Genomic DNA, 51,647 nt, shown 5'->3' with positions numbered 1-51,647 from the left:
CGGGCACCCGGGGTTTCGCGCGCCGTCCGGCGATCTGGCAAGGTGTGGTCGTGGCAGACTCCGATCCCATGACCTCCGCGCCGGACCGACCCGAGGACCCGGGCCGTCCGTCCGACGACGTCGTGGGACGACCGCACGGCGACGACGACGCCGTCCGCGCCGCCACCCCGCCGGCGCACGCCGCCGCGTCCGGGGACGCCCCGCGCAGCCGGAGCCTCGGGTTGCTGCGCGAGACCGCCATCATCGTGGTCTCCGCGCTGGTGCTGTCGTGGCTGATCAAGACCTTCCTCGTGCAGGCCTTCTACATCCCGAGCTCGTCGATGGAGGACACGCTCCAGGTCGGGGACCGGGTCATGGTCTCGCGACTCGTCCCGGGTCCGCTGGACGTCAACCGGGGCGACATCGTCGTCTTCCAGGACCCCGGCGGCTGGCTCCCGCCCTTCGAGGAGCCGGACCGCGGCCCGGTCGGCAACGCGGTCCGGGACGCCGCCACCTTCGTCGGGCTGCTCCCGCAGGACGCGGGGGACCACCTCATCAAGCGCGTCGTCGGCACCCCGGGGGACACCGTGGCGTGCTGCGACGACCAGGGCCGCGTGACGGTCAACGGCGTCGCCGTCGACGAGGGCGAGTACCTCGCCGCCGGGGCGGTGCCGAGCCAGACGGACTTCGAGCACGAGGTCCCCGCGGACATGCTGTTCGTCATGGGCGACAACCGGCAGAACTCGCAGGACTCCCGCTACAACACCGGGAAACCCGGTGGCGGGTTCGTCCCGCTGGACAACGTGGTCGGGAACGCGTGGGTCATCATGTGGCCCTTCGAGGACGCCCGCCTGCTGCGCAACCCCTCCGACGTCTTCGCCGACGTGCCCGCGCCCGAGGGTGCCGCTCCATGACCACCCGGCCCGGGCGGCGCAGTCCGACGCTGCGCGCCGAGCGAGCACTGCTGGCCGACGGCGCCCGCCTCGTCGGCGGCATGGACGAGGTCGGCCGGGGCGCCCTGGCCGGACCCGTCAGCGTCGGCCTGGTGGTGGTCGACGCCGGCACCCGGACCGCGCCGCGCGGGCTGACCGACTCCAAGCTGCTCGCCCCGAAGGTCCGCGAGGCGATGGTCGACCCGCTGCGCCGGTGGGCCGTGGCCTGGGCCGTGGGGCACGCGGGCCCCGCCGAGATCGACGCGCACGGCATCGTGGCGGCGCTGCGGCTCGCCGGGCGCCGGGCGCTGGCGCAGATCCGTCGCACGCACGGCGACGTCGACGTCGTCCTCCTCGACGGGTCGCACGACTGGCTCAGCCCGCCGGGTGCGGATCTCTTCGAGGCCGCCGACCTCGACCCCGGCGGCGCGCTCGACGCCCCGGAGCCCGGGGTACGGACCATGGTCAAGGCGGACCTGCAGTGCTCCTCGGTGGCCGCGGCCAGCGTGCTGGCGAAGGTCGAGCGGGACGGCCTGCTCAGCCGGCTGGCCGCCCAGTACCCCCACTACGCCTGGGAGCAGAACAAGGGCTACTCGGCCCCCGCGCACCTGGACGGGCTGCGACGCCGGGGGCCGACGCCCCAGCACCGGCGGTCGTGGAACCTGCGGGTGCTCGACGACACGCCCGCCCTCGAGCGGGAGGGGTCGGGTGACCCGCCGGTGTCGGCGGACCTCGTCACGCTGGAGGCCGCCGCGGCCTCCGAGGAGGCAGTCCCGCGCTACCGGGTGGGATGATGACCCGGTGAGCGCTGAGGACCTCGAGAACTACGAGAACGACGCCGAGCTGGCCCTCTACCGCGAGTACCGGGACGTGGTGGGTCTCTTCTCGTACGTGGTGGAGACCGAACGACGCTTCTACCTCGCCAACCAGGTCGACCTGCAGGTGCGGTCCGCCGCGGGCGAGGTGTACTTCGAGCTCCGGCTGAACGACGCCTGGGTCTGGGACGTCTACCGGTCGGCGCGGTTCGTGAAGTCGGTCCGGGTGGTGACGTTCAAGGACGTCAACGTCGAGGAGCTCGCCAAGGCCGAGATCGCGCTCTAGGGACCTCCCCGCGACATCGCGTCGGGCACGGCCGTCCACAGCCACGCCCTCGGGCCGGTTGTGCACAGCTGAGGTCGGTACGCCTCGGCTCGCCGCCCGCGGCGGAGCAGGCTCGGTCGCGGAGGTGGTTCCGTGCGAGCCAAGGATGCCGTCGGACGGCACGGCGAACGGGTGGCGGCCCGCTACCTGACCGCCCGCGGGTACGAGGTCCTCGACCGCAACTGGCGGGGGACCGGCGGCGAGCTGGACCTCGTCGTGCGTCACGAGGGCGTCGTGGTGGTCGTCGAGGTCAAGACACGACGGGGGACCGGCTACGGCTATCCCGCGGAGGCCGTGACCCCCGACAAGCTGCGGCGGATCCGTCGACTGACCGGCGAGTGGCTGCGGACGCACCCGGGAGGGTGGCGCGAGGTCCGGGTCGACGTCGTCGGCGTGCTCCTCCCACCGTCCGGGGCCGCCCAGGTGGAGCACCTGCGAGGGGTGCTCTGATGGGGTACGCGACGACCACGGGGGTCGCGCTGACGGGTATGGAGGGCCACGTCGTGGACGTCCAGGCCCAGCTCGCCCGCTCGCTGCCCGGTTTCACGCTCGTCGGGCTGCCGGACACCGCGCTGGCCGAGTCGCGGGACCGCGTCCGCGCCGCCGTGCTCTCGGCCGGCATCGAGTGGCCCCAGCGGAAGATCACCGTCAACCTCTCGCCCGCCTCGTTGCGCAAGTCGGGCTCCGGCTTCGACCTCGCGATCGCGGTGGCCGTCCTCGCCGGCCACGGGGTGGTGCCGGCCGCCCGCGTCGCGCGGGTGCTGCACCTGGCCGAGCTGGGGCTGGACGGTCGCCTCCAGCCCGTGCGCGGGGTGCTTCCGGCGGTCGCGGCCGCCGTCGCCGCCGGGCTGCGGGACGTCGTCGTCGCGGCCGGGGACGCGGCCGAGGCCGCGCTCGTCCCCGGGGCGCGCGTCCACGGAGCGGCACACCTCGGCGACGTCGTGCTCCGCCACGGTGGCCGCCTGCGTCACCACCGCACCGTCGAGCCCGTGGTCCCCGTGCGGTCGGTGGCGCCGCCGAGGGCCGATCAGGACCTCGCCGACGTCGTCGGCCAGGTCGAGGCGCGCACCGCGCTGGAGATCGCCGCGGCCGGCGGCCACCACCTGGCCATGGTCGGCCCGCCCGGCGCGGGCAAGACGATGCTTGCCGCCCGGCTGCCGGGCATCCTGCCCGACCTCACCGAGGCGGAGGCCGTCGAGGTCACGGGCGTGCACTCGGTGGCCGGCACGTTCGACCCCGGCGGCGGGCTGGTGCGGCGTCCGCCCTTCGAGGACCCGCACCACACGGCCACGCCCGCGGCCATCGCCGGTGGCGGGGCCGGTGTGGCCCGCCCGGGAGCCGTGTCCCGGGCGCATCGGGGTGTGCTCTTCCTCGACGAGGCCTGTCAAGTTGTCTGACACCATGGGTCCTGAATCGATGGACAGGACCCACAGGGAGGGTACGAGCGTGGCAAGGGTTCTTGGCGTTGTGCGGCTGAGCAGGGACCGGGAGGAATCGACCTCGCCGGCGAGGCAGCGGGAGTCCATCGAGCAGTGGGCCCAGCGACTCGGCCACGAGGTTGTCGGATGGGCTGAAGACCTGGATGTCTCCGGTGCGGTTGCCCCCTGGAAGCGTGACGAGCTGGGCCAGTGGCTACCGGCCACGATGGGGCGTGAGGCGTCGGAGCCCGAGGAGGAGATCGCTTGGAACCGGTCGCGGGCGAATGAGTGGGACATCATTTGCTCCTGGAAGCTGGACCGGATCAGCCGCCGCGCGCTCCACACGTCCCAGCTCCACGAGTGGTGCAAGGAGAATGGCAAGCAGATCGCCAGCGTCGAGGACGGCTACGACCTGACTACGCCGATCGGTGAGTTCCTGTTCAACATCCTTGCGTCGTTCGGGCAAATGGAACTGGAGACCATCAAGTTCCGGGCCAAGGCTTCCTTCAACGAGCTCGTCAGGCAGGGGCGCTGGCGCGGCGGCTGGTTGCCGTACGGCTACCGCGCCGAACCTGCCGATGACGGGCAGGGCTACAGGCTCGTGGTGGACGACGACGGGATGAACACGGCTGCAACCCTGCGGGACATCGTCGCCCGCGTGATCGACGGCGAGAGCGTCAACAGGGTGTGCGCTTCACTCAACGAGCAGGGAGTCCCCGCACCGATGGATGCGCAGCGCATCCGTGAGGGGAACGAGTCCAAGGGGGCGCTCTGGCGGGTCGGCAACCTCACCAAGATGCTGCGCTCACATACGTTGCTGGGCTGGACGGAGGTAGGGGAGAAGGTCAAGGGCGACGACGGCAAGGTGAGGCGCACGACTCGGCTCGTGCGTGGAGACGACGGCCTGCCGTTGCAGCGTGCCGAACCGGTCATCGATCGCGAGACGTTCGAGAAGCTGCAAGCCGTGATCGACGAGCGGAAGAAGCCGGCAGGTGCGGCGGCGAAGCGTGCGGACCGGTCGATGCTGTTGGGCGTCGCGTACTGCCTGTGCGGGACCCCGCTCTACGCCTACACGGGCGGTAGGGGGAAGCGGTACTACCGGTGCGGCCGGAAGGCCATCGCTGGGGCGCGGTGCGAGTACGAGACCAAGAGTGTCCGCCGCGATCGTCTTGACGGCTGGGTTGAGCAGGCCCTACTCGGCACCGTTGGCGACGTCGAAGTCATGCAGCGGACCTATCGGCCGGGAGTGGACCACTCGACTGAGATTGCCGACGTGCTTCGGGCCCTCGACGAGCTCGAAGACGATCGACAGGCTGGGTTGTACGCGACTGCTCGGACACGCGACCGTTTCCGCGCGCAGCACAAGGCGTTGTCAGCGAGGCTCGACGCACTCGAACAACTTCCCAGCGAGCCGAGCGGCTGGGACGAGACGCCAACGGGCAGAACGTACCGGGAGATGTGGGAGTCGCTGACTACGCCACAGGACAAGAACACGGCGTTGCGCGACCTTGGGGTGAGGGCGATCCTGCACCCCAGCTCGCTGGGTGGCCTGTCGTTCGAGCAGATGGCACCGGCCGATGGCCGCGAGTACTACACCGGCAACTATGGGCGCGTCGAGATTCGGACACCGGCCAAGATGCGCGAGGCCGCGAGACACACCGTGGAGGCCGCTGAGAGCGCCTGAGCCTTGCCCTCGTGCCCCTCCAGCGGACCAACGTCTCCACGGCGCTCACAACGCCATGCAGGGCCCCGAGTTGAGCAACGACCCTTGGCGTCGTTCTAGCTCGTCGCCTCGTGAGCCGTGACGTGGGCAAGGCTGATCCCCATGGGGCTACCGGTCTGCCGGAGCCATGCCCTGTCCCACTTCTGGTGGTGGGGTCGGCACAGGGGCATGTAGAGGTCAGGGTCGTCGGAGTAGGGCTTGCCGTCGTCCTTCGCTCCGTTTGATTGCACGAGGGGATCGAGGAGTCCGTGGCGGTAGGCCCAGTCGCTCGCGAAGCGGGTGCAGGAGCTGACGGCGCACTCGTGCTCGCTTGCACGTCCTCGGGCCGCCACGAGGCGGTGATGAACGGTGCCGTACGCGGGTACCTCAACGAGGCGGGGGTCGGGGTGCCTGGCAGGGCTGGTACACGTCTGGACAGAGCTGCTGGCGACGTTGTTGATGCGCATGGTCCGGAGGTTGCCGCAGTCGCATCGGAACCGGCCCTCGGCGCCGCCCCTGCTGGAAGGCAGTCGTTCGAGGAGTACGAGGGAGCCGAACCTGTCTCCGGGCTTGTACTTCCACCTGCCCGGCCGGGTCGTGGGGGCGGGCAGGGTGCAGTCATCGCAGTGGCGGGGGAGCCGCCCGCGCTGTCCGGAGCGGTCGATGGTCGAGCCGCACGACTCGCAGGTGCCGATGCGGATCGTGAAGTCGGTGCCCGTTCGCCAGCGGGACAGGGCCCTGTTGTGTGCGCGGGTGCAGGTGGTGCGGTTGAAGGACGCTTCCTCGGGCAGAGGTGTCCCGCACCAGAGGCAGAGATAGCCGGCCTCGCGGTCACGTTCGGCATGTCGTGCCTGTTCAGGTGAGAACTCTCGCAGGAGCATGTGTGCTCGCTTTCTGTCGTGTCGTGGGCGCGGGCACACGGAAGCCCCACCACTCGCTTCCCCTCGGTGGTGGGGCCTTGCCGTGCTACCCGTCAGCCCTTCGGCGGATAGGGGTCCTTGCCGTAGGTGTTCCGGTCGTGAATTCGACCGTCGTCCTTGCGGTGCTTGATCCACTCGCTGCCGGTGTTGCGAGCGAGGTCCTGTCCTCGGCTGCTCGCGTCGTCCGCCCGATCGTGAGAGCTGGAGGGCCGGTCATTGCCCTCGCGCCTGTTGACCCACTTCTCTCGGTCGGCGTCCCACGAGGTGTGCACATCACCCTTGGCCATAGCTCGTCTCCTCTCGTTGAGCAGGCCCGTGTGGCCCGCATCACAACAGAGAACTACATGGGTGTGTTTCATCTTCCCGATCGAACGTCTGTTCGCTCAGGGCGAACGCAAGCCGTCAGCGGTACATCGCGTTGTTCGCGCTGGGCTCGTTGACCTCGAAGACCAGACGCGGATAGGTCGGGATGTCGGCGTGGGTCACGTCGGGCTTGAGCATCGAGGACTTGACGTCGTTGTGGGGGAACTTGGCGGAGACAGTCAACCCACTGATCCGGTCGGTCTCGCCGGAGTCGCCGAAGGTGCTCGTCGAGATGCCAGCCTCGTTCAGGACCTCGGTCACCGTGGCGGTGTCCAGGCCCTTGACGTAGGCCAGGTCATGGCGGTGCAGGGTGATGTCGATCTGGGCGGTCAGGGAGGAGTGGGTGGACTTCGGGCCACCCCATCCGCGTGTGGCGCCCGCTCGCTGGACGACGTACGCGACCGGTGTGGAGCCCTTCTTGGCCGGTGCGGGCACCCTCTCGACGCGCTTCACCGGGAAGCCGAGGGCGGACGTCAGGGTGTCGGCCACGGAGTCCGCGACCACGGGGCGGAACGGTGCGGACTTCCTGAGCCTGTACTGCGACATCAGGGCGCCGTACTGCTGGAGTGCCGCGAACTCGACCCCGGCGGCAGCAGCGGCGAGGTCAGCAGGGGTCACATTCGGGTCGCTGGCTGCGATCCGGCCGCGTACCTCGTGGACCAGCTCGCGAGCCTCGTCGACGACGTCCTGGAGCTCGTTGACGCGCTCCTCGGCATCGGCAAGTCGGATGCCGTGGTCGATGAACGGGTCCGGCTCGGTGGCGGTGGTCTGTTTGGTGTTCGTCATCGGTGATGTCTCCTTGTTGATGCTGTCTTCAGTGGCCACGACGGGATCGGCGGACCGAGGCGACGATGTCGGCCTCGGTGTCGGACCCGATGTCGCTCTCGACGCCGAAGGTGTCCTCGGTGTCGTTGGTGGTGTCGTCGGGGATGTCGGAGGTGTTCTGCATGACGCGTTCGATGCGCTCGTGATGGAGTGTCAAAGTCCCAGCTCCTTCCTGATGCGCAGGTACTCGGATTGGCCGGCGTCGCGGTCTGCCGCGAGTTGATGAACCTGTTCTGTAGTGATGCGCTCCTTGTCCGGTCTCGTGCCGTACTTCTCGACGAACTCGTGAAAGCACGTCGAGCACATCGAGCGGACTCCGGTGATGATCTGTCGTGCCGCGACGTTGAAGGTCTGGCCGCAGCTGCACTCGACGAGGAGCCGGAGCTGGTCCCGGCGCTTGAGGTGCGGTGCCACGAACGTCTCCTGCACGACGAGGCGACCGAACTCCAGGCCGACGACGTCGATGTGCCGGACGCGGTTCACGATCGCTGCCGTTGACATCACGACCACCCCTTTCGTTCCAGGTACAGGCGCCTCTCATGGGCTCTGTGCGCCGCGTGGAGCTCGCGGGCTTGCCGTGCCCGCTCGACGTGGTGGCGGGCCGCAGGAGCGGCCTGCAGGGGCTTCTCTCCGATGGAGAAGGCGTCGGGCATCGCGTCGATCTGATAGCCGGGCAGGAAGGCCCACGGCGCTCCGAGGTCCCGGCTCATCGGTTTCCCTCGTAGGTCTTCGCGAACGCTTCGACCTCGCGCCGGTCATAGACCACGGCGTTCTTGATCTTCACCGAATGCGGTCGATCCTCGCGCCGGTCGGACCTCCAGTTCCTGAGGGTCTGTACTTGGACTCCGATGATGCGAGCTGCTTCGACGGGACCGATCTGGTCGATATTCTTGAGCGCAGACATTTGCATTCTCCTTCCGTGTCGTGAGGAGGAGAAAACCTCCTACTATATATACGAAATGAGAAGCGCATTTTGCACCCTGCAGGAAATGTTGCGTCCGTCACATACAAGAAATGGGTCTCCACCCGGATTGGCCGGCCGATCTTCGCGCCGGCGACGCGAGCAGCGGCGCTGGTGGTCAGCCGGTCAGTCTCTGTGGGCCGGCCGTTGGCCGGCCACGCCTGTGGCAGCGGCGCTGGTGGTCAGCCGGTCAGTCTCTGTGGGCCGGCCGTGGGCCGGCCGTTGGCCGGCCACGCCTGTGGCAGCGGCGTTGACCTCGCCAGTCTCGTGAGCTCTGGGCTGGGACTGGCGTCAGCTCGCCGGTGCACGATGGTGGAGAGGGCGAAGAATCTCTGACCTGCGGATACGCTCCTGAACAGCGACAGGTTCTGACTGCATTCCAGCCGGAACGGAGTCATCCAGTGACTTCGTTTGCGGTGGCGCGGGGCTGCTTGCACTCGGTCACAGGGGCGTTCCGCGCGCCCTGCTCGCACCCGACCGGGCGCAGGCACCGGCGCCCCGACGCCGGCAGGAGGAGTCCCTGGTCGACGAGGGCGTTCACGGTGCGGTCGAGCGTCCGGGCGTTGACCGGCGACAGCTCGCCCGTGCGAGGGTTCACGACCTCCAGGACGCGGAGAAGCTCGCCCTTGTCGAAGTGTGCGTGGCCCGTGCGCTCCAGCCGGAGACGTGCCCACGCGAGCACGCGGTGCTCCAGGCCGGCGTTCAGGTTGGTGGCCAGGTCCTCATCCCATTGGCCGATCATCTTGACGTAGTTCACGCGGCGACCCTCCGCTTCCCCTTGACGCGCAGGGGGCGGCGGGCCTCGATCTTCTCGATGGGATGCCTGTCCCCGCTGATGCCGGAGCGCTCGTCCCCCGTGCGTAGGGGCTCGGGAACCTCGGTGTCGTCGTCCGAGGCCTCGGCGTCCGGGTTCGGGATGGCCAATCGATAGGTCCTGGTGCTGAGCTGCTGGAGGAACCCTCGTTCGACGAGTTCTCGCACGCCGGAGCTGTTCGGCAGGGTGCCCGTGCCATCGAGGGCATCCAGGGACCGGAGAACCAGTTCTCGCGCCCCCGATCCATCACGGTTGAGTTCGGCGAATCGGAGGATGCTGCGGTACGCACGGGCGACGTCCGGGGTCAGGGTGCTGGTGTTGTTCGTCAATCCTTCTCACTCGGGCCGCTGTCGCGCGGCGTAACGGAGGGGCTGTTCGCCCCGTTCGTGTACCTGCTCCCTTCCTCGTGCTGGGCGATGCTCACTCTATGGACGGACCCCCACACGGCGGCCCTGCCCCGCAGTGGCGCAAGTCGCATCGCCGGAGTCCAGGCGTCCGGGGCCTGAGCAAGCAGCGACGACCTCGGCCGCGCACGGGTCGCAGTTCATCGCGACCAGGTAGGCCGCGTGCCGCGTCATGAGGACGTCGGACTGCTCCGGGCCACGCGCCCCAGAAACCTTACGGGCGCCCGTAAAGTTGCTGGTCACAGGCACGTCCTGGCTGCTAGCGCTGATCTTCGCTCGCTCGATCGCCTGCTCGAAGTCCTGCCACGTCGTTAGCCGAGCAGCGGCATGAGGTCACGGCCGTACCAGAGCTCGATGCCGTGCTTGTCGACCTGCCCGATGCATCGAGGACACCCTTGGCAGCCGATGTCGACCGCGTCGCCTACCTTGCCGACGTGCTGGGTGAGCGGCCGCTGACCCTCGACCGTGACGAGCGTCGCGAGGTTGTGGCGATGCCGGCCGGGGAGGGCATGAGCACGCGAGTCATCGCGCCGATAGCCGGCGTGAGGTCGGAATGGACGATCCGTGCGGACCTGGCCGCGTCGCATGTGCGTGACCATCTCGCACCTGGCCAGCTCGCCGAGACGGGCGGCCTCGACGGCAAGACCTACACGGCGCGATAGCGCCAGCATCGACCTCACAGAGCTCCTGGAGGGGCAACTCTGGTCAGGTTGAATGGGGTTACTGCTATTCGTCTCAGCGAGTTTGTAGCCGTGGCGCACCCTGAGGCGGTAACACGGGACGGTAGGAAAGGAGCAAGAGAGGGGTCGTGGCCCCACGCCTTGGGGGATATCAAAGTGGGTTCCGCATTTACCACGGGGGGTTCGAGACGCCGAGATGCGCAGCCATGCCCTCGCCTGTCGCACCGGTAATTCTCCGCACGAATCGAATGCAGTTCTTGGCATCAATCAACCTGAGGTTGAAGTCATCCGACGATGGCGCGCCTGAGTGCTTTATTGCGTCGAGTACCGATACGGCAGGCAGCTTGTCGTGGCCATGCGCAATAGCGTGCCGAACCTTTAACCACTCATCGAGGCGCCTACCTACGATATCTGGACTGATCCTTGCCCCCTTGGACCCAAGCCAGGTCCAGTGCGGGCGAGGATCAAATCCGGCCCCGACCATAAGTTTGCGGGTGTTCTGCCAGTTCGGCGTCGCGAAGTCGCCGACCGCTTTCCTTGTAGGGCCGGTCAAGACTCCCCAGGCAGCAGAATCAATCGGCCCGCCAGGCCGAGGCTCGGACATGTCAATGCACGCAATCGTCAAGTCTTGTACCACAGCCTGCCATGTCGCCATCGACATCACGATCACCGCACGATTGAGTGAGATCTCCTCGTGGCGTCGACCGCGCTTCAATCCTCCGGATTTGCGGTGGACGGATACTAGATTATCGCAATGCTTGATGGCCTTGTGGTAGTTCGAGCATGCTTCTTTTAGGTTCACGCTTACCCCGACCTCCTGACGACAGTCGCCGTCGTGTTAGCCCGTGGGAACAGTTGAACTGACGATACTCACTCGGCCGTGACGCCGCGCGGGGCGGGCGGGTGAAGTCTGCCCCGCGATGCTGCTCCCGTTCCGTCCTTGGGGCGAGGTGCAGGCGTTTGGTCGTGGCGTCGACGTCTCACGTACACTGTGCCCGCCCAAGATGGATTAGGAGAATCATGACGGCAGAGTCTTCAAAGAATGAGAATGACGTTGGTTCGAGCGTGACTTCGTTCTACGGAGATTCGCTCAGTCATCAGGCGCATGTTGATGAAACTGCTGGTGTCGGGGTTGTGGTGCGGCCGGGTGCGGCGACTCGCGATGCGTGGGATCTAGGGGGTGGACTTCTCCCGGACAGTCACCGATCCACTCGGGAGGAGGATCTGAGTCGATTGATGGCGAAGCTTGCGGAACTGGGCATCTATATTTCCCCCGATCGTCCTGTGCTTGGTCACGTCGTCGACCTGCACGGCCATCGAGACGCCGATGAGCTGATCCTGGTGTGTCGACCCGATGTTGATCATGACGACGACCAGACGCGTGCTCGTGTCGAAAGGATTGTCTTGGGGATTCAACGCGATCGAGCGTCTTGATGCTCTGTGACACCCGGAGGAAATCCCCGGGGGCATCGTGTAGGGGATCGTCGGTAGCCGAGGGGTGCGGTTGTCATCCGCCATCGCTAGGGTTGGCGTTATGAATGCAGACGTGACTGTGACCTATGCCGCCGAAACCGCATCGGAGCGTGTGCGGGAAGAGGGCAAGGCTCGACGGCAAGGTGTGGCCGCGATCGGAGACCGTGTCGCGAGGGCGACTGGGGCGGGCGTGGTCGTCGAGAACACCGGGGGAGACGTGATGGTCGCCACCGTCGACCGGAACGATGGTGCCGTGATCGCTCTAACGGCGGAGGGTGCGTCCATGTTCGGCAGCCGGCGTGCGTGGGAGGACGGCTCTGACCCCCTCGCGGTTCGGGACGGTGGCCCGGAGGAGGTTGTTGCGACTGCCATCGAGTGGTTGACCGGGTCCAGGTGAGCCAGCGGGTCTAGGCGTCCTACCTGGCGTGCCACGTGGGGTCGTGTCGGACCTCTCCAGTAGAGTCTGGCGTCATGCGATCCGTAGAGCTCTTTGCCGGTGCCGGTGGACTCGCCCTCGGGTGCGAGTTAGCGGGATTCGAGCCCGCCGCCGTCGTCGAGTGGGACCGCTGGGCATGCGACACAGTGCGCGAGAACCGAGCGACCGGTCACCCCCTGGTGCAGGGCTGGGAAGTGATGGAGGGCGACGTCCGCGCTGTCGACTGGTCGGGCGTCAGGGACGTGGATCTCGTGGCGGGCGGGCCGCCGTGCCAGCCGTTTAGTATGGGCGGTAAGTCGCGCGCGCACGACGACCAGCGCGATATGTTCCCAGCCACAGCCGAAGTGATCGCCACGCTTCGACCGAAGGCGTTTCTTATCGAGAACGTCAAGGGACTTACGCGTTCCGCTTTCGCCAATTACTTCCAGTACATTCTCTTGCGCATGGAAATGCCGGAGATGATTGCTCGCGACGGTGAGTCTTGGTTCGAGCACCTCCAGCGACTCCAGGCGGAGCACACTGGCGAGTACGACGGTCTCAAGTACAAGGTCGCCTCGACGGTAGTCAATGCTGCGGACTACGGCGTCCCTCAGCAGCGGCACCGGGTGTTCATTGTCGGGTTCCGCGACGACATGAAGGCAGACTGGAAGTTCCCGAGCGCAACGCACTCCTACGATGCACTCCTCTACGATCAGTGGGTCACAGGGGCGTACTGGGACCGCCACCAGATCCCCACTTCCAAGCGGCCTGATCCTCCGGCGCGGTCGGCGCGTAAGATTGCCGAGTTGAAGACCGCCGAGCGCTCTACGCTCCTTATGCCTTGGCGCACCGTGAGGGACGCGATCGCAGACCTACCTGAGCCCGGTGCGAATGGTACTCGTGGCTACCTGAACCACAGGCACCAGCCCGGGGCGCGCTCGTACGCTGGCCACACCGGAAGCCCGCTTGACATGCCTTCCAAGGCCCTCAAGGCTGGCGGCCACGGCGTTCCGGGGGGCGAGAACATGCTGGTCCGCTTGGACGGGTCCCTTCGCTACTACTCCATCCGCGAGGCAGCGCGAATCCAGACGTTCCCGGACCGCTACGAGTTACATGGGGCTTGGGGCGAGGCCATGCGCCAGCTCGGCAATGCCGTACCGGTTCTCCTGGCGGAGAAGGTGGCGAGTAGTGTTGCCGAGCATATCGTCCTCGCCGAAGGTCACAAGATTGCCGCGAATGTTCGACGCGATGCGGAGCGTGTCGCATGACAACAAATGATCCGCACCCGTTCAATCCGTTGGCAATCGATAATCTGGCCGAATCAATTGTCACTCGCCTGGTCCTTTCAGATGCCGTACCCCTGGCGAAGGTTGGAACTTTTCAGGGTGCAGGGTGCTATGCGATCTACTATACGGGTGACAATCTGCCGCACCCCGCTTACGTCGATCTCGCGGCGCTCAATACCCCTGACGGGCTCCTGCACCCGATGTATGTAGGAAAAGCCATCCCTAAGGGCGGCCGCAAAGGGGTAGACATAAAGGTGGCTGGCACGAAGGCGCTTTCTTCGCGACTGGGTCAACACCGGAAGAGTGTCGAGGCGGCAACAAACCTTTCTATCGATGACTTCTATGCTCGCTGGCTGGTGCTCGACGACGTTTGGATTCCGCTAGGGGAATCCTTGCTGATCTCTCGTTATCGCCCGGTGTGGAATGCGCTGGTCGACGGCTTTGGGAAGAATCCGCCGGGCAAGGAGCGCGCAACGGGCATTCGTTCGCGGTGGGACACCATCCACCCGGGCAGGGCGTGGTCTCTGGGGGAGACGGATCGCAAGGAGTCGGCGGCCGACATCGAGCAGGAGATTGCAGAGTTCTTGAGATCGAGACTCGGTGGCGTTCCCCAAGCGACCCCCTGACGAGGCATGCTGTAATCATGAGTCAGGAGCAGGTGTCACGGCGAGTCGATCCCGTCGTCAGCGCTCGCATGGCTCAGGTGCGGTCACGCGACACCAAGCCCGAGCTCGCTCTGCGGCGTGAGCTTCACCGGCGGGGGCGTCGGTACTTCGTGGACCGGGCCGTACTTCCGGGCCGTCGTCGTCCAGACCTCGTCTTCCCCCGCGCTCGACTTGTCGTCTTCGTCGATGGCTGCTTCTGGCACTCATGCCCCGAGCACCTTCGAGCGCCCCGCACCAACTCTGACTGGTGGGCAGAGAAGCTTCGGGGGAACGTTGAGCGTGATAGGCGTAGCGATGCCGACCTTGCTGCTGCTGGGTGGACCGTGCTTCGAGTTTGGGAGCACGAGGCGCCGCAGGACGCGGCGGATCGCGTGGATTCGGTGCTGCTGTCGGCCTGACCTCGCATTACGCAGGACGCATCAGCCCAGCGGCTTGCATGTCCCGGAGAGCAGTCTTCACCAGGGTGGTGGACATGCCCACCGACTCGGCGATGTCGGCAAGCCGTGCGCCCCCGCGCCTCATCTCCATGATCGTGACGAGGTTGTCGCGGGTGCGCTTGGACTGGGGGTGGTCGCTGGCGAGTGTCCCGAGTAGGTCGAGTTCGTCGGCCTCTACGTCGGACTGCTCGTGGAGTAGAACGACGTTGTTCGGGGAGTCAATGCCGTCCCCGTTGGCTAGGCGAGCGCGAGCCTGCGGCGAGGCCACGATCAGGCCCGCCAGGTTCTCCAGGGCCGCGAGAGCTGCGACCGGTGCGAGTGCGACGACGACGGTCCCGACGACTGGCTGAGCGAGCTCGGGGACGCCAAGGGAGTGTGCGGCGTTTCCGAGCAGCGACACTGTGGTGAAGAAGGTCAGGAGGAACCAGGAGAACCGTGCCGACTGTCCCCGGGCTCGTCGGACGAGAGCGGACAGGCTGTAGACGATCAGGGCGACGTCGAGCATCACCGGTACGGCGGGCGCGAGGTAGGCGGGGACACTGGCCCAACTGGAGACGTCGACGAGTGCATTGAAGGACAGCGCGAACGAAGCGAGGAATACGAGTCCGGTGCCGGCGGCGATGGTCAGCAGGACGGGCCGGGAGTCGGGGTTGATGCGGGTGTGGCTCACTGATCGTGGCTCCGGGGCGTGTTGAAGATCGCGTCGTGGAACATGTCGACCCAGGTGGCGGCAGTCGACACGGTGAGCTCGGCCAGGATCTGAGCGAGGACCTTCTCGATCTTCTCGTCGTCGCTGTCGGCCAGCAGGCGCTTGTAGGCCACGGTGGCGCGGCGCACGGCCCGGTCGGAGGCCTCCCGCGCGACGTCGGGGGAGATGCTCCCAGTGGTCAGGCCGGCGAAGGTGATGGTCTTGTTCGCCTCGGCCATGACCTCGGCGAGGTGGAGGTAGGCGGTCTCGGCCTCGGGAGAGTGCTGCTGGGTTTGGGGGATGCTCATCTTGTTCTCCTTGGTGTGGTTGGTGGTTCAGGCGGGAAGGCTGTGGCGGCACAGCGCGCAGTACCGCGACCCTCGCGGGTCGCCGTGCTCGCACTCGTCGTCAGCCGAAGAAGCACGGCGGGGAACCGCCGGGAGGCTTCCCCGAGTAGGGGAGGAGGCCTGCACCTGGTTCCGGATGGACGAGCGTCGTCGCCCCACGACGTAGGACAGGCCGGCGATGCGCTCCTGAGTCAGGCGGCGACGGACGCCGACCGCTGAGTCCTTGACCTTGCGGGCCATGCCGATCAGGGCCAGGACGGCGCTCTTGACGATGCGGATGTGGGACGGGACGCAGCGACCGGCCACGACTCCGCCGCGCTGCCAGAGGATCAGGCCAACTCGTTCGAGTTCGAGGAGGCGGGAGCGGACCCAGCGCTCGGAGTAGCCCGAGACGTCGGCGAGCTGCGGGGCGGTCACCAGTCCTTCGCCGGAGCCGTAGGGCAGGAGGTCGACAAGGGCGCGGAGCAGGGCCCTGGTGCCCTTGTGCTCGGCGCCTGCGAGGTCTCCCCAGCCAGCGCGGGCGAGGCTCGTCAGGATGTCGCGAGTGGGTGCGTGCGCAGTAAGGTGACTCAAGTCGGGCTACCTCCCGGCCATGCCCCCGGACGGCTGCAACCGTCGCGGGGGCTCTTCTTGCTGGTCGAGTGTCAGTCTCGTTCTCTCGACGAGGCGCCCGAGTTCTCGCCCCGGGTGCTGCAGACCCTGCGGCAGCCCCTGGAGTCCGGTGAGCTGGTGCTCCACCGCAGCGGGGGCGCCGCCCGCTACCCGGCCCGGTTCCAGCTCGTGCTCGCCGCCAACCCCTGCCCGTGCGGCATGTCCGACACCCGTGCGGGCCAGGACTGCACGTGCACGGTGACCGCGCGACGTCGCTACCTGGCGCGGCTCTCCGGCCCTCTGCTCGACCGGGTGGACCTCCGGGTGCACGTCACGGGCCCCAGCCGTGCCGACCGACTGCTCGGCGGGGCGGGTGAGTCGACCCGCGTCGTCGCGGACCGTGTCGCCGTCGCGCGTGGGCGGGCCCGGGAGCGGCTGCGCGGCACCCCGTGGCGCACCAACGCCGAGCTGCCCGGACCCTGGCTGCACGACAGGCTGGGGAAGGAACGTGCCGTGCTCGGTCCCGTCGAACGGCTGGTCGACGACGGCGGGCTGTCCCTGCGCGGCGCCCACCGGGTGCTGCGCGTCGCGTGGACCGTGGCCGACCTCGACGGGCGCGACCTGCCCGGCCGGGCCGACGTGGACACCGCGCTGGCGCTCAGATCGGCAGGACCCCGTGGCTGAACCGCGCCGCGGCTCCACGTCGCCGTCCCGGCCCGCCGTGCGCTTCGACCTCGACGACCCGGTGCTGGCGGCCGCCGCCTGGAGCCGGGTCGCCGAACCCGGGGACGTCGTGGCCGGCGCACTCGTCGAGCACCTCGGTGCCGCCGGCGCACTGCGCTGGCTCGTCGACGCCGCGACCGACCCGGCCGGGGCGTGGCGGGCCGCCCGGATCGACCGGCTGCCCCTCCCGGAGTCGCCGACGGTGCCAGGTGGCCCGTCCCCGGGTGTCCGGGACGGAGCCGACGCGGTGTCGCGGCTCGCTGCCGCCGTCCGGCGCTGGGCACCCCGACTGGACAGCCTCGACCCGCGCCGCGAGCTCCGGGTCCTCGAGCGGTGCGGTGGAGCGCTGGTCACCCGGGACGACCCGCACTGGCCGGCCGCGTTCGCGGACCTCGGCCCGACGGCGCCGTTCGCCCTGTGGGTGCGCGGACGTGCCGACGTGGCCGCCTGGGCCGAGCGCTCGGTGGCGCTGGTCGGGTCGCGCGCCTCGACCAGGTACGGCGAGCGTGTCACCGAGGAGCTCGCCGCGGGGCTCGCCGACCGGGGGTTCACGGTCGTGTCCGGCGGCGCGTACGGCATCGACGCCTCCGCGCACCGCGGGGCGCTCGCGGCCGCCGGGACCACCTGCGCCGTGCTCGCCGGAGGTGTGGACCGGTACTACCCCCAGGGCAACGACGGGTTGCTGCGCCGTACGGTCGACGACGGCGGTGCGGTGCTCAGCGAGGTCCCGCCGGGGTCGGCGCCCTTCCGCCAGCGGTTCCTCGCCCGCAACCGGCTCATCGCGGCGCTGACGAGGGCCACCGTCGTCGTGGAGGCGGCCCGACGGTCCGGCGCGCTGTCGACGGCGCGCCGGGCGGCGGACCTGCTGCGCCCGCTCGGAGCGGTGCCGGGACCGGTGACGTCGATGGCGTCCGCGGGGTGCCACGGCCTGCTGCGGGACGGTGCCGCCGTCTGTGTGACCTCGGCGGCGGAGGTGGCCGAGCTGGCCGGCCGGATCGGCCATGACGCCGAGCCCGACGGCCCGGCGGACGGCGACGACCTCCTCGGCGAGCTCGGGCCGGACGAGCGGATGCTGCGGGACGCCCTGCCCCTGCGCTCGGGCGCCACGGTCGACGGCCTCGCCCGCAGCGCCGGGCTCTCCCCCCGACGGGTGCTGACGCTGCTGGGAGGGTTCGAGCGCCGCGGACTGGCACGCTGCGACGCGGGTCGGTGGTCGTGGGTCCGGTGAGGTCCGAGGGTCGCCGCGTCCACGGGAGGAAACGCCGGACGACCTGCGGCGTCACCGTGCCGTCGCGGGGCAGACTGACCCCGATGACCGACCCGGACGTCCCGCCGCTGCCCACCGCGCTCGCCGGCGCGGTGGACGACTTCTCGCGGCACCTGGCCACGCGGCAGGGACACTCGGCGCACACCCGTCGCGCCTACCGCGCCGACGTCACCGCGCTGCTCCGGTACGCCGTCCGGCACGGTGCGGCCGACCTGGACGGGGTCGACCTGACGATGCTGCGCGGTTGGCTGGGTGCCCAGGCGGACCGGGGCCTGGCCCGGGCGACCCTGGCCCGCCGGGGGGCGGCGGCGCGGGCCTTCCTGCGCTGGGCGCACCACGAGGGACTCCTCGCCCACGACCCGTCGGCGCGGCTGGCCAACCCGCGCGTCCCGCGGACGCTGCCGACCGTGCTGTCGACGCAGGCCGCCGCCCGGTTGCTCGACACCGCGCGATCGGACGCGGAGGCGGCCGAGCCCGAGGACCGGCCGGCTGCGTTGCGGGCGTGGGCGGCGGCCGAGCTCCTCTACGGGTCCGGCGTTCGCGTGGGCGAGCTCACGGCGGTCGACACCACGGACGTGGACGTCGCCGAACGGATCGTCCGGGTGCTCGGCAAGGGGGGAAAGGAGCGTGTCGTCCCCTTCGGTGTCCCCGCGGCGCGGGCGCTGCGGGCTTGGCTCGCCGAGGGACGGCCGGAGCTCGTCCGGGCGGACTCCCCGACGGCGCTCTTCCTCGGCGACCGCGGTGGTCGCTGGGGACAGCGCCAGGCCCGCGACGCCGTGCACCGGCTGGCGGACCGGGCCGAGGTCGACGACGTCGCGCCGCACGCCCTGCGGCACTCGGCCGCGACGCACCTGCTGGCCGGCGGGTCCGACCTGCGCTCGGTGCAGGAGGTGCTGGGCCACGCCGACCTGGGCACGACGCAGCGCTACACGCACGTGGACGCCGAACGGCTGCGCCGGGTCTTCGAGCAGGCGTTCCCCCGGGCGTGAGGGGCCGGCGAGCCGCTCACCCTCGTGGCAGCAGCACCACGGGTGCCGCGAGGCCGACGAGGAGCAGCGGGTCGAGGTAGCGGTCACCGCGCCGGACGCCCCAGTGCAGGCAACCCTGCCGGCCGCAGTGCGACCGGGCGTCCGCGGCGACGACGGCGACGGGGGAGCCGCGGTCGACGTGGTCGCCCACCGCGCCGAGCGCGGTCGCGGGTTCGAACGTCGACCGCAGCTCCCCGTGACGGACCACGACCACGGGTTTGTCGCCGACCCGGCCGGCGAAGACGACCCGGCCCGTCGCGGGCGCCCGGACCAGATCGCCGGGGTCGGCCGCCAGGTCGACGCCCCGGTGACCGGGTCGCCACGGCTCGGCCGGCAGGTCGGCCTGCGCCAGCACCGGACCCGGGTGTGGCAGCTCCCACGGCCCGGCGGGCAGGGGTGAGGAGACGAGCCCGGGGGAGAGAGCCGCGCCGGCGCGCGACACGGCGGCCGACGGCGTGGGGGCGGGGCCGGCCGGTACGACCCCGAGGACGAGCGCCGACAGCAGGACCACCACCGCCGCGCGCGACACCGTGGTGCGTCCTCGTGCGCGGCGGGCCGGGGGGCGGTGCGGAGCCATGACGACACCGTGCCGTGGCGGGGCGCGCCGATGCTCCGCCGCCTCCCGGAGACTGTGGACGAGGCGGACGGGGCGTGGCCGCCGACGTGCGCGAGAACACCCCGGCGACCGTCCGTCGGTCGCGGTCGTGTCGGGTAGACTGCTGGCTGCGACCAGTCGTGTCCGCTCCCGCCTCGTTCCTCGCGTCGTCGACGCGTGCGCGAGACGCGGTCCGGCGCGGAGGGTCGACATCGCGCGTCACGTGGTGCCCGGCACGGTCCCCCAGGGATCGTCGGGCACCGCCACCACGGCAGCGGTCCGCATCCCACGGGTGCGGTGCCGGGGCGGCGTGGCGCCAGGGGTGGCCGGGCCCGATGCCCACCACCGACAACCGAAGCACCTGCGACCGTCGACGACGTCGGCGGTCGCCCGATGCGTGCGGCACCGGGTGGATCCCGGGCCGCACGGCGAAAGGACCAGCCATGGCCGTCGTGACCATGCGTCAGCTCCTCGAGAGCGGTGTCCACTTCGGGCACCAGACCCGCCGTTGGAACCCGAAGATGAAGCGCTTCATCTTCACCGAGCGCAACGGCATCTACATCGTCGACCTGCAGCAGTCGCTGTCGTACATCGACCGCTCCTACGAGTTCGTCAAGGAGACGGTCGCCCACGGCGGCACGATCCTGTTCGTCGGCACCAAGAAGCAGGCCCAGGAGGCCATCGCCGAGCAGTCCTCGCGTGTGGGGATGCCGTACGTCAACCACCGCTGGCTCGGTGGCATGCTGACGAACTTCACCACCGTGCACAAGCGTCTCCAGCGCCTCAAGGAGCTCGAGGAGATCGACTTCGACGACGTCGCCGGTTCCGGCCTGACGAAGAAGGAGCTCCTGGTCCTGCGCCGCGAGAAGGACAAGCTCTCGCGCACGCTGGGCGGTATCCGCGACATGGCCAAGACGCCGTCGGCCGTGTGGATCGTGGACACCAACAAGGAGCACCTCGCCGTCGACGAGGCCCGCAAGCTGGGCATCCCCGTCGTGGCGATCCTCGACACGAACTGCGACCCCGACCTGGTCGACTACGCCATCCCGGGCAACGACGACGCCATCCGCTCCGTCACGCTGCTCACCCGCGTGATCGCGGACGCCGTCGCCGAGGGCCTCATGCAGCGCGCCTCCGGCAAGAAGGGCGAGTCGGCCCCCGAGGAGTCCGAGCCGCTGGCCGAGTGGGAGCGCGAGCTCCTCGCCGGCGCCGAGGGCGACCAGGCCGCCGACGCCGCGCAGCCGGTCGCGCCGGCCGAGGGCGCCGCCGCGATCGAGGGTGCCACGGGCTCCGGGGACGCCGTCGCCCCGGGTGCCGACGCCGCTCCGGCCGCCGAGGCCGTCGCCGTGGCCGAGCCCGAGGCCGAGGCCAAGACCGAGAAGTCCGAGTGAGCCGCGGCGGGCCGGTCGTCACGACGACCGGCCCGCCGCCTCACCGCCCACCGCACACCAGCACGGAGGACATCCCCCATGGCGAACTACACCGCCGCTGACATCAAGGCCCTGCGTGAGCGCACCGGCGCCGGCATGCTCGACGTCAAGAAGGCGCTCGACGCGGCCGACGGCAACACGGACCAGGCCATCGAGATCATCCGCAAGAAGGGCCTGGCCAAGGCGGCCAAGCGCGAGGGCAACACCGCCTCCGAGGGTCTCGTCGCGGCGACGATCACCGACGCTGCCGACGGCCAGGTCGCCACGATGGTCGAGCTGAACGCGGAGACGGACTTCGTCGTCAAGAACGAGAACTTCGTCGCGCTGGCCGACACGGTGCTGCAGGCCGCCGCGGCCGCGGGTGCCACCGACGCCGAGTCGGCCCTGGCCGCCCCGGCCGGTGACAGCACGGTCGCCGACACGATCGCCGCCCAGGGCGCCACCATGGGTGAGAAGGTCGTGCTGCGCCGCGTCGCGCGCGTCGAGGGCCCGAAGGTCACCGCCTACCTGCACAAGACCGCCAAGGACCTGCCGCCGTCGATCGGCGTCCTGGTCGTGACGGACGCCGCGGGCGAGGAGGTCGCCAAGGACGTGGCCCAGCACATCGCCGCGCTGGCCCCGCAGTACCTGACCCGCGACGACGTCCCCGCCGACATCGTCGAGAAGGAGCGCGAGATCGCCCGCGAGCGGTCGATCGCCGAGGGCAAGCCCGAGGCCGCGCTGCCGAAGATCGTCGAGGGTCGCCTCAACGGCTTCTTCAAGGAGGCCGTGCTGGTGGACCAGCCGCTGGCGAAGGACACCAAGACGACCGTCGGCAAGCACGTCGAGGCGGCGGGCGGCCAGCTGCTCGGCTTCGTGCGCTTCCGCGTCGGCAACTGATGTGACCACGGCCCGGCCGCACCGGCGACGGATGCGGCCGGGCCGTCGTGCGTCCGCTCCCGGTACCTCCCCGGGCGGACGACGGCATCCGATGCCAGGATGCGCCAGGAGAGGGACCCGTACGGGGCGACCCGGACGACGACGAGACGGACGGTGGCATGACGCACTTCGACCAGGACCAGATCGTGACCGGGCACGTCCCGCCGAAGGACGCCGACACCCGGCGGGTGCTGCTCAAGCTGTCCGGTGAGACGTTCGGCGGCGGCGCCGTCGGTCTGGCCAGCGACGTCGTGCGCCGGGTCGCCCAGGAGATCGGTGAGGCCGTGCGCCAGGGCGTGCAGGTCGCCATCGTCGTCGGCGGCGGGAACTTCTTCCGCGGCGCCGAGCTGTCCCGTGCCGGTCTGGACCGGGCCCGCGCGGACTACATGGGCATGCTGGGCACGGTGATGAACTGTCTGGCGCTGCAGGACTTCCTCGAGCAGGACGGCGTCAAGACGCGGGTCCAGACGGCGATCACGATGGGCCAGGTCGCCGAGCCGTACATCCCGCTGCGTGCCATGCGCCACCTGGAGAAGGGCCGCGTGGTCATCTTCGGCGCCGGCGCCGGCATGCCGTACTTCTCCACCGACACGGTCTCGGTGCAGCGCGCCCTGGAGACGCACTGCGACGAGGTCCTCATGGGCAAGAACGGCGTCGACGGTGTCTACACCGCCGACCCCCGCACCGACGCGTCGGCCGAGCGGCTCGAGCACCTCACCTACACGGACGCCCTCGTGCGCGGACTGAACGTGATGGACGCCACGGCCCTGTCGATGTGCCGCGACAACGACGTGCACATGCGTGTCTTCGGCCTGGAGGAGACCGGTAACGTGACCCGTGCACTGCTCGGCGAGAAGATCGGGACCTCCGTCACCACCCGCTGAGCGTGCACCGACCCCCTAACCATCACGAGCAAGGAGCACCCGGGTGATCGACGACACCCTCCTCGAGGCCGAGGAGAAGATGGACACGGCGATCGAGTTCGCCAAGGAGCAGTTCGGTGCGATCCGCACCGGTCGCGCGAACGCCGGCATGTTCTCCTCGCTCGAGGTGGACTACTACGGCGCGCCGACGCCCCTGCAGCAGCTGGCGTCCTTCAACATCCCCGACGGGCGGACCGTCCTCATCTCCCCGTTCGACAAGAGCTCGATGTCGGCGATCGAGAAGACGCTGCGCGAGTCCGACCTCGGTGTGAACCCGTCCAACGACGGCAACACGATCCGCGTCATCATGCCGACGCTGACCGAGGAGCGTCGCCGCGACTACGTCAAGCTCGCCAAGACCAAGGCCGAGGACGCGCGCATCTCCGTGCGTGGCGTGCGCCGCAAGGCCAAGGAGCAGATCGACAAGGCGGTCAAGGACGGCGAGGTCGGTGAGGACGAGGGCGCCCGCGCGGAGAAGGAGCTCGAGGCGCTGACCAAGAAGCACGTCGACCTCGTGGACCAGCTGCTCGCCCACAAGGAGAGCGAGCTGCTCGAGGTCTGATGTCCCCCGTCGACGCGCAGCGCCGGCCGTCCCGAGCCGGACGCAACCTCCCCGCCGCCGTCGCGGTCGGGCTCGGGCTGCTCCTGCTGCTCGCCGCCTCGCTCTGGTTCCGGCCCGAGCCCTTCGTGGCGTTCGCGGTCCTGGCCCAGAGCGCAGCCCTGTGGGAGCTGCGCGTCGCCTTCGCCCGGCGTGCGATCCAGATCCCGCTGACCCCGCTGCTCGTGGGCGGGGCCGGTATGGCCGTGTCGGCGTACGCCGCCGGGCCCGAGGCGCTGCTGGTGGCGTTCATGCTCACCGTCGGCGCCGTCGTGGTCTGGCGGGTGCTGGACGGCTCCGGCCCACGAGCGCTGCGGGACGCGGCCGCCGGCGTGTTCGCCGCGACGTACCTGCCGTTCATGGCGGGCTTCGTGATGCTCATCCTGGACCAGCCGGACGGCGAGCTGCGGGTGGCGCTCTTCGTCCTGCTGGCCGTCGCGAACGACGTCGGCGGCTACGCCTCCGGGGTGTTCTTCGGGCGCCATCCCATGGCACCCTCGGTCAGTCCCAAGAAGAGCTGGGAGGGGCTGGCCGGCTCGGTGGCCCTGACCACCACGGTGGGGATCGTCGGAGCGCTGTTCGTGCTGGACGCCCCGTGGTGGCTCGGCATCGGCCTCGGCGTCCTCACCGCGGTCACCGCGACGGCCGGCGACCTGGCGGAGTCCCTGATCAAGCGTGATCTCGACCTGAAGGACATGGGGTCGCTGCTGCCCGGCCACGGCGGCGTCCTCGACCGCCTGGACTCCCTGGTCGTCACCGCCCCGTTCGTCTACCTGGTCATGGCCGCCACGGTCTGAGCTGCGAAGGAACTACTCATGGCACCACCGAACGCCCCCACCGGGGCCGGCGCCGACCTCGGCATCCCCGCGGTGCGGCCCTCCGACGAGACCGCGCCGATGCCGCTGCAGATGGCGCCCCGCCGTCGCGGCAAGCCGCCGAAGCACTTCGCGGACCTCACCCCCGCCGAGCGCGTCGCCTCGGTCGCCGAGATGGGCGAGAAGCCGTTCCGCGCCAAGCAGCTCGCCGCGCACTACTTCACGCACTTCACCTCCGACCCGTCGGAGATGACCGACCTGCCCAAGGCCACCCGGGACCAGCTGGCGGAGACGATGTTCCCGCCGCTGATCCGCCCCACCCGGCGGATGGAGGCCGACGGCGGCACCACCGTCAAGACGTTGTGGCACCTGTTCGACGACGCCAAGGTCGAGTCGGTGCTGATGCGCTATCCGCACCGGACCACGCTGTGCGTGTCCTCGCAGGCGGGGTGCGGCATGGCGTGCCCGTTCTGCGCCACGGGTCAGCTCGGGCTGACCCGCAACCTGTCGACGGCCGAGATCCTCGAGCAGGTCCGGGACGCCTTCCGTGCGCTGGACCGCGGGGAGATCCCGGGCGGCCCCGCCCGCCTGAACAACCTCGTGTTCATGGGGATGGGGGAGCCGCTGGCGAACCCGCGCGCCGTCATCGAGACGGTCAAGGCCCTGGTGGCGCCCGCCCCCGAGGGGTTCGGCATGTCGGCGCGCAACATCACCGTGTCGACCGTCGGTCTGGTGCCCGCGATGCGCAAGCTCGCCGACCTCGGCATCCCCGTGACGCTCGCCCTGTCGCTGCACGCGCCGGACGACGACCTGCGCAGCGAGCTGGTGCCGATCAACACGCGCTGGAGCGTCGACGAGGCGATCGACGCTGCGCGGCACTACTACGAGGTGACCGGCCGGCGCGTGTCCATCGAGTACGCGCTCATCAAGGACATGAACGACCACGGCTGGCGTGCCGACCTGCTCGCGGAGAAGCTCAACGCTCGCGGCAGGGGCTGGGTGCACGTCAACCCGATCCCGCTCAATCCGACCCCCGGCTCGATCTGGACGGCGTCCGACCGTTCCGTGGAGGACGAGTTCGTGGCACGATTGCGCGGGCACGGAATCCCGACCACGATCCGTGACACCCGCGGGAGCGACATCGACGGCGCCTGCGGGCAGCTGGCCGCCGAGGAGGACGACGACGAGTGAGCACGCTCTTTTCCACCGTGTCGAAGATGCGACAGGGTTACGACCCGGACGAGGTCGACGAGTTCTTCGACCACGCCCGTCAGGCGTACGAGGGGCAGACCCCCGAGCCGATGACGAACGCGGACGTCGCGGCGTCCACCTTCGACCTGGTGCGCGGTGGCTACAACACCCATGAGGTCGACGCGGCGCTGGACCGCCTGGAGGGCGCCTTCATCGCCCGGCAGCGGGCCGACTTCGTCAACGGCCACGGGCAGGAGGCCTGGATGGCCGCGCTGGCCGAGCGGGCCCGCACGCTGTACGGCCGCCTCGGTCGGCCCGACGGTCAGAAGTTCGCCCCGGCCGAGCGCGGCCAGCAGGGCTACGACATGGACGACGTCGACGCGCTGTGCGACCGGCTCGTGGGGTACTTCGACCGCCAGGAGCCGCTGACGGCGGCCGAGCTGCGGTCGGCCACGTTCAGCCGCGCCAAGGGCAAGGACGCCTACGCCGAAGGGCCCGTGGACAAGTTCCTGGCCCGGGCGATCGAGGTGCTCCTCGGGGTCGAGTGACCTGGGATGATGGGGCCATGCCCCACGCCGCACGCACCCTGACCCTGCTCGGTTCCACCGGATCGATCGGCACGCAGGCCCTCGACGTCGTCGACGCCCACCCGGGACGCTTCGTCGTCGAGGCGCTCAGCGCCGGAGGGTCCGACGTGGACGCCCTGGCCGCCCAGGCGGCCCGGTACGGGGTGCGTGCCGTCGCGGTGGCCGACGCCGGCCGGGCGGACGCGCTGCGCGAGGCCCTGCGCGGAGCCATGGGGCCCGGCGCGGCCGAGGTCGAGGTGCTGGCCGGTCCGCAGGCCGCCGCCGAGGTGGCCGGACGCGGCAGCGACGTCGTCCTCAACGGCATCACCGGGTCCGTCGGTCTGCGTCCCACCCTGGCCGCGCTGGCGGCGGGGTCGACCCTGGCGCTGGCGAACAAGGAGTCCTTGGTGGTCGGCGGCGCACTCGTCAAGGCGGCCGCTGCCCCCGGCCAGATCGTGCCGGTCGACTCCGAGCACTCCGCCATCGCGCAGGCGTTGCGTGGCGGGGCGCGCGAGGAGGTCCGCCGGATCGTCCTGACGGCCTCCGGCGGGCCGTTCCGCGGCCGGACCCGTGACGAGATCCGGACGGTGACCGCGGACCAGGCGCTCGCCCACCCGACGTGGGCGATGGGACCGGTGGTCACGGTGAACTCGGCGTCGCTGATGAACAAGGGCCTCGAGCTCATCGAGGCGCACCTGCTGTTCGACGTGCCCACCGACGACATCACCGTCGTCGTGCACCCGCAGTCAGTGGTGCACTCGATGGTCGAGTTCCGCGACGGCTCGACGATCGCGCAGGCCTCGCCGCCGGACATGCGCCTGCCCATCGCGCTGGGCCTGTCGTGGCCCGAACGCCTCGACGTCGTCTCGCCGCCGTGCGACTGGACGCAGGCGGCGAGCTGGACCTTCGAGCCGCTGGACGAGCACACCTTCCCGGCCGTCGGGCTGGCCCGGGCAGCGGCCGCTGCCTCCGCCACCCACCCGGCGGTCTACAACGCCGCCAACGAGCAGGGCGTCGCCGCCTTCCTCGACGGGCGGATCGGGTTCCTCGACATCGTGGGCACCGTCGAGCGGGTGCTCGGCGAGCACGAGGGCGCGGCAGCGGCGGACGTCACTCTCCAGGACGTCGAGGAGACCGAGGCCTGGGCGCGCGCCCGGGCGGACGAGCTGCTGGCCCGCCGCTGAGGCGCGGCGGGGGCCGCCGGACCGGACAGCGACCTCCCAGGTTGGTCGCCTAGGCTGCTGGGGTGGACATCCTTCCTCTCGTCGTCGGCATCGTCGTCATCGTGGTCGGCATCCTCGTCTCGATCGCCCTGCACGAGGTGGGGCACATGGTGCCCGCCAAGAAGTTCGGCGTCCGGGTCAGCGAGTACATGGTCGGGTTCGGCCCGACCCTGTGGTCGCGCCGCAAGGGCGAGACCGAGTACGGCCTCAAGGCGATCCCGCTGGGCGGCTACGTGCGCCTCGTCGGCATGATGCCCCCCGCGCCGGCGGGCCGCCGCCCGCGCGAAGGGTTCTTCGGTCAGGTGATCGCCGACGCTCGCGACGCCAGCGTCTCCGAGATCCGCCCCGGCGAGGAGCACCGCGCGTTCTACCGGCTCTCCACCCCCAAGAAGCTGGTGGTGATGCTGGGCGGGCCCGTGATGAACCTCGTCATCGCCGTGGTGCTGCTCGCGGTGGTCTTCCTGGCGATCGGCATGCCCACCGCGACGACGACCGTCGCGCAGGTCGGCGACGACACCGCCGCGGCGTCCGCCGGGGTCGAGTCCGGGGACGAGGTCGTCGCCTTCGACGGCGAGCCCGTCGAGGACTGGAACCAGCTCGTCGGGATGATCAACGACGCGGCGGGGGAGCCCGTGCCGATGGTCGTCGAGCGGGACGGCGCGCAGGTCACCTTGACCGTCACCCCCACCCCGGCAGAGCGGCCGCAGACCGACGCCGACGGCTACCCCGTCCTCGACGAGGACGGCGAGCCGGTGCTGGTCGACGGCGCGCTGCTGGGCGTGACGTCGAGCGTGGAGCGACAGGCGCTGCCGGTCTCGTCGGTCCCCGAGGCGATCTGGTTGCAGACCTCGGAGACCGCCAAGGCGATCGTCAGCCTGCCGGTGCGGGTGTACGACGCCGCCTACGAGGCGTTCACCGACGCGCCGCGCTCGCAGGACTCGGTGATGTCCGTGGTCGGCGTGGGGCGCGCGGCCGTGGACACCGCGGGGGCCGAGGACTACTCCGTGCTCGCCCGCGTCCAGCTGATGCTCATGCTGCTCGCCTCGTTGAACGTCGCCCTGTTCATGTTCAACCTCATCCCGCTGCTGCCCCTGGACGGCGGCCACGTGGCGAACGCGCTCTACGAGGGCGGCCGGCGCACGGTCGCCCGGGTGCGGGGGCACGCGCTGCCGGGACCGGCGGACGTCGCCCGCATGATGCCCGTGGCCTACGTGGTGTTCGTGCTCCTCATCGGTGTCGGTGCCGTGCTCATGGTGGCCGATCTGGTCGATCCCGTCCGGCTGTTCTGATCGCGAGCACGGCGTGGTGATCCGGTGACCATCAGGGCGTGACCGGGTCGGCGGTGCACAGCACGGGCAAAACCGCGCGATACTGGCGTGGTGACTGCAGTGAACCTCGGCATGCCCGCACCCCCCGCGCCCACGCTCGCCCCGCGGCGGAAGACCCGCAAGATCAAGGTCGGTGACGTCTACGTCGGTGGCGACGCCCCGATCAGCGTCCAGTCGATGACGACGACCAAGACCACCGACATCAACGGCACGCTCCAGCAGATCGCGGAGCTGACGGCCGCCGGCTGCGACATCGTGCGCGTCGCCTGCCCGACGCAGGACGACGCCGAGGCGCTGCCGATCATCGCGAAGAAGTCGCAGATCCCCGTGATCGCGGACATCCACTTCCAGCCGAAGTACGTGTTCGCCGCCATCGAGGCCGGCTGCGCCGCCGTGCGTGTGAACCCGGGCAACATCAAGAAGTTCGACGACCAGGTCAAGGAGATCGCCCAGGCGGCGAAGGACCACGGCACGTCGCTGCGCATCGGCGTCAACGCCGGCTCCCTGGACAAGCGGCTGCTGGAGAAGTACGGCAAGCCGACGCCGGAGGCGCTCGTCGAGTCCGCGGTCTGGGAGGCGAGCCTGTTCGAGGAGCACGACTTCCACGACTTCAAGATCTCCGTGAAGCACAACGACCCGGTCGTCATGGTGCGCGCCTACGAGCTGCTCTCGCAGCGCGGCGACTGGCCGCTGCACCTCGGCGTCACCGAGGCCGGCCCCGCCTTCCAGGGCACGATCAAGTCCGCCACGGCGTTCGGCGCCCTGCTCAGCCAGGGGATCGGCGACACCATCCGCGTGTCGCTGTCGGCCCCGCCGGTCGAGGAGGTCAAGGTCGGCACGCAGATCCTGCAGTCGCTCAACCTGCGGCCCCGCAAGCTCGAGATCGTCTCCTGCCCGTCGTGCGGCCGCGCCCAGGTGGACGTGTACGAGCTGGCCGACAAGGTGACCGCCGGGCTGGAGGGCATGGCGGTGCCGCTGCGGGTGGCGGTGATGGGCTGCGTCGTCAACGGTCCCGGCGAGGCGCGCGAGGCCGACCTCGGCGTCGCCTCCGGGAACGGCAAGGGGCAGATCTTCGTCAAGGGCGAGGTCATCAAGACCGTCCCCGAGGCGCAGATCGTCGAGACCCTCATCGAGGAGGCGAACCGCATCGCCGAGACGATGGACGCCCCCGAGAACGACGACCAGGCCGGTGCCGTGGTCACGGTGGGCTAGTCACGCACGAGGCCGACGGCCGAGGGGAGCACGCGATGGGATGGCGACCGGCGCTGCGCAGCCGGTCGCCCGCGCCCGGTGACGGGGGTGGCGCCGGGGCGCGGGTCCTCGGCGCGGAGGACCTGGTCGAGGCCCGGCGGGTCTGCGCGCGGGAACCTGTCACGGGCGTGCTCGCCGCGGCCCGGCTCGACATCGCCCTGCACGTGGGGCTGGCAGCGGCCGGCGGCCAGGTCTGGGGCTACCCGGCGGCAGGTGACCTGCGCGCCGTGTGCTGGGCCGGGGCGAACCTCGTGCCCGTCGTGCCGTCGGCGCTGGACCGCGGCGACGCCGACGACGCGGTGGCCGCGTTCGCCGCCGTCGCGCGGGAGCAGGGTCGGCGCTCCAGCTCGATCGTGGGGGAGCGGCGGACCACCCTGCGGCTCTGGGAGCTGCTCTCCGCGGTGTGGCCGCCCCCGCGCGAGGTGCGAACCGACCAGCCGTCGCTGGTGCTCGACCACGACCCGCAGATCGACCCCGACCCCCGGGTCCGGGTCTCCGACCTGTCCGAGCTCGACCTGGTCCTGCCCGCCTGCGTGCGGATGTTCACCGAGGAGGTCGGGTACTCCCCGGTGGCGGGGGGCGGCAGCGCCTACGCGGCCCGGGTGCGCGCGCTCATCGCCGAACGACGCTCCTACGTCCGGATCGACCCGGACGCCACCGGGGCGCCGCGGGTGGTGTTCAAGGCCGAGCTGGGCGCGGTGGCGGGTGGCGTGGCGCAGGTCCAGGGCGTGTGGGTCGACCCGGAGCTGCGCGGGCAGGGACTCGCCGCGTCCGGCATGGCCGCCGTCGTCGCCCTGACGCGGCAGCACGTCGCACCGGTGGTGTCGCTGTACGTCAACGGGTTCAACGCCCCGGCGCTCGCCACGTACCGTCGGGTGGGGTTCACCCAGGTCGGGACGTTCGCCACCGTCCTGTTCTGAGGCCGCGCTACCGCAGCAGCCGCGACATGCGCCGGTCGGCGAGCACGTGCCCCCCGGTCTGGCAGGTCGCGCAGTACTGCAGCGAGCGGTCGGCGAACGAGACCTCGCGCACCACGTCGCCGCACACCGGGCACGTCTGCCCGGTCCGTCCGTGCACCTGCATGCCGCGGCGCTTGGCGTCCTTCAGCTCGGCCGCCGGACGACCCTCCGCGGCGGCCACCGCGGCCGTGAGCGTGTCCACGACGGCCCGGTGCAGGGCGTCGACGGCGTCGTCGTCGAACGACCGCGTCAGCGCGAAGGGGGACACCTGGGCGGTGTGCAGGATCTCGTCGGAGTAGGCGTTGCCGATCCCGGCGATCGCGCGCTGGTCGCGCAGCAGCCCCTTCACCTGCTGGTTGCGGGCCCGCAGCAGCTCGCCCAGCACGTCCGCCGTGAAGTCCTCGGACAGCGGCTCGACACCGAGCGTGCGGATCGCCTCCACCGCCTCCGCGTCCTCGACGACGTGCACGGCGACGCGTCGACGGGTACCGGCCTCGGTCACGTCGGCGCCGGCGCCGTCGTCGAACCGGAGGCGGAGCGTGAGCGACGCCCCGCGCGACCCGCCGCCCAGCCGGGGTCGGACCGGCGTGGTCGGTGCCTGCTCCCGCCAGCGGACCCAGCCGCCGCGGGCCAGGTGCACCGCCAGCGACGGGCCGTCGGTGGCGAGCACGAGCCACTTGCCCCGCCGTGACCAGCCGTGCACCGACCGGCCGACCAGGGCCGACAGCGGCGGGTCGTAGGTCTTGAGCGCGGCGACGGCCCCGACGTCGGCGGCGTCGATCGTGCGGCCCCGCGTCCGTCCGTCCAGGAAGCGGGCCAGCGCCTCCACCTCCGGCAGCTCCGGCATGGTCCCAGTGTCGCCGATCCGGCCGGTGCGCGCCGTTAGGCTGTGCCCCATGTCGATCGCGTCCCACCGCAGCGGTGACCTGCTGCGCCTGTCCTCCCTGTTCGTGCGTACCCTGCGCGAGGATCCCGCCGACGCCGAGGTCGCCAGCCACCGGCTGCTGGTCCGTGCCGGGTACATCCGGCGTGCCGCCCCGGGCGTGTACTCGTGGCTGCCGCTCGGGCTGCGCGTGCTCGCGAAGATCGAGGCCGTCGTGCGCGAGGAGATGGACGCGATCGGTGCGCAGGAGGTCCACTTCCCGGCGCTGCTGCCGCGCGAGCCGTACGAGGCGACGGGCCGGTGGAACGAGTACGGGCCCAACCTGTTCCGGCTCAAGGACCGCAAGGACGCCGACTACCTCCTGGCGCCCACCCACGAGGAGATGTTCACGCTCCTGGTCAAGGACCTGTACTCCTCGTACAAGGACCTGCCGCTGGCCCTCTACCAGATCCAGACGAAGTACCGTGACGAGGCGCGTCCCCGCGCCGGTCTCATCCGGGGCCGCGAGTTCATCATGAAGGACGCCTACTCCTTCGACCTCGACGACGAGGGTCTGGCGACGGCCTACGAGAAGCAGCGGGGCGCCTACCGGCGGATCTTCGACCGGCTCGGGCTCGACTACGTGATCGTCGCGGCGACCTCCGGGGCGATGGGCGGGTCCCGGTCCGAGGAGTTCCTCTCCCCGTCCCCGATCGGGGAGGACACCTTCGTGCGCTCCGGCGGCGGCTACGCGGCCAACGTGGAGGCGGTCTCGACGCCGGTGCCCGACCCGGTGCCCTTCGACGACGCCCCGACGGCCCACGTCGAGGACACCCCGGACACCCCGACGATCGAGACGCTGGTCGCCTTCGCCAACGCCCACCACCCGCGGCCGGACCGCGCCTGGACCGCGGCGGACACGCTGAAGAACGTGGTGCTCGCCGCGACCCACCCCGGCGGACGCCGGGAGCTCGTCGTGGTCGGCGTGCCGGGGGACCGCGAGGTGGACGTGAAGCGGCTGGAGGCGGCGATGGCGCCGGCGGAGGTCGAGCCGGCCTCGGAGGCCGACTTCGCCGCGCACCCCGAGCTCGTCAAGGGTTACATCGGCCCGGGCGTCCTGGGCCCTCAGGGCAAGCAGGTCACCGACGTCGAGTCCGGCGAGGTGCGGTCCGCGGTCCGCTACCTGCTCGACCCGCGCGTCGTCAGCGGGACCCGGTGGATCACCGGCGCCGACGAGGCCGGGCGCCACGTGTTCGACCTCGTGGCGGGCCGTGACTTCAGCGGCGACGGCACCGTGGAGGCCGCCGAGGTCCGCGCCGGCGACCCGGCGCCCGACGGGTCGGGGCCCCTCGAGCTCGCCCGCGGCATCGAGATCGGTCACATCTTCCAGCTCGGCCGCAAGTACGCCGAGTCCCTCGACCTGAAGGTGCTCGACCCGAACGGCAAGCAGGCCGTGGTGACCATGGGCTCCTACGGCATCGGCGTGACCCGCGTGCTGGCCGCGCTGGCCGAGGCGAACCACGACGACCGGGGTCTCGCCTGGCCGGCGAAGGTCGCCCCGGCACACGTCCACGTCGTCGCCACCGGCAAGAACGCCGAGGTGTTCGAGGCCGCTGACGAGCTGGCGTCGCGACTGGTCGCCGAGGGTGTCGAGGTCATCTACGACGACCGGCCCAAGGTCTCGCCCGGCGTGAAGTTCGCCGACGCCGAGCTCTTCGGCGTCCCGCTCGTCGTCGTGGTGGGCCGGGGCCTGGCCGACGGTGTGGTCGAGGTGCGGCCGCGCGTCGGGGACGCCCGGCAGGTCGCGGTGGACGACGCGGTCGCCGAGGTCACACGCCAGGTCGAGGAGCTGCTCGCCTGACCCTCACCCGTCCTGGTCGGTCGGCTCCTGCGGGCCGTCGCCGTCCGTCGCCTCCTCGGGGCGCTGCTCCGGCAGCCCCGGGAACGGCACGGGCTCGGCGCCCCAGGCGTCGAGCGTGAGCGCTGACTCGACGAGCAGGTCGACCAGGACGGTGCGGGTGTCCGGCGCCGTCGTGCCGACGAGCGTCGCGTAGGTCGTGGCCAGGTTCCTCTCCACCGAGCGCACCAGCGCTCGGTCGCCCGGTCCGCGCGGGACGGCGTACGCCGCCTGGCGCGGGTCCTGCGCGGTCCCGTCCGTCCCGGCCACGAGCGCCCAGGCAGCGGCCCGATCGGTGTGCACGTCGGCGCGTTCGACATACCGGGAACGTTCGTCCTCGGGACGGATCGCGGCACGCAGCCGGACGGCGTAGCCCGCCGAGTGCTCGGAGGCCACGAGGGTCCGCAGGTCCGCCGCGGTGAGCCCCTCGGGCACCACCGCCGGCTCCCCGGAGTCCGGCGAGGTGCTGGAGACGCCGGTACGGGCCGGGTCCCCCTCGGCCGGTGCCTCGTCGGCCTCCTCGCCGTCCTCGGGGCCGTCCGGCGGGGCCGTCACGGTGGGCTCGCCGGCACCGTCCGCCCCGGCGTCGTCCCGGGCGTCCTCGGCCGGCGCCGGATCGTCGGCCACCGCGGCGTCCACCTCGGCGGGTCCGGGCAGCTGCGGCACCACCGGCGGGGGCGCGCTGTCGGTGTACTCGCCGACGCGGGTCGCCGAGACGGCCTGGGCCGCGCCGACGGAGGCCAGCAGCCGTGCCAGGGGGCCGTCGGTCGTGGTCCCGGCGGCGGTCCGGTTGCGCCCGGAGGCGTCGGCCAGGGCGGCGACGACGTCGTCCGGGCCCACGGTGTCGGCCGGCGAGCTCTGCGGGGACCCGCTCGGCGGGTCCGCCGGCTCCTGCAGCCCGGAGTCGTACACGCCGCCCAGCTGTTCGGCCTGCTCCCGGGAGTCGGCCGCGACACGTTCGAGCTCGGCGACGAGCCGGCGACGGCGGTCGCCCAGCTCGTCGATCACGGCGTCGGCCTGCTCGGCGACGAACAGCGCGTCCGTGACGGCGGTACGGCGCACGATCTCGATCGTGTCCGGCTCCGGCTCGGCCGGCGGGGGCGTCTCCAGCCGCAGCCCGCAGCCGGCGAGCAGCAGCGCCACGAGCACGCTGCCGACCACGACCCGCATCCGGCGGCGGGTCGGGGCGGGCGGGGGCTGCGGTTCCATCGTGCCCCGATCTTGCCATGTCCCGGTGTGACGTTCCTCCACCTGTCCACGCGGGTCGTCGGGCGCACGGTGGGCGGGGGGTTCGTTACGCTGGTCGACGCACAACGACACACCGCCGCGGGACGTCCCGGCGCGGGAGCACCCACGGGAGGCAACGATGGCAGCAGGAGAGGACCGGACCTCGGACGGACGTGTCCGAGCGGTGGTCGGCCCGGTGGTCGACGACGCCGGTCTGTTCCTCGAGGACGTCCGGGTGACCCGGGCCGGCAGCCGGTCGGTGGTCCGGCTGACGATCGACCTCCCGGAGCACCTCGTGGGCAGCCTCGACTCCGACACGCTCGCCGACACGTCCCGGGCGGTCTCCGCCGCGCTGGACGACGCCGACGTGGTCCGCGGCCAGTACACCCTGGAGGTGTCCACCCCGGGTGTGTCCCGCCCGCTGACCGAGCTGCGGCACTACCGTCGGGCGCGCACCCGCCGGGTGCGGCTGACCTTGGACGACGGGCAGGTCGCCGAGGGCCGTCTGACCGGCGTGGACGGTGACGGCGACGACGCGGTGCTGGTCCTCGACGGCGAGCAGCGGGTCGCGTACGGACGGGTGCGCCGGGGACGCGTCGAGGCGGAGCTGGACCGGCGCGAGGACGACGAGGCGGGGACGTCCCGCCAGGGCGAGGAGAGCTGACGATGGACATCGACATGAGCGCGCTGCGGATGCTGGAGCGCGAGCGGGAGATCAGCCTGGACCTGCTGGTCGAGGCCATCGAGCAGGCGCTGCTGTCCGCCTACCACCGCACCCCGGACGCCTACCACCACGCGCGGGTCGAGCTCGACCGCACGTCGGGGCACGTCACGGTGTGGGCCCGCGAGCAGATCCGGACGCCCGACCCGGAGGACCCGGAGGGCCGGGGCACGGTCGAGCTGGGCCCGGAGTTCGACCACACGCCCGAGAACTTCGGCCGGATCGCCACCGCCACCGCGCGCCAGGTGATCGTGCAGCGTCTGCGCGACGCCGAGGACGACCAGGTCCTGGGCACGTTCCGCGGCAAGGAGGGCGAGATCCTCGCCGGCGTGATCCAGCAGGGTCACGACCCGCGGACGGTGCTCGTGGACGTCGGCGAGATCGAGGCCGTCCTGCCGCAGCACGAGCAGGTGCCGGGCGAGAAGTACGTCCACGGCGAGCGCCTGCGCGCCTACGTCGTGGAGGTCGCCCGTGGCATGAAGGGCGCCAAGGTCACGCTCAGCCGCACCCACCCGGGTCTGGTCCGCAAGCTGTTCGAGCTCGAGGTCCCGGAGATCGCCGACGGGTCGGTCGAGATCAGCGCCGTCGCCCGGGAGGCCGGGCACCGCTCCAAGGTCGCCGTGCGGTCCACGGTGCCCGGGCTCAACGCCAAGGGCGCCTGCATCGGCCCGATGGGTTCGCGCGTGCGCGCCGTCATGGCGGAGCTGCACGGGGAGAAGATCGACATCGTCGACCACAGCGACGACCCGGCCCGCTTCGTGGCGAGCGCCCTGTCCCCGGCCCGTGTGAGCTCTGTCACGGTCGTCGACGCGGAGGCGAAGGCCGCCCGCGCCGTCGTGCCGGACTACCAGCTCTCGCTCGCGATCGGCAAGGAAGGGCAGAATGCCCGGCTCGCGGCCAAGCTCACGGGGTGGCGGATCGACATCCGTTCCGACGAGGGCACGCCGGGGGCGGTGGCCGACGGGGACGCGGTCGAGGAAGCCTGAGCTGGTCGAGGCCGATGAGCAGTCGCGTTAGACTGGAGGGGATCGGGTCGCGCGGCCCTGTTCCGGCACGCCCCGCCCCCACCCCGCCACGACCGGTGGGACCGGTGCGGACGTGTGTCGGATGCCGGCAGCGCGACCTGCGGTCGCAGCTCTTGCGGCTGGTCCTCGTGACGTCGGACGACGCCCCGCGCGTCGCGGTCGACGTCCGGGCGTGCCTGCCGGGGCGTGGAGCCTGGATCCATGAGGACCTCGCCTGCTTGGACCGTGCCGTCCGGCGACGGGCCGTCCCGCGCGCACTGCGTGCGGGTGGCCCGGTGGACCTGGAGCCGGTCCGGGCATATCTGGAGCACCAGGACCGTTGAAGAACCTGGGCGGCACCGTCGGTGCCGCCCCCGTCGCGACCGGGCGTCCTCGTCCGGCCGCACACGCGTACGTCGACAAGGAAGCGGGTCAGAAGCCGATGGGCACCCGATGAGTCCCGAACGATGAGTACTCAGTACTAGCGACGGTCCTGCCTGTCTCGGTGGGGCCGAGACAGGAGAGATGTGGCGAAGATCCGCGTCCACGAGCTGGCGAAGCAGCTCGGGGTGGAGAGCAAGACCCTGCTGGCCGAGCTGAAGGCCTCAGGTGAATTCGTCCGGTCGGCGTCCTCGACGCTCGAGGCACCGGTCGAGCGCATGATGCGCGGCAAGTTCACGGCGTCCGACGCCGGAGCGGCCAAGGACGGCAAGTCCGCCAAGCCTGCCCCGAAGAAGAAGCCCGCCGCGCCCAAGCCGGGTGCACCGGCGGCGGCCGGCGAGCAGGCCGCGAAGCCTGCCGCCTCGACGCCCGCCGAGGCGCCGAAGCCGGGTTCCGCACCCAAGCCGGGTGCGGCGAAGCCCGGGGCCGCGCCGAAGCCGGGTGCCGAGAAGGCACCGGCGGCGGAGACCCCGAAGCCCGCTGCCGAGAAGGCACCGCAGGCCGAGAAGCCCGCTGCTCCGACCCCCGGGTCGGCACCGAAGCCGGGCGGCGCGCCCAAGCCGGGTGGCGGCCCCAAGCCGGGTGCACCGAAGCCGGGCGGGCAGCGTTCCGGTGGTGGCGGCCGCAGCGGCGGTCCGCGGCCGGGCAACAACCCCTACGCGTCCCAGCAGGGCATGCAGCGTGGCGGGGGTCCGCGGCCGGGCAACAACCCGTACTCCTCGCAGCAGGGCATGCAGCAGCGGCCCGCGCGCGGCGAGGGCAAGCCGGCCGAGCGTTCCGGCGGTCCGCGTCCGGGTGCCCCGCGTCCGGCCGCTCCGCGTCCGGGCGCCCCGCGCCCGAACCCGGGCATGATGCCGGGCAAGACCAGCATGCCGCGACCGGGCGAGCGTCCCGGCGGCGGTGGTCGCGGCGGCCGTGGTCGCGGTGGCGGCCCGGGCGGTCCCGGTGGTGCCGGCGGTCCCGGTGGCGGTCGGGGCGGTTTCCGTCCCGGTGGCGGCGGCGGGTTCCGCGGCCGTGGCGGCGCCGGCCGTGGCAGCACCCAGGGTGCGTTCGGTCGCGCCGGCGGCAAGCCGGTCAGGGGCCGCAAGTCGAAGCGGGCGAAGCGTCAAGAGTTCGAGCAGATGCAGGCCCCGACGCCGGGTGGCGTCTCGGTCCCGCGCGGCAACGGCAACACCCTGGTGCGCCTGCGCTACGGCTCGTCCCTGAACGACTTCGCGGACAAGATCGACGCGAACCCGGCGGCGCTGGTCACGGTGCTCCTGCACCTGGGCGAGATGGCGACCGCGACGCAGTCGCTGGACGAGGACACCTTCGTCACGCTCGGGTCGGAGCTCGGCTACAAGATCGAGATGGTCTCCGCCGAGGAGGAGGACCGCGAGCTGCTCGGGTCCTTCGACATCGACCTGCAGGCCGAGGAGGCCGACGAGACCGACGAGGACCTGGAGGCGCGGCCGCCGGTCGTGACCGTCATGGGTCACGTCGACCACGGTAAGACGAAGCTGCTGGACGCCATCCGGTCCACGGACGTCGTCGCCGGCGAGGCCGGTGGGATCACCCAGCACATCGGTGCCTACCAGGTGCACACCGAGCACGAGGGCGCCGACCGGGCCGTCACGTTCATCGACACCCCGGGTCACGAGGCCTTCACGGCCATGCGTGCCCGTGGTGCCAAGGCGACGGACATCGCGATCCTCGTGGTGGCCGCGGACGACGGCGTGATGCCGCAGACGATCGAGGCGCTGAATCACGCCCAGGCGGCGGACGTGCCGGTCGTCGTGGCGGTGAACAAGGTGGACAAGGAGGGGGCGAACCCCGACAAGATCCGCCAGCAGCTCACCGAGTACAACCTCGTGGCCGAGGAGTACGGCGGCGACACGATGTTCGTCGAGGTCTCCGCGCTGCGGCGCCAGGGCATCGACAGCCTCCTCGAGGCCGTCCTGCTGACCGCCGACGCGGCGCTCGACCTCCGGGCCAACCCGGAGAAGGACGCCCGCGGTGTGGCGATCGAGGCCCACCTGGACAAGGGCCGCGGTTCCGTGGCCACCGTCCTGGTGCAGTCGGGCACGCTGCGCGTCGGCGACGCCATCGTCGCCGGCACCGCGCACGGTCGTGTGCGGGCCATGTTCGACGAGCACGGCGAGTCCGTCACCGAGGCGGGTCCGGCGCGTCCGGTCCAGGTCCTGGGTCTGGCGTCGGTGCCGAGCGCCGGCGACACGTTCCTCGCCGCACCCGACGAGCGCACCGCTCGTCAGATCGCCGAGAAGCGCGAGGCGGCCGAGCGTGCCGCGCTGCTGGCCAAGCGGCGCAAGCGCATCAGCCTCGAGGACTTCACCAAGGCTCTCGAGCAGGGCAAGGTCGAGACGCTCAACCTGGTCATCAAGGGTGACGTGTCCGGTGCCGTCGAGGCGCTGGAGGACGCGCTGCTCAAGATCGACGTGGGCGACGAGGTCGACCTGCGCGTCATCCACCGCGGTGTGGGTGCGATCACGCAGAACGACGTCAACCTGGCCACCGTCGACAACGCCGTGATCCTCGGCTTCAACGTCCGCTTCGGCGAGCGTGTCGAGGACCTGGCCGAGCGCGAGGGCGTCGAGGTCAAGTTCTACTCGGTGATCTACCAGGCCATCGACGACATCGAGGCCGCCCTCAAGGGCATGCTCAAGCCGGAGTACGAGGAGGCGAAGCTCGGCAGCGCCGAGATCCGCCAGGTCTTCCGGTCCTCGAAGTTCGGCAACATCGCCGGTTCGATCGTCCGGTCGGGCACGATCCGACGGAACACCAAGGCCCGCGTGCTGCGCGACGGCCGCGTGGTGGGCGACGGGCTCACGGTCGAGTCGCTGCGACGCGAGAAGGACGACGTCACCGAGGTCCGCGAGGGCTTCGAGTGCGGTATCGGACTCGGGTCGTACAACGACATCGTCGAGGGCGACATCATCGAGACCTTCGAGATGCGCGAGATCCCCCGCGCCTGAGAAGGTCGGGACGGACGACGGCGCCCCGTCCGCACCGCCCAGCGCGGTGGGGGCGGGGCGCCGTCGGCGTCATGACAAGGAGGACGGATGAGCGAGAACCCGCGGGCGCGCCGGTTGGCGGACCGCATCAAGGAGATCGTCGCGCAGATGCTCGACACGCGGATCAAGGACCCGCGGCTCGGCTTCGTGACGGTCACGGACGTCCGTGTCACCGGTGACCTGCAGCAGGCGTCGGTGTTCTACACGGTCCTCGGCAGCGACGAGGACCGCGACGGCACGGCGGCGGCGCTGGAGAGCGCCAAGGGCATGATCCGCTCCGAGGTCGGCAAGCAGACCGGCGTGCGGCTGACGCCGACGATCGATTTCCACCTGGACTCCGTGCCGGAGACGGCGGCGCACCTCGACGAGGCGCTGTCCCAGGCGCGGCTGCGGGACGCCGAGCTCGCGGCGCTGCGCGAGGGCAAGTCCCCGGCCGGTGACGCCGACCCGTACCGCACGTCGGACGACGACACCGACTGACGACCGCCCCGATGCCGCGGGGAGAAGGTCCGCCGGGCCGGAGCGATCCGGCCCGGCACCTCCTCCGCGTGGCGGTGGGAGAGAGGGGAGATCCCGTGGCCGACCGTGGCACGGCGCGCCCGCCGCGCCGTCCGACGGCGCCGGACGGTCTGCTGATCGTCGACAAGCCGGCCGGCTGGACCAGCCACGACGTCGTCGGGCGTTGCCGGCGGCTGGCGGGCACGCGCAAGGTCGGGCACGCCGGCACCCTGGACCCGATGGCGACGGGTGTGCTGGTGGTCGGCGTCGGTCGGGCGACCAAGCTGCTCACCTACGTGGTGGGCGCGGACAAGGCCTACCGGGCGACGATCCGGCTGGGCGTCTCCACGACGACCGACGACGCCGAGGGCGAGACCCTCGAGGCCCGGGGCGTGGGCGAGGGTGTGGACCCCGCCGCCCTCGGGCGGCAGGTCGCCGCTCTCACCGGCGACATCCGGCAGGTCCCGAGCACCGTCAGCGCGATCAAGGTCGACGGACGCCGGGCCTACGCCCGGGCCCGTGCCGGCGAGGAGGTCGAGCTCGCCGACCGTCCCGTCACCGTGAGCTCGTTCGAGGTGCTCGAGTCCCGTCCGGCCACGGCCGACGACGGCGTGGCGGTGCTCGACGTCGACGTCGAGGTGGTGGTCTCCTCGGGCACGTACGTGCGTGCGCTGGCCCGGGACCTGGGCGAGGCGCTCGGCGTGGGCGGGCACCTGACCGCGTTGCGCCGCACCCGTGTCGGCGGGTACCCGCTCGATCGTGCCCGGACCCTCGAGGAGCTCGAGGCCCAGGCCGACGCCGACGGCGTGCTCGCCACCCTCCCGCTCGGCGACGCCGCGCGGAGCACCTTCCCCGTCCGTGAGCTGACCGACGCCGAGGCCCGGGCCCTGGGCTACGGGCAGTGGGTGACCCCGACCGGCATGCGGGGCACCGTGGCGGGCCTGGCCCCGGACGGCACGCTCGTCGCCCTGCTGGAGGACACGACGCGGCGCGGGGAGCGGCGGGCCAAGCCCGTCCTGGTCCTCGCCCCGGCCTGAGCGGGACTATCCTGATCCGTCGGCGTCGTGAGGCGTCGGCCCGTCCGGCAACGAGGAGCGCGATCGGCGTGCAGGTGTTCACGGACCTCTCCGAGGTCCCCGAGGACTTCGGTCCGTCGGTCGTGACGATCGGCAACTTCGACGGCGTGCACCGCGGTCACCAGGCGGTGCTCGCCCGACTCGTCCGCCTGGCGCGCGCCGACGGCTGCGCCGCGGTCGCCGTGACCTTCGACCCGCACCCCGCCGCCGTCCACCGTCCCGACTCCGCCCCCGAGCTCATCACGGGGATCGACGACCGCCTCGAGCTGCTGGCGGAGACCGGCCTCGACGCCGTCCTCGTGATCCGCTACACCCTGGACTTCGCGGAGCAGAGCCCCGAGGAGTTCGTCACGCGCTACCTCACCGGGGCGCTCGGTGCGCGCAGCGTCGTCGTGGGCCACGACGTGCGCTTCGGCCGGGCCAACGCCGGGACGCTGGCCACCATGGTCGACCTGGGCGGGCGCCACGGGTTCGAGGTCGTGGCGATCGACGACGTGGGGGAGTGCCAGCCCGCGCAGGACGGTGCCGGCCAGCGCTGGTCGAGCTCGGCGGCACGCGCCCTGATCGCCGAGGGCGACGTCGCCCAGGCCGCCGACGTCCTGGGCCGGCCCCACCGGGTGCGGGGCGTCGTCGTGCGGGGGGACGCCCGCGGCCGCGAGCTCGGGTTCCCCACGGCCAACCTGGGGGACATCGCCGGCATGGTCCCCGCCGACGGGGTGTACGCGGGGTGGCTGCGCCGGCCCGGTCTGGCGGGCCAGAAGCCCGCGGACCCCGACGCGTTGCTGCCCGCGGCGATCTCGATCGGCACCAACCCGACGTTCGACGGCGTCGAACGGCGGGTGGAGGCCTACGTCCTGGACCGCACCGATCTCGACCTGTACGGCGAGGAGGTGGTGCTCGAGATGGTCGAGCACCTGCGTCCGACGGTCCGGTTCGACGGCATCGAGGCGCTGGTCGAGCAGATGACGCACGACGTGGCCCGCGCCCGCGGTGTGCTGCTGTCCTGATACGATGGTCGCTGCCGTAGATCGGCCGCGGATCCAGAGCGCCCGGTGAAGAAGTCCCGGAGCACCGCGCAACGACACCAGAAGGAGAGCCATGCCGCTCGACGCTGCCACGAAGCAGAACATCATCACCGAGTACGCGACTCACGAGGGCGACACCGGCTCGCCGGAGGTCCAGATCGCTCTGCTGACCCAGCGGATCACCGACCTGACCGAGCACCTCAAGGAGCACAAGCAGGACCACCACTCCCGTCGTGGTCTGCTCCTCCTGGTCGGCCAGCGTCGCCGTCTGCTCAGCTACCTGCAGAAGGTCGACATCCAGCGCTACCGCGCGCTCATCGAGCGCCTCGGCCTGCGCCGCTGACGTCCCGCCACCAGCCCGGTCCCTCTCGCAGGGACCGGGCTGGTCTGGTGTGATGTCCTTGTAGACGTAACACGCACACCGCGCCGCCGGGCCGTCGTCCGGTCCTCGGTAGTGGCCCCCCGATCCGCCGGTTCCCCCGGTGTGCTCCGAGGGCCTCGATCGAAGACCGTCGCTCGGGCGGGCGGCGCCTTCGAGAGCAAGGAGGGCACCCGTGGAGGGTCCCGAGATCCAGTCCGCCGAGGCCGTCATCGACAACGGCCGCTTCGGCACCCGTACCGTCCGCTTCGAGACCGGCCGACTGGCCCGGCAGGCCGCCGGCGCCGTCTCCGCCTACCTCGACGACGAGACCATGCTGCTGTCGACCACCGCGGTCGGTAAGCACCCCAAGGACCAGTTCGACTTCTTCCCGCTGACGGTGGACGTCGAGGAGCGGATGTACGCCGCGGGCCGCATCCCCGGCTCGTTCTTCCGCCGTGAGGGCCGCCCGTCCACCGAGGCGATCCTCACCTGCCGGCTCACCGACCGCCCGCTGCGCCCGCTCTTCGTCAAGGGCCTGCGGAACGAGGTGCAGATCGTCATCACCGTCATGGCGCAGCACCCGGACGACGCCTACGACGTGCTGGCGATGAACGCCGCGTCCGCGTCGACGCAGATCTCCGGCCTGCCGTTCTCCGGCCCGGCCGGCGCCGTGCGCATCGCGCTCATCGACGACCAGTGGGTCGCCTTCCCGAAGTACTCGGACAAGGAGCGCGCCGTCTTCGAGATGGTCGTCGCGGGCCGCAAGGTCACCGCCGCCGACGGTTCCGAGGACGTCGCCATCGCGATGATCGAGGCCGAGGCCACCGACGACGCCTGGAACCTGGTCAAGAACGAGGGCGCCACCGCCCCGACCGAGCAGGTCGTGGCCGAGGGCATCGACGCGGCCAAGCCGTTCATCGCCGCCCTGTGCGACGCCCAGCTCTCGCTGGCCTCGCAGTCGGCCAAGGACGTCGCCGAGTTCCCGCTTTTCCCGGACTACGCCGACGACGCCTACGCCGCCGTCGAGTCCGCGGTCTCCGCCCCGGCCGCCGAGGCCCTGGCGATCGGCGACAAGCAGGAGCGCGAGAACCGCCTCGACGAGATCAAGGCGGGGATGCTCGAGCAGCTCGCCGAGCAGTTCGAGGGCCGCGAGAAGGAGCTCTCGGCGGCCTTCCGCTCCCTGCAGAAGCAGCTCGTGCGTCAGCGCGTGCTGACCGACGGCGTGCGGATCGACGGCCGTGGGCTCGCGGACATCCGCACCCTGTCGGCCGAGGTCGAGGTGCTCCCGCGGGTGCACGGCTCGGCGCTGTTCGAGCGTGGCGAGACCCAGATCCTGGGCGTCACGACGCTGAACATGCTGCGCATGGAGCAGCAGATCGACTCCCTGGGGCCGGTCACGCGCAAGCGCTACATGCACAACTACAACTTCCCGCCGTACTCGACCGGTGAGACCGGCCGTGTCGGCTCGCCCAAGCGCCGTGAGATCGGCCACGGCGCGCTCGCCGAGCGCGCCCTGGTCCCGGTGCTGCCGAGCCGCGAGGAGTTCCCGTACGCGATCCGCCAGGTCTCCGAGGCCCTCGGCTCCAACGGGTCCACCTCGATGGGCTCGGTCTGCGCCTCGACGCTGTCGCTGCTCAACGCCGGAGTGCCCCTCAAGGCGCCGGTGGCGGGCATCGCGATGGGCCTGGTCTCGGACACGGTGGACGGGGAGACCCGCTACGCCGCGATGACCGACATCCTCGGTGCCGAGGACGCCTTCGGCGACATGGACTTCAAGGTCGCCGGCACCCGGGAGTTCGTCACCGCCATCCAGCTCGACACCAAGCTCGACGGCATCCCGGCCTCCGTGCTGTCGGCCGCGCTGGGTCAGGCCCACGACGCCCGTCTGACGATCCTCGACGTCATCGCCGAGGCCATCGACACCCCGGACGAGATGTCGCCGAACGCGCCGCGCGTCATCGCGGTCAAGGTCCCCGTCGACAAGATCGGTGAGGTCATCGGGCCCAAGGGCAAGATGATCAACCAGATCCAGGAGGAGACCGGCGCGGACATCTCCATCGAGGACGACGGCACGGTCTACATCGGTGCGACTGACGGCCCGAGCGCCGAGGCGGCGCGGGCGTCGATCAACGCGATCGCCAACCCGCACGTCCCCGAGGTCGGCGAGCGCTTCGTCGGCACCGTGGTCAAGACCACCTCGTTCGGGGCCTTCATCTCGCTGGCCCCCGGCAAGGACGGTCTGCTGCACATCAGCCAGCTGCGCAAGCTGGTCGGTGGCAAGCGGGTGGAGAACGTCGACGACGTCCTGTCCATCGGCCAGAAGATCCAGGTCGAGATCGGTGAGATCGACTCCCGCGGCAAGCTGTCGCTGGTCGCGATCACCGAGGAGGACGACAAGCCCGCCGACGAGGCCGTCGCCACCGAGGCGAGCGAGGCCTGATCTCACCCATGAGCCAGCACCTGCCGCTCGTCGGAGCGGATCAGCCGGGTGCCGAGCTGACCGCCGGGCAGGACGGTGCGACGATCCGTCGCACCGTCCTGCCCGGCGGTGTGCGTGTGCTGACCGAGCACATGCCGGGGCTGCGCTCGGCCACCGTCGGCGCCTGGGTCGGCGTCGGGTCCCGCGACGAGACCGACGGGCACCACGGATCGACCCACTTCCTCGAGCACCTGCTGTTCAAGGGCACGGCGCGCCGGTCGGCGCTGGACATCGCCGAGGCGTTCGACGCCGTCGGCGGCGAGGCCAACGCCGCGACCGGCAAGGAGCACACGTGCTACTACGCGCGGGTGCTCGACGCCGACGTCCCGATGGCGGTCGACGTCGTCAGCGACATGATGACCTCGGCACGGCTCGACCCCGACGAGCTCGAGACGGAGCGGGGTGTGATCCTCGAGGAGCTCGCGATGGCCGAGGACGACCCCGCGGACCTGGCGCACGAGCGGTTCGCCGCCGCCGTGCTCGGCAGCCACCCGCTGGGCCGTCCGATCGGCGGCACCCCGGACGCGATCCGTGGCGTGCCGCGCGAGGCGGTCTGGGAGCACTACCGGTGGCACTACCGGCCCGAGACCCTCGTGGTCGCGGCGGCAGGCGGTGTCGACCACGACCGGCTCGTCGACCAGGTCGGCGAGGCGTTGTCGGCCGGCGGCTGGGACCTGACCGTCCCCGCCAGCCCGCGGCCGCGGCGGTCGGACGCCCCGGAGTCGGACGGCGTGCCCACCGAGGGCGTGGACGTCACCGTGCACCGCCCGATCGAGCAGGCGAACGTCATCCTCGGCACCACCGGGCTGAGCGCGACCGACGAGCGCCGCTTCACCATGACCGTGCTCAACGCGGTGCTCGGCGGCAGCATGTCCTCGCGGCTGTTCCAGGAGATCCGGGAGAAGCGCGGGCTCGCCTACGCCACGTACTCCTTCGCCCAGGGCCACGGGGGACTGGGGACCTTCGGGCTGTACGCGGGATGCACGCCCGGGCGCACCGACGAGGTCGTCACGATGCTCGGCGCCGAGCTCGACCGGCTGGCCGAGGACGGCATCACCGTCGCGGAGCTCGACCGGTCCGTCGGGCAGCTCTCCGGCGGGCTCGTGCTCGGGCTCGAGGACACCGGGTCGCGGATGAGCCGCCTGGGCCGGTCCGAGCTCGTCCTGGGCGAGCTGATGACCGTCGACGAGTCCCTGGAGCGCATCCGGTCCGTGACCCGCGAGGACGTGCGGGAGCTCGCCGCCGACCTGGCCGCGCGGCCGCGGTCGGTGGTGCGGGTGGGGCCCTTCACGGAATGAGGAGATGATCGTGAGCAGCAGCAGCGCCGTGAGGGTGGCCGTCGTCGGGGCGGCCGGCCGCATGGGTGGCCAGACGTGCGCCGCCGTCGAGGCCGCCGAGGACCTGGAGCTCGTCGCGCGCATCGGCGCCGGCGACGACGTGGCGGCCGTCGTCCGCGAGTCCGGGGCCCAGGTCGCGGTCGACTTCAGCGTCCCCGCCGCCACCGAGGCGAACGTGCACGCGGCGCTGGACGCCGGCGCCGACGTCGTGGTCGGGACCACCGGCTGGGACGACGACTCGCGCGGCCGGGTGGCCGAGCACCTCGAGCGGCTCGCCGCGGCGGGCGACGGGCCGGGTCCTGGCGTCCTCATCGCGCCGAACTTCGGGTTGTCCGCCGTGCTGGCGATGACGTTCGCCGCCCGGGCGGCGCGCTACTTCGAGTCCGCGGAGGTCGTCGAGCTGCACCACCCGGACAAGGTCGACGCGCCCTCCGGCACGGCGCGGCACACGGCGGCCGCGATCGCCGCCGCACGGGCGGAGGCCGGCCTGGAGCCGTCCCCGGACGCCACCCAGAACGGCTGGGACGCCCGGGGCGCGGACGTCGACGGGGTCCGGGTGCACGCGGTCCGGCTGCGCGGTCTCGTCGCCCACGAGGAGATCCTGTTCGGCAACGCCGGCGAGCAGCTCACGATCCGGCAGGACTCCTTCGACCGCGCCTCGTTCATGCCGGGCGTGCTGCTCGCGGTGCGCGAGGTCGGCTCGCGGCCGGGCCTCACCGTCGGCCTCGAGAACGTGCTGGACCTGTCGTGACCTCGTCCGAGCCGTCCCCGGCCACCCGGAGCCGCCCGCCGCGCGGTCTCGTCGGCGCCCTGGCCGTCACCGGGCTGCTGGCGATCTACGTCTGGGCGATCGTCGGACGCGGCGTCGCGATGATCGCCAGCGGCGAGGCGGTGCTGGTCGCGATCGGCGTGGCGGTGCTCGTCATCCCGCTGCTCGTGGTCGGGCTCATCGCCCGCGAGTTCTGGCTGGCGGCCCGGGTGCAGCGCATGGCCGACACCCTCGCCGGGTCCGGCGAGCTCCCGGTCGACGACCTGCCCCGGTCCCCGGGGGGACGCATCGACCGCGACGCGGCCGACGCCGCGTTCGCGGAGGCGCAGCGGGCCGTCGAGGCCGAGCCCGAGAGCTGGCGGGCCTGGTACCACCTGGCGTTCGCCTACGACGCCGCCCACGACCGCCGCCGCGCGCGCGCCGCGCTGCGCCGGGCCTCCTCGCTGTTCTCCGGCTGACCCCTCACCGGGCCGGCCACCGCGTCCAGCAGTACAGGTGGTGGCGGACGTCGGCGGCCCGCCACGCGAGCTCGCCGAGGCCCTGGAGGGCCCGTGCCAGCTCCTCGGCGTCGCCCGCGTGCTCGCCTCCGTGCACCCAGCGCTGCGCCGCCTCGCCGAGCTGGTGGGGGGACGCCGCCGCCAGGTGCGCGGCCAGCTCGTCGGCGACGGTGACGACGAACGGCCCCTCGTCGCGGCCGTCGACGACCTGCCCGTGGCGCGCGGCGCCGGTCACCTCGCCGTAGGGCAGCCCGAACGTGGTGCCGGCCAGCACGGCGAGGGCGACGAACGGGTCGACGGACGGCAGGGCCACGGTGTCGAAGAGGGGTTCGCCCGAACCGCGCGTCGGTGTGCTGGGCCCGTCCTCGACCTGCAGCACCGTCGCGGCCAGGGCGTCGGAGGGTGCGGCGAAGTAGTCCGTGATCATCGGTTCCGTCGGACTCGCCAGACGCCGCCGCCTGCTGCTCGGACCTGCGGACCCATCCCCGACCTCGGACATGCGCCCAGCCTGCCACCAGGGTGCTACGGCATCGTCACGTGCGGGTTACCGCGCGGGGTCGTGCGGGAACGCCTGCCGTGCCACGACGACCACGGCACCGGCCAGCGCCATGGCCGCCGCCCCGGTCCAGGCGAGGGTCGCCAGACCCGGTCCCGCGACGACCACGGACCCCACGGCCGCCCCCAGACCGATGCCGAGGTTCGAGGTGGCGTTGACGAACGCCCCGGCGACGTCGGCGCTCGCACCGCGGGCCCGCAGCGCCAGCGTCTGGAAGGCGGCCGGCACCGCCCCGAACGCGGCGAGCCAGACGGCCGCACCGACCAGCACCACGCCCTGGTGCGGCAGCCCCAGCGCGACGGCCGCCAGGGCGAGCACCATCACGGCGATCGTGGCGAGGGTCAGGGTCCGTGGCCTGCGGTCCAGGTAGCGGCCGGCCGCCCACAGGCCCAGGATCCCCAGGGCGCCGAACACGAGCAGGGCCGGTCCGACCGCGGCCTCGCCGAGCCCCGTCGCGAGCAGCAGCAACGAGATGAACGTGTAGACGGTGTACTGGCCCACGAACAGCAGGGTGTTGGTGCCGACGACGATCCCGAGGCGCGAACGCCCGCCACGGGCGTCGGAGGAGGCGCCCTCGCCCGCACCCGGCGCGACCTCCACCGGGGGCAGCAACCGGGCGACGAGGACCGCGGTGAGCGCGCAGACGCCGGCCAGGACGGCGAAGGACCACCGCCAGCCGACGGCCGCCCCCAGCGAGGTGGACAGCGGGACGCCCAGGACGAACCCGAAGGTGCCACCGGTGGTCACGAGCGTCACGGCGCGTCCCGTGTACAGCGGCGAGACCAGCCGTGCCGCGTAGGCGATGGACACCGAGAAGAACAGGGCGTGCCCGAGGCCGCCGAGCGTCCGGGCGGCCACGACGACGGCGAAGGACGGTGCGACGGCGGCGAGCAGGTTCGCGGCGGTGTAGACGACGACCGTCGTGAGCAGGAGCGGCTTGCGGGCCAGGCGCCGTGTGGCCAGCGTCAGCGGCACCGCGCACGCGGCGACGACGAAGGCGTAGACGGACACCAGCAACCCGGCGGTGGACTCGGGGACGCCGAGGCCACCCGCGAGCTGCGGCAGCAGGCCGACCGGCAGGACCTCGGTCGTGATGGCGACGAAGTTCGCCACCGCCAGGACCGTGATCCCCGCGGCGGCGTCCCGGACGGTGCGGTGTGTCACCGGGACATCCTGTCACCGCGACGTCGGGCCCGGACGTCGGCCGGGGTGAGGAGTGGCGGTCATCACGGATCTTCGACCGGTCGGACGGGCACTTACCGACTGGTCGGGGTTCGTGCGACCCTGGCATGATGGCCACGTGACGGGCGAAGGAGTGCGATGACGACGACGGGTGCGACGCCGCAGGCCGGAGCCGCGCGGGCGGGGGGCTACGCCCGGGGGCGCAGGAAGCGCGAGCAGATCCTGCAGGCGGCGATCACGCTGTTCGGGGAGGCCGGCTTCCACGGCACCTCGCTGCGGGACATCGCCGGTGCCGCCGGCATCTCCCATCCCGGCCTGCTGCATCACTTCCCGACCAAGGCCGCGGTGCTCGAGGCGCTCCTGGAGCACCGCGACGCGGTCGACGAGGCGGACCTCGAGGCGGACCGGGAGCGGGGGACCGACCTCTTCACCGCGCTCGTGCACCTGATGGAGCGCAACGCGCTCCGGCCCGCCATCGTCGACCTGTACACCTCGGTCGCCGCGGAGGCGACCTCCGCGGACCACCCCGCGCACGCGTACTTCGAACGGCGATACGCCCGGACGATCGCGCTGATCGTCGACGAGCTCGCCGCCCGCCGGGACGCCGGCGAGCTCGTGCCCGGGCTCGACCTCGAGACCACGGCGCGCTCGCTCGTCGCGATCATGGACGGCATGCAGCTGCAGTGGCTGCTCGCCCGCGACCTCCCGCGCGCACAGCGCCCGGACATGGCGGCCACGCTGGGGGCCTACCTCGACCTGATCCTCGTCACCCCGCCGCAGGACGCCCCCGCCCCCTGAGGCTCCCGGGCGCGTCCGCGCCGGTGCGCATAGCATGGCCGCAGGTCAGCAGGCATCGACGAAGGGCTCGCATGGCACGCGACGACGCACCCACCCCGGACGAGACGGTCGACGCGACGCCGCCGGACCCGCACAACCCCTTCCGGCGGATCTGGTGGCTGCCCGTGCTGCGGGGCACGGCCTTCATCGTGCTCGGCCTGCTGCTGATGATCGAGCCGCTCGAGGAGCTGGAGATCCTGCGGCTGCTCATCGGGATCTTCCTGGCGTTCGACGGGGTGCTGGTCCTGGTCCAGTGGGTGGCGCACAGTCGGCAGGTCGGATCCGCCTGGTGGCTCGCCCAGGCGGGCGTGAACATCGGATTCGGTGCCGCCGTGGCCCTGTGGCCGGACCTGACACCCACCCCGCTCTACTACGTGCTCGCCGTCTGGGCGATCGTGCTCGGCGTGGTGGCGATCATCGGCGGGGCCGCGCTGACCCGGAACCGCGACCTCGGCTGGCCGTGGATGGTCGCGTTCGGGATCACGGCGACGCTGTTCGGGCTGCTGCTGGTCACCCGGCCGCTGGACTCCCTCGACGTGCTCCGGCTCGTGGCGATCGTGTTCGCCCTGTTCGCGTTCGTGGCCGGGGCGCTGGACATCGTCTCCGGGTTCGCCGTCCGGTCGGTGGCACGGGAGCTGAGCAGCCTGCGGGAGCAGGCCGAACGGGTCGGTGTCACCGTGACCGGGGGGTCCGTCCTCGGGTCCGCGAACCCGCAGGTCACCCCCGCGCGGGCCTCCGGTCCGCGGTCCGCCGGCGCTCTCACGGACGGAGGCGGCTCCGGCACGTCTCCGGCGTCGGAGCCCGAGGACCACTCCGCCTCGCCCGAGGACCACTCCGCCTCGCCCGAGGACCACTCCGCCTCGCCCGTGGCCCGTCCCGCCACGCCGGGCGCGGACGCGGTCACCAGCGGTGGCTCCGCCGCGGACGACAGCCGCACCCCGCCCTCGGCCGACGAGCACGGCCCGCACGACGCGACGGCCGACGGGACCGAGGAGCGCCCGGACGGCACCGC

56 protein-coding genes and 1 pseudogene are annotated in these 51,647 nt (G+C 71.6%); 41 read left to right on the top strand and 16 right to left on the bottom strand.

The window, feature by feature from the left end; genetic code table 11:
- Positions 1-50: 50 nt before the first annotated feature.
- The 6 genes and pseudogenes from lepB (at position 51) to HLI28_RS04475 (ending at position 5,153) form a co-directional block, all read left to right on the top strand.
- Entirely contained in the window at positions 51-893 is an 843-nt protein-coding gene (gene lepB, locus HLI28_RS04500) for a signal peptidase I (protein ID WP_343035660.1), read from the top strand.
- A complete protein-coding gene (locus tag HLI28_RS04495; protein WP_171246319.1) occupies positions 890-1,705 on the top strand; it encodes a ribonuclease HII in 816 nt (271 codons plus the stop codon). Before lepB ends, HLI28_RS04495 begins: the two co-directional genes overlap by 4 nt.
- 7 nt (positions 1,706-1,712) lie before the next feature.
- Positions 1,713-2,012: a DUF2469 domain-containing protein gene (locus HLI28_RS04490; protein WP_171246318.1), complete on the top strand. Its 300-nt coding sequence runs from the start codon at positions 1,713-1,715 to the stop codon at positions 2,010-2,012.
- Positions 2,013-2,144: 132 nt separating this feature from the next.
- Positions 2,145-2,501: a YraN family protein gene (locus tag HLI28_RS04485; protein ID WP_171246317.1), complete on the top strand. Its 357-nt coding sequence runs from the start codon at positions 2,145-2,147 to the stop codon at positions 2,499-2,501.
- Positions 2,501-3,433 (top strand): annotated as a pseudogene (locus HLI28_RS04480) (ATP-binding protein); the annotation flags it as partial. The gene HLI28_RS04485 and the pseudogene HLI28_RS04480, both read left to right, overlap by 1 nt.
- Before the next feature lie 34 nt (positions 3,434-3,467).
- The gene (locus HLI28_RS04475) at positions 3,468-5,153 is read left to right on the top strand and encodes a recombinase family protein (protein WP_171246315.1); all 1,686 of its coding nucleotides are present in this window, start codon (positions 3,468-3,470) and stop codon (positions 5,151-5,153) included.
- A gap of 95 nt (positions 5,154-5,248) precedes the next feature.
- Here HLI28_RS04475 and HLI28_RS04470 read toward each other — a convergent pair whose 3' ends face one another.
- The 8 genes from HLI28_RS04470 to HLI28_RS04435 all read right to left on the bottom strand — a co-directional run bounded on the left by HLI28_RS04470 (position 5,249) and on the right by HLI28_RS04435 (position 9,383).
- Positions 5,249-6,052 carry a hypothetical protein gene (locus HLI28_RS04470; protein WP_171246314.1) on the bottom strand — a complete coding sequence of 268 codons (804 nt, stop codon included), beginning with the start codon at positions 6,050-6,052 and terminating at the stop codon, positions 5,249-5,251.
- Positions 6,053-6,144: 92 nt separating this feature from the next.
- On the bottom strand, positions 6,145-6,378 hold the full coding sequence (locus HLI28_RS04465) for a DUF2188 domain-containing protein (RefSeq protein ID WP_171246313.1): 234 nt from the start codon (positions 6,376-6,378) through the stop codon (positions 6,145-6,147).
- 115 nt (positions 6,379-6,493) lie between these two features.
- Entirely contained in the window at positions 6,494-7,240 is a 747-nt protein-coding gene (locus HLI28_RS04460; protein ID WP_171246312.1) for a hypothetical protein, read from the bottom strand.
- A gap of 28 nt (positions 7,241-7,268) precedes the next feature.
- Positions 7,269-7,436, bottom strand: coding sequence for a hypothetical protein (locus tag HLI28_RS04455; RefSeq protein WP_171246311.1), 168 nt, complete (start codon positions 7,434-7,436; stop codon positions 7,269-7,271).
- On the bottom strand, positions 7,433-7,780 hold the full coding sequence (locus HLI28_RS04450; RefSeq protein ID WP_171246310.1) for a hypothetical protein: 348 nt from the start codon (positions 7,778-7,780) through the stop codon (positions 7,433-7,435). Before HLI28_RS04450 ends, HLI28_RS04455 begins: the two co-directional genes overlap by 4 nt.
- 205 nt (positions 7,781-7,985) lie before the next feature.
- Entirely contained in the window at positions 7,986-8,183 is a 198-nt protein-coding gene (locus tag HLI28_RS04445) for a hypothetical protein (protein WP_171246309.1), read from the bottom strand.
- Between the two features lie 451 nt (positions 8,184-8,634).
- Positions 8,635-8,997 carry a hypothetical protein gene (locus HLI28_RS04440; protein WP_171246308.1) on the bottom strand — a complete coding sequence of 121 codons (363 nt, stop codon included), beginning with the start codon at positions 8,995-8,997 and terminating at the stop codon, positions 8,635-8,637.
- Entirely contained in the window at positions 8,994-9,383 is a 390-nt protein-coding gene (locus tag HLI28_RS04435; RefSeq protein WP_171246307.1) for a hypothetical protein, read from the bottom strand. Before HLI28_RS04435 ends, HLI28_RS04440 begins: the two co-directional genes overlap by 4 nt.
- A gap of 434 nt (positions 9,384-9,817) precedes the next feature.
- Here HLI28_RS04435 and HLI28_RS04430 point away from each other — a divergent pair, with 434 nt between their 5' ends.
- The 6 genes from HLI28_RS04430 to HLI28_RS04405 all read left to right on the top strand — a co-directional run bounded on the left by HLI28_RS04430 (position 9,818) and on the right by HLI28_RS04405 (position 14,375).
- On the top strand, positions 9,818-10,120 hold the full coding sequence (locus tag HLI28_RS04430; protein ID WP_171246306.1) for a hypothetical protein: 303 nt from the start codon (positions 9,818-9,820) through the stop codon (positions 10,118-10,120).
- Positions 10,121-11,158: 1,038 nt separating this feature from the next.
- Positions 11,159-11,572: a hypothetical protein gene (locus tag HLI28_RS04425; protein WP_171246305.1), complete on the top strand. Its 414-nt coding sequence runs from the start codon at positions 11,159-11,161 to the stop codon at positions 11,570-11,572.
- A 100-nt stretch (positions 11,573-11,672) separates the two neighbouring features.
- On the top strand, positions 11,673-12,008 hold the full coding sequence (locus tag HLI28_RS04420; RefSeq protein WP_171246304.1) for a hypothetical protein: 336 nt from the start codon (positions 11,673-11,675) through the stop codon (positions 12,006-12,008).
- Between the two features lie 74 nt (positions 12,009-12,082).
- Positions 12,083-13,294 carry a DNA cytosine methyltransferase gene (locus HLI28_RS04415; protein WP_171246303.1) on the top strand — a complete coding sequence of 404 codons (1,212 nt, stop codon included), beginning with the start codon at positions 12,083-12,085 and terminating at the stop codon, positions 13,292-13,294.
- On the top strand, positions 13,291-13,938 hold the full coding sequence (locus tag HLI28_RS04410) for an Eco29kI family restriction endonuclease (protein ID WP_171246302.1): 648 nt from the start codon (positions 13,291-13,293) through the stop codon (positions 13,936-13,938). The genes HLI28_RS04415 and HLI28_RS04410 overlap by 4 nt, the downstream gene beginning before the upstream one ends.
- 17 nt (positions 13,939-13,955) lie before the next feature.
- The gene (locus HLI28_RS04405) at positions 13,956-14,375 is read left to right on the top strand and encodes a DNA mismatch endonuclease Vsr (RefSeq protein ID WP_171246301.1); all 420 of its coding nucleotides are present in this window, start codon (positions 13,956-13,958) and stop codon (positions 14,373-14,375) included.
- 7 nt (positions 14,376-14,382) lie between these two features.
- Here the strand turns inward: HLI28_RS04405 and HLI28_RS04400 are convergent, their stop codons facing one another.
- Genes HLI28_RS04400 through HLI28_RS15440 form a run of 3 tightly spaced genes read right to left on the bottom strand, consistent with a single transcriptional unit; the run spans position 14,383 to position 16,022 of the window.
- Positions 14,383-15,084, bottom strand: a complete 702-nt coding sequence (locus HLI28_RS04400) for a DUF2637 domain-containing protein (protein ID WP_171246300.1) — start codon at positions 15,082-15,084, stop codon at positions 14,383-14,385.
- A complete protein-coding gene (locus HLI28_RS04395; RefSeq protein ID WP_171246299.1) occupies positions 15,081-15,410 on the bottom strand; it encodes a hypothetical protein in 330 nt (109 codons plus the stop codon). Before HLI28_RS04395 ends, HLI28_RS04400 begins: the two co-directional genes overlap by 4 nt.
- 27 nt (positions 15,411-15,437) lie before the next feature.
- Positions 15,438-16,022: a hypothetical protein gene (locus tag HLI28_RS15440; protein ID WP_246246399.1), complete on the bottom strand. Its 585-nt coding sequence runs from the start codon at positions 16,020-16,022 to the stop codon at positions 15,438-15,440.
- On the opposite strand from HLI28_RS15440, the gene HLI28_RS15435 reads away from it, so the two are divergent.
- The 3 genes from HLI28_RS15435 to HLI28_RS04380 all read left to right on the top strand — a co-directional run bounded on the left by HLI28_RS15435 (position 15,933) and on the right by HLI28_RS04380 (position 19,019).
- A complete protein-coding gene (locus HLI28_RS15435; RefSeq protein WP_343035658.1) occupies positions 15,933-16,724 on the top strand; it encodes an ATP-binding protein in 792 nt (263 codons plus the stop codon). The genes HLI28_RS15440 and HLI28_RS15435 overlap by 90 nt on opposite strands.
- Complete coding sequence (dprA, locus tag HLI28_RS04385) at positions 16,717-17,991, top strand: DNA-processing protein DprA (RefSeq protein WP_171246297.1); 1,275 nt, start codon at positions 16,717-16,719, stop codon at positions 17,989-17,991. The genes HLI28_RS15435 and dprA overlap by 8 nt, the downstream gene beginning before the upstream one ends.
- An 83-nt stretch (positions 17,992-18,074) precedes the next feature.
- Positions 18,075-19,019, top strand: a complete 945-nt coding sequence (locus tag HLI28_RS04380) for a tyrosine-type recombinase/integrase (RefSeq protein WP_171246296.1) — start codon at positions 18,075-18,077, stop codon at positions 19,017-19,019.
- Positions 19,020-19,035: 16 nt separating this feature from the next.
- Here the strand turns inward: HLI28_RS04380 and HLI28_RS04375 are convergent, their stop codons facing one another.
- Positions 19,036-19,635 (bottom strand): murein hydrolase activator EnvC family protein, encoded by a 600-nt coding sequence (locus tag HLI28_RS04375; protein WP_171246295.1) that lies wholly within the window; start codon positions 19,633-19,635, stop codon positions 19,036-19,038.
- A 461-nt stretch (positions 19,636-20,096) separates the two neighbouring features.
- On the opposite strand from HLI28_RS04375, the gene rpsB reads away from it, so the two are divergent.
- The 11 genes from rpsB to HLI28_RS04320 all read left to right on the top strand — a co-directional run bounded on the left by rpsB (position 20,097) and on the right by HLI28_RS04320 (position 30,816).
- Positions 20,097-21,044, top strand: a complete 948-nt coding sequence (rpsB, locus tag HLI28_RS04370) for a 30S ribosomal protein S2 (protein ID WP_171246294.1) — start codon at positions 20,097-20,099, stop codon at positions 21,042-21,044.
- A 78-nt stretch (positions 21,045-21,122) separates the two neighbouring features.
- Positions 21,123-21,962 carry a translation elongation factor Ts gene (gene tsf, locus HLI28_RS04365; protein WP_171246293.1) on the top strand — a complete coding sequence of 280 codons (840 nt, stop codon included), beginning with the start codon at positions 21,123-21,125 and terminating at the stop codon, positions 21,960-21,962.
- Between the two features lie 158 nt (positions 21,963-22,120).
- Positions 22,121-22,885: a UMP kinase gene (gene pyrH / locus HLI28_RS04360; RefSeq protein ID WP_246246398.1), complete on the top strand. Its 765-nt coding sequence runs from the start codon at positions 22,121-22,123 to the stop codon at positions 22,883-22,885.
- A gap of 43 nt (positions 22,886-22,928) precedes the next feature.
- On the top strand, positions 22,929-23,486 hold the full coding sequence (gene frr / locus HLI28_RS04355) for a ribosome recycling factor (protein ID WP_171246292.1): 558 nt from the start codon (positions 22,929-22,931) through the stop codon (positions 23,484-23,486).
- Positions 23,486-24,319: a phosphatidate cytidylyltransferase gene (locus HLI28_RS04350; RefSeq protein ID WP_171246291.1), complete on the top strand. Its 834-nt coding sequence runs from the start codon at positions 23,486-23,488 to the stop codon at positions 24,317-24,319. Before frr ends, HLI28_RS04350 begins: the two co-directional genes overlap by 1 nt.
- A gap of 18 nt (positions 24,320-24,337) precedes the next feature.
- Positions 24,338-25,528, top strand: a complete 1,191-nt coding sequence (rlmN, locus tag HLI28_RS04345; protein ID WP_484496819.1) for a dual-specificity RNA methyltransferase RlmN — start codon at positions 24,338-24,340, stop codon at positions 25,526-25,528.
- 26 nt (positions 25,529-25,554) lie between these two features.
- On the top strand, positions 25,555-26,076 hold the full coding sequence (locus HLI28_RS04340) for a DivIVA domain-containing protein (RefSeq protein WP_216077363.1): 522 nt from the start codon (positions 25,555-25,557) through the stop codon (positions 26,074-26,076).
- A 17-nt stretch (positions 26,077-26,093) separates the two neighbouring features.
- Positions 26,094-27,278, top strand: a complete 1,185-nt coding sequence (gene dxr / locus HLI28_RS04335) for a 1-deoxy-D-xylulose-5-phosphate reductoisomerase (RefSeq protein WP_171246289.1) — start codon at positions 26,094-26,096, stop codon at positions 27,276-27,278.
- A gap of 62 nt (positions 27,279-27,340) precedes the next feature.
- Complete coding sequence (locus HLI28_RS04330) at positions 27,341-28,606, top strand: site-2 protease family protein (RefSeq protein ID WP_171246288.1); 1,266 nt, start codon at positions 27,341-27,343, stop codon at positions 28,604-28,606.
- A gap of 90 nt (positions 28,607-28,696) precedes the next feature.
- Positions 28,697-29,857 carry a flavodoxin-dependent (E)-4-hydroxy-3-methylbut-2-enyl-diphosphate synthase gene (ispG, locus tag HLI28_RS04325; RefSeq protein ID WP_304603660.1) on the top strand — a complete coding sequence of 387 codons (1,161 nt, stop codon included), beginning with the start codon at positions 28,697-28,699 and terminating at the stop codon, positions 29,855-29,857.
- Between the two features lie 35 nt (positions 29,858-29,892).
- On the top strand, positions 29,893-30,816 hold the full coding sequence (locus tag HLI28_RS04320; RefSeq protein WP_171246287.1) for a GNAT family N-acetyltransferase: 924 nt from the start codon (positions 29,893-29,895) through the stop codon (positions 30,814-30,816).
- Between the two features lie 7 nt (positions 30,817-30,823).
- On the opposite strand, the gene HLI28_RS04315 is transcribed toward HLI28_RS04320, so the two are convergent.
- Entirely contained in the window at positions 30,824-31,702 is an 879-nt protein-coding gene (locus tag HLI28_RS04315) for an Fpg/Nei family DNA glycosylase (RefSeq protein WP_171246286.1), read from the bottom strand.
- Between the two features lie 49 nt (positions 31,703-31,751).
- Here HLI28_RS04315 and HLI28_RS04310 point away from each other — a divergent pair, with 49 nt between their 5' ends.
- On the top strand, positions 31,752-33,578 hold the full coding sequence (locus tag HLI28_RS04310) for a proline--tRNA ligase (RefSeq protein WP_171246285.1): 1,827 nt from the start codon (positions 31,752-31,754) through the stop codon (positions 33,576-33,578).
- Between the two features lie 3 nt (positions 33,579-33,581).
- On the opposite strand, the gene HLI28_RS04305 is transcribed toward HLI28_RS04310, so the two are convergent.
- Positions 33,582-34,823 (bottom strand): DUF4439 domain-containing protein, encoded by a 1,242-nt coding sequence (locus HLI28_RS04305; protein WP_171246284.1) that lies wholly within the window; start codon positions 34,821-34,823, stop codon positions 33,582-33,584.
- A gap of 157 nt (positions 34,824-34,980) precedes the next feature.
- Between HLI28_RS04305 and HLI28_RS04300 the strand changes: the two genes are divergently transcribed.
- The 12 genes from HLI28_RS04300 (at position 34,981) to HLI28_RS04245 (ending at position 48,021) form a co-directional block, all read left to right on the top strand.
- Positions 34,981-35,505 carry a ribosome maturation factor RimP gene (locus HLI28_RS04300; protein ID WP_171246283.1) on the top strand — a complete coding sequence of 175 codons (525 nt, stop codon included), beginning with the start codon at positions 34,981-34,983 and terminating at the stop codon, positions 35,503-35,505.
- Positions 35,506-35,507: 2 nt separating this feature from the next.
- On the top strand, positions 35,508-36,548 hold the full coding sequence (gene nusA / locus HLI28_RS04295; RefSeq protein ID WP_171246282.1) for a transcription termination factor NusA: 1,041 nt from the start codon (positions 35,508-35,510) through the stop codon (positions 36,546-36,548).
- Positions 36,549-36,562: 14 nt separating this feature from the next.
- Positions 36,563-36,910 (top strand): YlxR family protein, encoded by a 348-nt coding sequence (locus tag HLI28_RS04290; RefSeq protein ID WP_171246281.1) that lies wholly within the window; start codon positions 36,563-36,565, stop codon positions 36,908-36,910.
- Positions 36,911-37,093: 183 nt separating this feature from the next.
- The gene (gene infB, locus HLI28_RS04285; RefSeq protein WP_171246280.1) at positions 37,094-39,979 is read left to right on the top strand and encodes a translation initiation factor IF-2; all 2,886 of its coding nucleotides are present in this window, start codon (positions 37,094-37,096) and stop codon (positions 39,977-39,979) included.
- Positions 39,980-40,066: 87 nt separating this feature from the next.
- On the top strand, positions 40,067-40,498 hold the full coding sequence (rbfA, locus tag HLI28_RS04280) for a 30S ribosome-binding factor RbfA (protein WP_171246279.1): 432 nt from the start codon (positions 40,067-40,069) through the stop codon (positions 40,496-40,498).
- A 95-nt stretch (positions 40,499-40,593) separates the two neighbouring features.
- The gene (gene truB, locus HLI28_RS04275; RefSeq protein WP_343035652.1) at positions 40,594-41,553 is read left to right on the top strand and encodes a tRNA pseudouridine(55) synthase TruB; all 960 of its coding nucleotides are present in this window, start codon (positions 40,594-40,596) and stop codon (positions 41,551-41,553) included.
- Between the two features lie 68 nt (positions 41,554-41,621).
- Positions 41,622-42,599: a bifunctional riboflavin kinase/FAD synthetase gene (locus HLI28_RS04270; RefSeq protein WP_171246277.1), complete on the top strand. Its 978-nt coding sequence runs from the start codon at positions 41,622-41,624 to the stop codon at positions 42,597-42,599.
- A gap of 91 nt (positions 42,600-42,690) precedes the next feature.
- Positions 42,691-42,960 carry a 30S ribosomal protein S15 gene (rpsO, locus tag HLI28_RS04265; protein ID WP_171246276.1) on the top strand — a complete coding sequence of 90 codons (270 nt, stop codon included), beginning with the start codon at positions 42,691-42,693 and terminating at the stop codon, positions 42,958-42,960.
- Positions 42,961-43,171: 211 nt separating this feature from the next.
- Entirely contained in the window at positions 43,172-45,418 is a 2,247-nt protein-coding gene (locus HLI28_RS04260) for a polyribonucleotide nucleotidyltransferase (RefSeq protein WP_171246275.1), read from the top strand.
- A gap of 8 nt (positions 45,419-45,426) precedes the next feature.
- Positions 45,427-46,755, top strand: a complete 1,329-nt coding sequence (locus HLI28_RS04255; RefSeq protein ID WP_171246274.1) for a M16 family metallopeptidase — start codon at positions 45,427-45,429, stop codon at positions 46,753-46,755.
- A gap of 10 nt (positions 46,756-46,765) precedes the next feature.
- Entirely contained in the window at positions 46,766-47,545 is a 780-nt protein-coding gene (gene dapB, locus HLI28_RS04250; protein WP_343035651.1) for a 4-hydroxy-tetrahydrodipicolinate reductase, read from the top strand.
- Positions 47,542-48,021 carry a hypothetical protein gene (locus HLI28_RS04245; RefSeq protein ID WP_171246272.1) on the top strand — a complete coding sequence of 160 codons (480 nt, stop codon included), beginning with the start codon at positions 47,542-47,544 and terminating at the stop codon, positions 48,019-48,021. The genes dapB and HLI28_RS04245 overlap by 4 nt, the downstream gene beginning before the upstream one ends.
- Positions 48,022-48,025: 4 nt before the next feature.
- Here HLI28_RS04245 and HLI28_RS04240 read toward each other — a convergent pair whose 3' ends face one another.
- Positions 48,026-48,487 carry a hypothetical protein gene (locus HLI28_RS04240; protein ID WP_171246271.1) on the bottom strand — a complete coding sequence of 154 codons (462 nt, stop codon included), beginning with the start codon at positions 48,485-48,487 and terminating at the stop codon, positions 48,026-48,028.
- Positions 48,488-48,604: 117 nt separating this feature from the next.
- On the bottom strand, positions 48,605-49,780 hold the full coding sequence (locus HLI28_RS04235) for an MFS transporter (protein ID WP_171246270.1): 1,176 nt from the start codon (positions 49,778-49,780) through the stop codon (positions 48,605-48,607).
- A 156-nt stretch (positions 49,781-49,936) separates the two neighbouring features.
- Here HLI28_RS04235 and HLI28_RS04230 point away from each other — a divergent pair, with 156 nt between their 5' ends.
- On the top strand, positions 49,937-50,596 hold the full coding sequence (locus HLI28_RS04230; RefSeq protein WP_171246269.1) for a TetR/AcrR family transcriptional regulator: 660 nt from the start codon (positions 49,937-49,939) through the stop codon (positions 50,594-50,596).
- 71 nt (positions 50,597-50,667) lie between these two features.
- Positions 50,668-51,647, top strand: a 980-nt coding sequence (locus tag HLI28_RS04225) for an HdeD family acid-resistance protein (RefSeq protein ID WP_171246268.1), incomplete at its 3' end; no start/stop codon positions are given.

The sequence above is a fragment of the Isoptericola sediminis genome, assembly GCF_013085345.1.
Taxonomy (GTDB): Bacteria; Actinomycetota; Actinomycetes; order Actinomycetales; family Cellulomonadaceae; genus Isoptericola; species Isoptericola sediminis.
The sequence above is the reverse complement of the archived record's forward strand: the minus strand, read 5'-3'. Positions and strand labels throughout refer to the sequence as shown.

Excerpts from the sequence above, each read along its gene's own strand:
- HLI28_RS04495 (WP_171246319.1), top strand. The coding sequence starts at position 890 with ATGACCACCCGGCCCGGGCGGCGCAGTCCGACGCTGCGCGCCGAGCGA.
- HLI28_RS04475 (WP_171246315.1), top strand. The coding sequence starts at position 3,468 with ATGGACAGGACCCACAGGGAGGGTACGAGCGTGGCAAGGGTTCTTGGC.
- HLI28_RS04470 (WP_171246314.1), bottom strand. The coding sequence starts at position 6,052 with ATGCTCCTGCGAGAGTTCTCACCTGAACAGGCACGACATGCCGAACGT.
- HLI28_RS04465 (WP_171246313.1), bottom strand. The coding sequence starts at position 6,378 with ATGGCCAAGGGTGATGTGCACACCTCGTGGGACGCCGACCGAGAGAAG.
- HLI28_RS04460 (WP_171246312.1), bottom strand. The coding sequence starts at position 7,240 with ATGACGAACACCAAACAGACCACCGCCACCGAGCCGGACCCGTTCATC.
- HLI28_RS04450 (WP_171246310.1), bottom strand. The coding sequence starts at position 7,780 with ATGTCAACGGCAGCGATCGTGAACCGCGTCCGGCACATCGACGTCGTC.
- HLI28_RS04445 (WP_171246309.1), bottom strand. The coding sequence starts at position 8,183 with ATGTCTGCGCTCAAGAATATCGACCAGATCGGTCCCGTCGAAGCAGCT.
- HLI28_RS04425 (WP_171246305.1), top strand. The coding sequence starts at position 11,159 with ATGACGGCAGAGTCTTCAAAGAATGAGAATGACGTTGGTTCGAGCGTG.
- HLI28_RS04420 (WP_171246304.1), top strand. The coding sequence starts at position 11,673 with ATGAATGCAGACGTGACTGTGACCTATGCCGCCGAAACCGCATCGGAG.
- HLI28_RS04415 (WP_171246303.1), top strand. The coding sequence starts at position 12,083 with ATGCGATCCGTAGAGCTCTTTGCCGGTGCCGGTGGACTCGCCCTCGGG.
- HLI28_RS04410 (WP_171246302.1), top strand. The coding sequence starts at position 13,291 with ATGACAACAAATGATCCGCACCCGTTCAATCCGTTGGCAATCGATAAT.
- HLI28_RS04405 (WP_171246301.1), top strand. The coding sequence starts at position 13,956 with ATGAGTCAGGAGCAGGTGTCACGGCGAGTCGATCCCGTCGTCAGCGCT.
- HLI28_RS04395 (WP_171246299.1), bottom strand. The coding sequence starts at position 15,410 with ATGAGCATCCCCCAAACCCAGCAGCACTCTCCCGAGGCCGAGACCGCC.
- HLI28_RS04380 (WP_171246296.1), top strand. The coding sequence starts at position 18,075 with ATGACCGACCCGGACGTCCCGCCGCTGCCCACCGCGCTCGCCGGCGCG.
- HLI28_RS04375 (WP_171246295.1), bottom strand. The coding sequence starts at position 19,635 with ATGGCTCCGCACCGCCCCCCGGCCCGCCGCGCACGAGGACGCACCACG.
- rpsB (WP_171246294.1), top strand. The coding sequence starts at position 20,097 with ATGGCCGTCGTGACCATGCGTCAGCTCCTCGAGAGCGGTGTCCACTTC.
- tsf (WP_171246293.1), top strand. The coding sequence starts at position 21,123 with ATGGCGAACTACACCGCCGCTGACATCAAGGCCCTGCGTGAGCGCACC.
- pyrH (WP_246246398.1), top strand. The coding sequence starts at position 22,121 with ATGACGCACTTCGACCAGGACCAGATCGTGACCGGGCACGTCCCGCCG.
- HLI28_RS04350 (WP_171246291.1), top strand. The coding sequence starts at position 23,486 with ATGTCCCCCGTCGACGCGCAGCGCCGGCCGTCCCGAGCCGGACGCAAC.
- rlmN (WP_484496819.1), top strand. The coding sequence starts at position 24,338 with ATGGCACCACCGAACGCCCCCACCGGGGCCGGCGCCGACCTCGGCATC.
- HLI28_RS04340 (WP_216077363.1), top strand. The coding sequence starts at position 25,555 with ATGCGACAGGGTTACGACCCGGACGAGGTCGACGAGTTCTTCGACCAC.
- dxr (WP_171246289.1), top strand. The coding sequence starts at position 26,094 with ATGCCCCACGCCGCACGCACCCTGACCCTGCTCGGTTCCACCGGATCG.
- HLI28_RS04320 (WP_171246287.1), top strand. The coding sequence starts at position 29,893 with ATGGGATGGCGACCGGCGCTGCGCAGCCGGTCGCCCGCGCCCGGTGAC.
- HLI28_RS04315 (WP_171246286.1), bottom strand. The coding sequence starts at position 31,702 with ATGCCGGAGCTGCCGGAGGTGGAGGCGCTGGCCCGCTTCCTGGACGGA.
- HLI28_RS04310 (WP_171246285.1), top strand. The coding sequence starts at position 31,752 with ATGTCGATCGCGTCCCACCGCAGCGGTGACCTGCTGCGCCTGTCCTCC.
- HLI28_RS04305 (WP_171246284.1), bottom strand. The coding sequence starts at position 34,823 with ATGGAACCGCAGCCCCCGCCCGCCCCGACCCGCCGCCGGATGCGGGTC.
- HLI28_RS04300 (WP_171246283.1), top strand. The coding sequence starts at position 34,981 with ATGGCAGCAGGAGAGGACCGGACCTCGGACGGACGTGTCCGAGCGGTG.
- nusA (WP_171246282.1), top strand. The coding sequence starts at position 35,508 with ATGGACATCGACATGAGCGCGCTGCGGATGCTGGAGCGCGAGCGGGAG.
- HLI28_RS04290 (WP_171246281.1), top strand. The coding sequence starts at position 36,563 with ATGAGCAGTCGCGTTAGACTGGAGGGGATCGGGTCGCGCGGCCCTGTT.
- rbfA (WP_171246279.1), top strand. The coding sequence starts at position 40,067 with ATGAGCGAGAACCCGCGGGCGCGCCGGTTGGCGGACCGCATCAAGGAG.
- rpsO (WP_171246276.1), top strand. The coding sequence starts at position 42,691 with ATGCCGCTCGACGCTGCCACGAAGCAGAACATCATCACCGAGTACGCG.
- HLI28_RS04255 (WP_171246274.1), top strand. The coding sequence starts at position 45,427 with ATGAGCCAGCACCTGCCGCTCGTCGGAGCGGATCAGCCGGGTGCCGAG.
- HLI28_RS04240 (WP_171246271.1), bottom strand. The coding sequence starts at position 48,487 with ATGATCACGGACTACTTCGCCGCACCCTCCGACGCCCTGGCCGCGACG.
- HLI28_RS04230 (WP_171246269.1), top strand. The coding sequence starts at position 49,937 with ATGACGACGACGGGTGCGACGCCGCAGGCCGGAGCCGCGCGGGCGGGG.